The sequence below is a fragment of the Burkholderia sp. AU38729 genome, from assembly GCF_020419725.1.
Classification (GTDB): Bacteria; Pseudomonadota; Gammaproteobacteria; order Burkholderiales; family Burkholderiaceae; genus Burkholderia.
In genome coordinates this window covers 515641-573311 of sequence record NZ_JAIZQO010000002.1, presented here as the reverse complement: position 1 = coordinate 573311, position 57671 = coordinate 515641, and the positions used below count along the sequence as shown (strand labels likewise).

The 57671-nt window shown below is 68.8% G+C and carries 49 protein-coding genes (2 of these 49 only partly in view); 27 read left to right on the top strand and 22 right to left on the bottom strand.

The features are described from left to right. The 4 genes from LGM56_RS07560 to LGM56_RS07545 form a co-directional block, all read right to left on the bottom strand. Positions 1 to 80: the 5' end (the start) of a LysR family transcriptional regulator gene (locus tag LGM56_RS07560; RefSeq protein WP_226203891.1), read on the bottom strand. Its footprint begins 1099 nt before the window's first position; the window shows 80 of its 1179 coding nt (coding positions 1-80); it begins with the start codon at positions 78 to 80; its stop codon lies off the left edge, out of view. 61 nt (positions 81 to 141) lie between these two features. Continuing rightward, on the bottom strand, positions 142 to 870 hold the full coding sequence (locus LGM56_RS07555; RefSeq protein WP_226203889.1) for an aspartate/glutamate racemase family protein: 729 nt from the start codon (positions 868 to 870) through the stop codon (positions 142 to 144). 22 nt (positions 871 to 892) lie between these two features. Continuing rightward, positions 893 to 2443 (bottom strand): NCS1 family nucleobase:cation symporter-1, encoded by a 1551-nt coding sequence (locus LGM56_RS07550; RefSeq protein WP_226203887.1) that lies wholly within the window; start codon positions 2441 to 2443, stop codon positions 893 to 895. A gap of 110 nt (positions 2444 to 2553) precedes the next feature. Beyond that, positions 2554 to 2895 carry a hypothetical protein gene (locus LGM56_RS07545; protein WP_226203885.1) on the bottom strand — a complete coding sequence of 114 codons (342 nt, stop codon included), beginning with the start codon at positions 2893 to 2895 and terminating at the stop codon, positions 2554 to 2556. A gap of 263 nt (positions 2896 to 3158) precedes the next feature. Between LGM56_RS07545 and LGM56_RS07540 the strand changes: the two genes are divergently transcribed. Next, positions 3159 to 3707, top strand: a complete 549-nt coding sequence (locus LGM56_RS07540) for a DUF3005 domain-containing protein (protein ID WP_226203883.1) — start codon at positions 3159 to 3161, stop codon at positions 3705 to 3707. Positions 3708 to 3771: 64 nt separating this feature from the next. On the opposite strand, the gene LGM56_RS07535 is transcribed toward LGM56_RS07540, so the two are convergent. Together LGM56_RS07535 and LGM56_RS07530 are read right to left on the bottom strand one after the other, a co-directional pair. After that, positions 3772 to 4533: a DUF4397 domain-containing protein gene (locus LGM56_RS07535; RefSeq protein WP_206150552.1), complete on the bottom strand. Its 762-nt coding sequence runs from the start codon at positions 4531 to 4533 to the stop codon at positions 3772 to 3774. 315 nt (positions 4534 to 4848) lie between these two features. Beyond that, complete coding sequence (locus LGM56_RS07530) at positions 4849 to 6156, bottom strand: MFS transporter (protein ID WP_226203881.1); 1308 nt, start codon at positions 6154 to 6156, stop codon at positions 4849 to 4851. Between the two features lie 533 nt (positions 6157 to 6689). Between LGM56_RS07530 and LGM56_RS07525 the strand changes: the two genes are divergently transcribed. Then, positions 6690 to 7136: a MarR family winged helix-turn-helix transcriptional regulator gene (locus tag LGM56_RS07525; RefSeq protein ID WP_089497293.1), complete on the top strand. Its 447-nt coding sequence runs from the start codon at positions 6690 to 6692 to the stop codon at positions 7134 to 7136. A gap of 94 nt (positions 7137 to 7230) precedes the next feature. Here the strand turns inward: LGM56_RS07525 and LGM56_RS07520 are convergent, their stop codons facing one another. The 5 genes from LGM56_RS07520 to LGM56_RS07500 all read right to left on the bottom strand — a co-directional run bounded on the left by LGM56_RS07520 (position 7231) and on the right by LGM56_RS07500 (position 13101). Continuing rightward, positions 7231 to 9516 carry a xanthine dehydrogenase family protein molybdopterin-binding subunit gene (locus LGM56_RS07520; protein ID WP_226203879.1) on the bottom strand — a complete coding sequence of 762 codons (2286 nt, stop codon included), beginning with the start codon at positions 9514 to 9516 and terminating at the stop codon, positions 7231 to 7233. A 219-nt stretch (positions 9517 to 9735) separates the two neighbouring features. After that, positions 9736 to 10389 carry an isochorismatase family protein gene (locus tag LGM56_RS07515; RefSeq protein WP_226203877.1) on the bottom strand — a complete coding sequence of 218 codons (654 nt, stop codon included), beginning with the start codon at positions 10387 to 10389 and terminating at the stop codon, positions 9736 to 9738. Between the two features lie 19 nt (positions 10390 to 10408). Then, positions 10409 to 11449, bottom strand: coding sequence for a 2,5-dihydroxypyridine 5,6-dioxygenase (locus LGM56_RS07510; RefSeq protein WP_226203876.1), 1041 nt, complete (start codon positions 11447 to 11449; stop codon positions 10409 to 10411). A 41-nt stretch (positions 11450 to 11490) separates the two neighbouring features. After that, positions 11491 to 12321 (bottom strand): alpha/beta fold hydrolase, encoded by an 831-nt coding sequence (locus LGM56_RS07505; RefSeq protein ID WP_226203874.1) that lies wholly within the window; start codon positions 12319 to 12321, stop codon positions 11491 to 11493. A gap of 27 nt (positions 12322 to 12348) precedes the next feature. After that, entirely contained in the window at positions 12349 to 13101 is a 753-nt protein-coding gene (locus LGM56_RS07500) for an Asp/Glu racemase (protein ID WP_060212471.1), read from the bottom strand. A gap of 298 nt (positions 13102 to 13399) precedes the next feature. Between LGM56_RS07500 and LGM56_RS07495 the strand changes: the two genes are divergently transcribed. The 4 genes from LGM56_RS07495 to LGM56_RS07480 all read left to right on the top strand — a co-directional run bounded on the left by LGM56_RS07495 (position 13400) and on the right by LGM56_RS07480 (position 18310). Continuing rightward, positions 13400 to 14557 carry an FAD-dependent monooxygenase gene (locus LGM56_RS07495; protein WP_226203872.1) on the top strand — a complete coding sequence of 386 codons (1158 nt, stop codon included), beginning with the start codon at positions 13400 to 13402 and terminating at the stop codon, positions 14555 to 14557. 151 nt (positions 14558 to 14708) lie between these two features. Further along, entirely contained in the window at positions 14709 to 15212 is a 504-nt protein-coding gene (locus LGM56_RS07490; RefSeq protein WP_175239450.1) for a (2Fe-2S)-binding protein, read from the top strand. Then, positions 15202 to 17685 carry a cytochrome c gene (locus tag LGM56_RS07485; protein ID WP_226203870.1) on the top strand — a complete coding sequence of 828 codons (2484 nt, stop codon included), beginning with the start codon at positions 15202 to 15204 and terminating at the stop codon, positions 17683 to 17685. Before LGM56_RS07490 ends, LGM56_RS07485 begins: the two co-directional genes overlap by 11 nt. Positions 17686 to 17977: 292 nt before the next feature. Continuing rightward, the gene (locus LGM56_RS07480) at positions 17978 to 18310 is read left to right on the top strand and encodes a hypothetical protein (protein WP_089474557.1); all 333 of its coding nucleotides are present in this window, start codon (positions 17978 to 17980) and stop codon (positions 18308 to 18310) included. Positions 18311 to 18432: 122 nt separating this feature from the next. On the opposite strand, the gene mmsB is transcribed toward LGM56_RS07480, so the two are convergent. The 3 genes from mmsB to LGM56_RS07465 form a co-directional block, all read right to left on the bottom strand. Next, positions 18433 to 19323 (bottom strand): 3-hydroxyisobutyrate dehydrogenase, encoded by an 891-nt coding sequence (gene mmsB / locus LGM56_RS07475; protein WP_089497285.1) that lies wholly within the window; start codon positions 19321 to 19323, stop codon positions 18433 to 18435. Positions 19324 to 19339: 16 nt separating this feature from the next. Continuing rightward, on the bottom strand, positions 19340 to 20866 hold the full coding sequence (locus LGM56_RS07470) for a CoA-acylating methylmalonate-semialdehyde dehydrogenase (protein ID WP_226203868.1): 1527 nt from the start codon (positions 20864 to 20866) through the stop codon (positions 19340 to 19342). Between the two features lie 112 nt (positions 20867 to 20978). Next, entirely contained in the window at positions 20979 to 22298 is a 1320-nt protein-coding gene (locus LGM56_RS07465) for an MFS transporter (protein WP_089474560.1), read from the bottom strand. Positions 22299 to 22455: 157 nt separating this feature from the next. Here LGM56_RS07465 and LGM56_RS07460 point away from each other — a divergent pair, with 157 nt between their 5' ends. The 3 genes from LGM56_RS07460 (at position 22456) to LGM56_RS07450 (ending at position 24894) form a co-directional block, all read left to right on the top strand. Further along, positions 22456 to 23415 carry a LysR family transcriptional regulator gene (locus LGM56_RS07460; RefSeq protein ID WP_089497283.1) on the top strand — a complete coding sequence of 320 codons (960 nt, stop codon included), beginning with the start codon at positions 22456 to 22458 and terminating at the stop codon, positions 23413 to 23415. Positions 23416 to 23530: 115 nt separating this feature from the next. After that, a complete protein-coding gene (locus tag LGM56_RS07455; RefSeq protein WP_226203866.1) occupies positions 23531 to 24337 on the top strand; it encodes a uracil permease in 807 nt (268 codons plus the stop codon). A 59-nt stretch (positions 24338 to 24396) separates the two neighbouring features. After that, positions 24397 to 24894, top strand: coding sequence for a hypothetical protein (locus LGM56_RS07450; protein ID WP_226203864.1), 498 nt, complete (start codon positions 24397 to 24399; stop codon positions 24892 to 24894). 64 nt (positions 24895 to 24958) lie between these two features. On the opposite strand, the gene LGM56_RS07445 is transcribed toward LGM56_RS07450, so the two are convergent. Next, complete coding sequence (locus tag LGM56_RS07445; RefSeq protein ID WP_226203862.1) at positions 24959 to 25681, bottom strand: haloacid dehalogenase type II; 723 nt, start codon at positions 25679 to 25681, stop codon at positions 24959 to 24961. A gap of 397 nt (positions 25682 to 26078) precedes the next feature. On the opposite strand from LGM56_RS07445, the gene LGM56_RS07440 reads away from it, so the two are divergent. From LGM56_RS07440 to LGM56_RS07425, 4 genes are all read left to right on the top strand, one after another. Beyond that, the gene (locus tag LGM56_RS07440) at positions 26079 to 26486 is read left to right on the top strand and encodes a hypothetical protein (protein ID WP_226203860.1); all 408 of its coding nucleotides are present in this window, start codon (positions 26079 to 26081) and stop codon (positions 26484 to 26486) included. A gap of 63 nt (positions 26487 to 26549) precedes the next feature. Continuing rightward, entirely contained in the window at positions 26550 to 28184 is a 1635-nt protein-coding gene (locus LGM56_RS07435) for an LVIVD repeat-containing protein (protein ID WP_226203858.1), read from the top strand. A 92-nt stretch (positions 28185 to 28276) separates the two neighbouring features. Beyond that, positions 28277 to 29599 (top strand): DUF6765 family protein, encoded by a 1323-nt coding sequence (locus LGM56_RS07430; RefSeq protein WP_226203856.1) that lies wholly within the window; start codon positions 28277 to 28279, stop codon positions 29597 to 29599. 1 nt (position 29600) lies between these two features. Beyond that, the gene (locus LGM56_RS07425) at positions 29601 to 31112 is read left to right on the top strand and encodes a hypothetical protein (protein ID WP_226203854.1); all 1512 of its coding nucleotides are present in this window, start codon (positions 29601 to 29603) and stop codon (positions 31110 to 31112) included. Here LGM56_RS07425 and LGM56_RS07420 read toward each other — a convergent pair. Next, positions 31075 to 31977, bottom strand: coding sequence for an AraC family transcriptional regulator (locus tag LGM56_RS07420; protein WP_226203852.1), 903 nt, complete (start codon positions 31975 to 31977; stop codon positions 31075 to 31077). The two genes, LGM56_RS07425 and LGM56_RS07420, sit on opposite strands and share 38 nt — an antisense overlap. A gap of 265 nt (positions 31978 to 32242) precedes the next feature. Next, the gene (locus LGM56_RS07415) at positions 32243 to 34093 is read right to left on the bottom strand and encodes a sulfatase-like hydrolase/transferase (protein WP_226203850.1); all 1851 of its coding nucleotides are present in this window, start codon (positions 34091 to 34093) and stop codon (positions 32243 to 32245) included. Positions 34094 to 34227: 134 nt separating this feature from the next. Here LGM56_RS07415 and LGM56_RS07410 point away from each other — a divergent pair, with 134 nt between their 5' ends. Together LGM56_RS07410 and LGM56_RS07405 are read left to right on the top strand one after the other, a co-directional pair. Continuing rightward, positions 34228 to 35244, top strand: a complete 1017-nt coding sequence (locus tag LGM56_RS07410) for a LysR substrate-binding domain-containing protein (RefSeq protein ID WP_226203848.1) — start codon at positions 34228 to 34230, stop codon at positions 35242 to 35244. Between the two features lie 336 nt (positions 35245 to 35580). Beyond that, positions 35581 to 37830, top strand: coding sequence for a putative bifunctional diguanylate cyclase/phosphodiesterase (locus LGM56_RS07405; RefSeq protein WP_226203846.1), 2250 nt, complete (start codon positions 35581 to 35583; stop codon positions 37828 to 37830). 27 nt (positions 37831 to 37857) lie between these two features. On the opposite strand, the gene LGM56_RS07400 is transcribed toward LGM56_RS07405, so the two are convergent. Next, positions 37858 to 38925: a diguanylate cyclase domain-containing protein gene (locus LGM56_RS07400; protein ID WP_089497277.1), complete on the bottom strand. Its 1068-nt coding sequence runs from the start codon at positions 38923 to 38925 to the stop codon at positions 37858 to 37860. Between the two features lie 67 nt (positions 38926 to 38992). Beyond that, positions 38993 to 39997: a chemotaxis response regulator protein-glutamate methylesterase gene (locus LGM56_RS07395; RefSeq protein ID WP_226203844.1), complete on the bottom strand. Its 1005-nt coding sequence runs from the start codon at positions 39995 to 39997 to the stop codon at positions 38993 to 38995. A gap of 339 nt (positions 39998 to 40336) precedes the next feature. Between LGM56_RS07395 and LGM56_RS07390 the strand changes: the two genes are divergently transcribed. Next, positions 40337 to 40765, top strand: a complete 429-nt coding sequence (locus LGM56_RS07390) for a hypothetical protein (protein ID WP_226203842.1) — start codon at positions 40337 to 40339, stop codon at positions 40763 to 40765. Between the two features lie 46 nt (positions 40766 to 40811). Here the strand turns inward: LGM56_RS07390 and LGM56_RS07385 are convergent, their stop codons facing one another. After that, positions 40812 to 41036, bottom strand: a complete 225-nt coding sequence (locus LGM56_RS07385; RefSeq protein ID WP_039357299.1) for a hypothetical protein — start codon at positions 41034 to 41036, stop codon at positions 40812 to 40814. Positions 41037 to 41379: 343 nt separating this feature from the next. On the opposite strand from LGM56_RS07385, the gene LGM56_RS07380 reads away from it, so the two are divergent. From LGM56_RS07380 to LGM56_RS07365, 4 genes are all read left to right on the top strand, one after another. Then, a complete protein-coding gene (locus LGM56_RS07380) occupies positions 41380 to 42069 on the top strand; it encodes a DUF969 domain-containing protein (protein WP_089442862.1) in 690 nt (229 codons plus the stop codon). Beyond that, entirely contained in the window at positions 42066 to 43016 is a 951-nt protein-coding gene (locus LGM56_RS07375) for a DUF979 domain-containing protein (protein ID WP_226203840.1), read from the top strand. The genes LGM56_RS07380 and LGM56_RS07375 overlap by 4 nt, the downstream gene beginning before the upstream one ends. A 10-nt stretch (positions 43017 to 43026) precedes the next feature. Beyond that, complete coding sequence (locus LGM56_RS07370; RefSeq protein ID WP_089497272.1) at positions 43027 to 44049, top strand: DUF2891 domain-containing protein; 1023 nt, start codon at positions 43027 to 43029, stop codon at positions 44047 to 44049. 115 nt (positions 44050 to 44164) lie between these two features. Then, the gene (locus tag LGM56_RS07365; RefSeq protein ID WP_226203838.1) at positions 44165 to 44488 is read left to right on the top strand and encodes a hypothetical protein; all 324 of its coding nucleotides are present in this window, start codon (positions 44165 to 44167) and stop codon (positions 44486 to 44488) included. 30 nt (positions 44489 to 44518) lie between these two features. On the opposite strand, the gene LGM56_RS07360 is transcribed toward LGM56_RS07365, so the two are convergent. Continuing rightward, positions 44519 to 45343: an IclR family transcriptional regulator gene (locus LGM56_RS07360; RefSeq protein ID WP_089497270.1), complete on the bottom strand. Its 825-nt coding sequence runs from the start codon at positions 45341 to 45343 to the stop codon at positions 44519 to 44521. Positions 45344 to 45530: 187 nt separating this feature from the next. On the opposite strand from LGM56_RS07360, the gene LGM56_RS07355 reads away from it, so the two are divergent. The 7 genes from LGM56_RS07355 to LGM56_RS07325 all read left to right on the top strand — a co-directional run bounded on the left by LGM56_RS07355 (position 45531) and on the right by LGM56_RS07325 (position 57172). Next, the gene (locus LGM56_RS07355; protein ID WP_226203836.1) at positions 45531 to 47186 is read left to right on the top strand and encodes a GMC family oxidoreductase; all 1656 of its coding nucleotides are present in this window, start codon (positions 45531 to 45533) and stop codon (positions 47184 to 47186) included. A gap of 127 nt (positions 47187 to 47313) precedes the next feature. Next, positions 47314 to 48618, top strand: coding sequence for an MFS transporter (locus tag LGM56_RS07350; RefSeq protein ID WP_089497268.1), 1305 nt, complete (start codon positions 47314 to 47316; stop codon positions 48616 to 48618). A 607-nt stretch (positions 48619 to 49225) separates the two neighbouring features. Further along, positions 49226 to 50641 (top strand): NAD(P)/FAD-dependent oxidoreductase, encoded by a 1416-nt coding sequence (locus LGM56_RS07345; protein ID WP_226203834.1) that lies wholly within the window; start codon positions 49226 to 49228, stop codon positions 50639 to 50641. 180 nt (positions 50642 to 50821) lie between these two features. After that, positions 50822 to 52243, top strand: coding sequence for an amino acid permease (locus tag LGM56_RS07340; RefSeq protein ID WP_226203832.1), 1422 nt, complete (start codon positions 50822 to 50824; stop codon positions 52241 to 52243). Between the two features lie 241 nt (positions 52244 to 52484). Then, positions 52485 to 55421 (top strand): molybdopterin oxidoreductase family protein, encoded by a 2937-nt coding sequence (locus tag LGM56_RS07335; RefSeq protein WP_226203830.1) that lies wholly within the window; start codon positions 52485 to 52487, stop codon positions 55419 to 55421. A gap of 16 nt (positions 55422 to 55437) precedes the next feature. Next, on the top strand, positions 55438 to 56184 hold the full coding sequence (locus LGM56_RS07330; protein WP_226203828.1) for a 4Fe-4S dicluster domain-containing protein: 747 nt from the start codon (positions 55438 to 55440) through the stop codon (positions 56182 to 56184). Between the two features lie 40 nt (positions 56185 to 56224). Beyond that, positions 56225 to 57172: a dimethyl sulfoxide reductase anchor subunit family protein gene (locus LGM56_RS07325; RefSeq protein WP_226203826.1), complete on the top strand. Its 948-nt coding sequence runs from the start codon at positions 56225 to 56227 to the stop codon at positions 57170 to 57172. 32 nt (positions 57173 to 57204) lie between these two features. Here LGM56_RS07325 and LGM56_RS07320 read toward each other — a convergent pair whose 3' ends face one another. Then, positions 57205 to 57671, bottom strand: partial view of an IclR family transcriptional regulator gene (locus tag LGM56_RS07320; RefSeq protein WP_226203823.1) — the 3' portion only. 286 nt of this gene lie beyond the right edge of the window; 467 of the gene's 753 nt are visible here — the last part of the coding sequence; the start codon falls outside the window, past its right edge — the gene reads right to left on this strand; the stop codon is at positions 57205 to 57207.

Here is a 57671-nt window from a genome sequence, read left to right as displayed (position 1 = left end):
CGCGCATCGAGCACGTCGAGCGCGCCCGCGGCGTCGGATTCGCCGCGGGGCAGCGCGGTCGGGTCTAGTGGGTCCCGCATGCCGATGTGCCTCCCGGCGACCCGATGCGCGAGTGCGACGCAGCAGCGGGCCGGCCGTGCGTCATTGTGCGAAGGTGCCCGGCCAGCCGACGATCCGCTTCGGGCGCGGCGGCGCGTACGTGCGGACTTTCGACGTCTTCAGCTTCAGGCGCACCAGCGACTCGGCGAGCGCCACCGCGGCCGAGACGCCGTCGACGACCGGCACGCCCGTGCATTCCTCGATCTGCCGGTCGAGGCCGGCCATCCCGCCGCAGCCGAGGCAGATCACTTCCGCGTGATCGTCCTGCACCGCGCGCTGCGCCTGACCGACGATCGACTCGATCGCGCGGGCCGGATTCTCCTCGAGCTCGAGCACCGCGAGGCCGCTTGCGCGCACCGACGCACAGCGCGCGTCGAGCCCGGCGAGCTTCAGGCGATCCTCGATCAGCGGCACCGTGCGGTCGAGCGTCGTGACGACCGAGTAGCGATGGCCGAGCAGCATCGCGACGCTGGCGGCCGCTTCGGTGATGTCGACGACGGGCACCGTCAGCAGTTCCTGCAGGCCTTCGCGGCCGTGTTCGCCGTAGCCGGCCTGGATCACCGCGTCGTACGGCTCGTCGTAGCGCATCACGCGATCCATCACGGCGATCGCCGCGAGGTAGCTCTCGAAGTTGCCTTCGATCGACTCCGCGCCGAAGCGCGGCGTCAGCCCGACGATCTCCGTGCCCGGCGACGCGGCGGCCTGCGCCTGTGCGGCGATCGCGTCGGTGATCGACTCGGTCGTGTTGACGTTGACTACCAGGATCCTCATTGCGACTCCGTATGCAGGGGTGTCAGTGTTGGGCGCAGGCGACCGCGATGGATTCGCCCGAACGCGCCTCGTAGTGCCGGTTGCGATCGGCCAGCAGCCAGTACACGCTGCCCGCGATGGCCGCGCCGAGCAGCCACGAGAACGGCGTCATCGCGCTGAAGGCCGGCACGACGGCGAGCGTGATCGAGATCAGCGCGGACGGCACCAGCGCCGCGAGCGCCTTGCGGTTCACGCCGCGCGTGTAGAAGTAGGCGCCGGTCGGCGCTTCGGTATAGAGGTCGGGCACGTTCACGCGCTGCTTGCGCACGAGCCAGTAGTCGACCGTGATGATCCCGTACAGCGGGCCGAGCAGCGCGCCGAGGCCGGACAGGAAGTAGACGATCACGATCGGGCTGTTGTACAGGTTCCACGGCAGGATCAGCACGGCGACCGTCGCGCTGATCAGGCCCGCGCGGCGGAACGACAGGCGGTGCGGCGCGAGGCTCGTCAGCACGAAGGCCGGCGCGACGAAGTTCGCCATGATGTTCACCGCGACCGTCACGATCAGGAATGCGAGGCAGCCGAGCACGAGGAACAGCTTGTTCGGCACCGTCGCGATGATTTCCGTCGGGCTGTGGATGATGTGGCCGTTCAGCTTGAACTGCGCGCCGGCGAGCACGAAGCTGATCGTCGCGAACACGAGGATGTTGACCGGCAGGCCCCAGAAGTTGCCCACGCGCACCGTCTTCGCGCTCGGCGACGAGCGCGCGAAATCGCAGAAGTTGAGCACCAGCGTGCCGTAGATCGCGAGCCACAGCGAGCCGCCCGCGAAGATCTCCGTCCACATCCTGAAGCCGGTCAGCGGCTTGCCGATCGACATCGCGAGATGGCCGCCGGTGCGGCTATACATCCATGCGGCGAGCGACAGCGTCGTGACGAGGATCACCGGGCCGGCGAGCCCCTCGTACTTGCGGACCATTTCCATCCCGTACGTGAGGATGCCGATCTGCACGAGCCAGATCGCGACGAACGTGACCCAGCCGAGCGTCGACAGTCCGAAGATCGCGTTCTGGTCGAATGCGGCGAGGCCCGGCCAGACCGCGGTGAGCAGCACGCGCAGCACGACCGACGCGAGATAGGTCTGGATTCCGAACCATGCGATCGCGATCACCGCGCGGATCATCGCGGGCAGCAGCGCGCCGTAGATGCCGAAGCTCATCCGGCTGATCACCGGGAACGGCACGCCGGTCTTCTGGCCCATGTAGCCGGTGAGGTTCATGAAAAAGTAGACGAGCACCGCGCCGATCGCGAGCGATGCGAGCATCTGCCAGCCCGACAGGCCAAGCGCGAACAGCCCGATCGCGAACGAGTAGTTCGCGATGTTGTGCACGTCGTTGGTCCACAGCGCAAAGATGCTGTAGCGGCCCCACGTCCGGCCCTCGGCCTGGGTCGGCGCGAGGTCGGCGTTGTGGAGCCGCGGGCTCAGCGCGGGGTCGCGCGCGGCCGAATCGGTTCGATGCGATGCGTCGTCCGCGCCGGGCACGATGCCCGGGCGGTGGGTGGCTTCCAGTTGCACGCCGTTGTCTCCTTCCATGTGCGGGGCGCGTGACCGGCAACGTGGGAACGCTGCGCCGGCCTGGCCGCCGTGGACGTTATGTCTCGGATTTGTTCGCGAGTATGGAAGGCCGGCAACGCGATGGGAAATTAAATATTCGGTTGGGCGTCATTTGAAAAATGAATGGAAGCGGGCGGCCGTGGCGGCGGGGTGCGGCACGCGAATTGCGCGCCTGCGGGCTCCATCCACATCGACATCAGCGGAGGTGTCATGCAGCGATATTCACTTCGACTTGTATCGCGAGCCGTCTTCGCCGGCATCCTGATTGCGGGCCTCTCGGCAGGTGCGGGCTGCCAGAAGAAGAGCGACAACGGCGGCGCAAGCTCGGAATCGAGCGCCACGGGCGGCATGTCGGCCGCACCGTCCACCGCGCCGTCGGGTATGCCGAGCAGCGGGGCGGCCGGCAGCAGCGGCGACAGCGGTGCAAGCATGCCGGGCGCGGCTTCCGCGCCGGGCGGCGCGAGCGGCGGCTGACGCGCGGCTGACGCGCGGCTCACGCGTGGGGCGGACCTCGCGCCGGCTGCGCGCGGGCGCGCCGTCCGTATGAAGGGTACCGGGCCGGCCTGGCACGTGCGCCTGGAGGCGTGCGCGTCGGGCCAAGCCCATGAAAGATTTGCAAGGACCGTTGTAGCGATTCCCGGACCGGCGGCGGCAGCCCTGATGCCGGCGCGCGCCGGCCGGACAAGGAGGTGCAATGCAGAACGCGGAATCGAACCCGACCCCGGAACAGCAGCGCGAACAGATCGAGAAGAGCCCGGTGAAGACGCCGGCGGCCGGCGACATGCCCGATGCGGCAACCCAGGCGGCGCAGGTCGCGCAGCGTCCGCTGACGCCCGAGAAGATTGCCGGGAAAATGCCGACCGGCTTGCCGCCGATCGAGCGCGGCACGCAGGCGCCCGACAGCGACGATCCCGTGCGGCGAGCGGCCGCCCGGATCCCGACGCTCGACAACGCGAACATGGCGATGACCGACAACACGGTCGACGTCGACGGCAAGGGCATGGAAGCCGCCGCGGGCGCGTCGAAGTGGCACGACAACGTGATTTATTCGAACGCGTCGCTCGACGAAGCGGTCGAGACGCCCGACGAAGGGCTCGGCGGGATCGAGAGCCGTCCGTCCGGCAACATGCCGCAGATCGCGACGCGGCCGGGCTGGCGCGTACGCCATGTCGGCGATGTCGACGTCGAGCACGGCGACGGCACGCGCGCCGAGCATGTGATCGTCCTGGAGCGGAACGACTGACCGCGTGACGGGAAGAGGCGGCGGGCGGCACGATCGCGCCGCATGCCGCCATCATGAGCGGTCCTTATTGCGGACCGAGTTCCTGCGCGGACGCATCGGCGTCGTTGCCCTGCGCGACCAGCACGTGGATGTCGTTCGGCGTCACGTCGCCGACCCCGCCCGACGGGATCGTCAGCAGCAGCCAGTCGGCGTTGTTGTTGATGGTGACCGGCGCGGTCTTGAGGATCGGCGTCTTGCTGCCGGCCGTCGTGACGATCACCTGGTAGCTGCCGCCGTTCAGGTAGATCGAATCCTGCGTCGATGCCGGCACCGCGTTCTGGTAGGCCGTACCCGCGAGCGTCGGGCTTTGCGTCGTGATGTCGGTGCCGGGCGGGACGACGTACACGTCGACATTCTGCGCGTTCGGCGACGCGTTGAAGCTGCGCACGCGCGCCTTGTCGGACAGCAGGCCCTTGGCGTACGGATCGTCGATCACGGAGATCAGCGACGTCGTGCTCGGCAGTGCGATCGTCGTGTAGTGATGGCCGTTTGCCGCGCTGAACGATTGCGCGGCGATGGTCGTCGTCGTGCCGGAGACGTCGTAGCTCGCGTTCTGCGTGCCCGAGTCGACGTCGTGATAGCGCGTCACGCCCTTGTACGCGATATTGCCCTGGTCGAGCTTCGCGTTCAGGTAGTAGTCGAGGTTGGGCCCGGCCGGCACCGCGTTGATGAAGCGCGCCTGCGGCTTCGAGATGCCGAGTTCGGTCCCGGCGTCGTCGCCGCCGCCACACGCCGCGAGCACGGAAACGACCGAGCAAAGGGCGACCAGCGTTCGTATTGATTTCATGTTGTCCTCTCGTTCAGGGAACCTGCTTGCGATGCGGGATCGCCGCGCGAAGGGTCGCGCGGTGCGCAGCGCCGGTTGAGGGAAGGATGCCGTCCGCCGGAGCGGCGGGCGCGTGCATGACGCAAGCGATGTGCCTGTGCGGTGAACGGCGTCGGGAAGGGGGCGGGAAGCGGCGGGAAGCGGCGGCGGGCGGCGCGCATGCGCCGGCGGGGCGGCGTGCGCGGGTGAGAGGGGGCGCGGGGCGAACCGCGCGCTCGGCGCGGTTGTCGGTTGCCGGTTGTAAAAATGACCGCGTCGCGCGCGCGACGCGCTGCGTCAGCGGTTCACGAGCCGGGCCGGGTAGGCGAGCGCGAGGGCGCAGCCGACCACCATGCACGCGGCGAAACCGTACAGCCCCGCGCTTTGCGAATGGAACGTGTCGCGCAGCCAGCCGATGAAGTAGGTGCTGCCGAACCCGCCGAGGTTGGCGATCGAGCACGCGAATGCGATCCCGCCGGCGGCGGCCGAGCCCTTCAGGAACGTCGACGGCAGTGCCCAGACGACCGGCATCGCGGCGGCCGCGCCCGCGTTGATCAGCGAGAACAGCAGCACCGTGCCGAACGTGCCGTGCGACGACGAGGCCGCGATCGCCAGCGCGACGGCCGACACCATGAACGGCACGACGATATGCCAGCGGCGTTCGCGCGCGCGGTCGGAACTGGCGCCGCAGTACAGCGTGGCGAGCACGGCCGCGGCATTCGGGATCACCATCAGCCAGCCGATGTGATACGCATCCTTGACGCCCGTGTCGCGCAGGATCGTCGGCAGCCAGAAGCTCACCGCATAGAGGCCGAGCAGCACGCACAGGTCGATCAGGCCGAGCGCCCATACCTTCGGATCGGAGAACGCCTTGCCGAGCGCATGGCTCTTGTTGCCGGACGGATCGGCGTCGAGGTTCGCGCGCAACGCGTGCTTCTCGTCGGCGTTCAGCCACGGTGCGGATTCGATGCTGTTCGGCAGCCAGCGCAGCACCGCGAAGCCGAGCAGCACCGACGGCAGCGCTTCGAGCAGGAACAGCCACTGCCAGCCGCCGAGCCCGTGCGTGCCGTCGAACGCGCGCATGATCCACCCGGAGATCGGGCTGCCGATCATGCTCGACAACGGCAGCCCGACCATGAACAGCGCGACGATCCGCGCGCGGCGCGCATCGGGATACCACTGCGTCAGGTACAGCAGCACGCCGGGCAGGAAGCCGGCCTCGGCCGCGCCGAGCAGGAAGCGCACGACGTAAAACTGCATCGGCGTGTGCACGAACATCGTCGCACCCGACAGCAGGCCCCACGTGATCATGATCCGCGCGATCCACAGCTTCGCGCCGACGCGTTGCAGCACCAGGTTGCTCGGGACTTCGAACAGGATGTAGCCGGCGAAGAACAGGCCGGCGCCGAGCCCGTACACCGTATCGCTGAACTTCAGCGCGTCGAGCATCTGGAGTTTCGCGAGCCCGATGTTGATGCGGTCGAGATAGGCCGCGAAGTAGCACAGGCAGAAGAGGGTAATCAGGCGCAGCGTGACCTTGCGATAGAGATTGCCGTGCAGCGCGCCGTCGGGGGAAACGGCGGCGCTCGGGTGTGCGGTAGACATGGGACTGCCCCTGTTCGAATGTGACGGATGAATGGGTGGCCGATCGACGCGAGCGGACGCTCCGCTGCGCTCTGGAGTCTGTATATCACGGCAATTAAATAGCGTACACACTAGAAAATACCGAATCGCACAGGCACGATTCCGGCCGCGACAAGGCAAGCGTTTGCGTGAGAAAAGCCGCGTGTTTGATGAGGTTTTTTGGGGAAATGAACGCGTTTTTAAAGAGGGCGCCAACGCGCAAGGTTATGCACAAAATTCGTGCGTATGCGCTTAAAAATACAGCGTGTGCACGAAAGTCTGCCGATGCACGCAAGCACGTGCTCGGCAGCGGGTTCGAACGCGCATTGCCTGCCGTCGCTGCGCCGTACTCGGCGGGCAACGCGCAGCCGTCAGGCGATCGCCAGGCACTCGGCGCGCCGGGTGCCGCGAATCCTGATGCACCGCAATGAAGCGGCCCCCGGCTGCCGGTCGTGCCAAATTGAGGGTGTACACTGCTTGTCTTTCCCTTACATGCGGCGCGGGCCTGCACTTTCATGGCGTCTTCGAAGGATTCCTACGACTTTCACGACCAGGTCGGCCATCTGCTGCGCCGCGCGTATCAGCGGCACGTGTCGATCTTCCAGGAAGCGATCCCCGATTCGGATCTCACGGCCGCGCAGTTCGTCACGCTGTGCGCGGTCAAGGAGCGCCAGGGGTGCTCGCTGAACGACATCGTCAAGGCGACCGCGATCGACCAGGCGACGATTCGCGGCGTGGTCGACCGGCTGAAGGCGCGCGCGCTGATCGAGGTGCTGCCCGATCCGAACGACGGCCGCAAGCTGATCGTGCGCGCCACCGCGAGCGGCCTCGCGCTGATCGACCGCACGGTGCCGTTCGCGCGGCAGGTGACGGAGCGCACGTATGGCGCGCTCAATCCGGGCGAGCGGGTCGCGCTGCAGTTCCTGCTGCGCAAGATGATGGAAGAAGACGGCGACGCGTGATGCGTGTCGCTCGCGGGGCGGCATGCCCGTCTGGCCCGCCCGCTTGTTGGCCCGTTCGTCCGCCGGCTTGATCCCGCGATGCAGCGGGCCGCCTTCAAGCCGTGCGGGTTGCCGCGTGCGTACCGGCCGCGTCGGCCGTCATCAACCTGCCTGCGTCGCGTAACGCCGCCCGGACCGTCTCCGGCGTAAACGGCGGCGCGTAGAACCGCACGCCGGTCGCGTCGAACAACGCGTTCGCGACGGCGGCCGGGCCCGGCACCGACGCCGATTCTCCCGCGCCGAGCGGCGGCTCGCCTTGCCTCGGCATCAGCACGACGTCGACGTCCGGCACTTCCGCGAAGGTCAGGATCGGATAGCTTGCCCATTCGCGCGACGCGACCTTGCCGTCGGCGAAGCGCACGCGTTCCTTCAGCGTGCGGCTCAATACCTGGATCACGTTGCCGTGGATCTGGTGGCGCACGCCGTCGGGGTTGATCATCGTGCCCGTGTCCTGGCCGACCGTGACGCGTTCGATGCGGATCTCGCCCGACACGCGATCGACGCTCAGGTCGACGACCCATGCCGACCACGCCGCGCCGAAGCCGGGGAAGCGGCTGTGCACGTAGCGTGCGTAGGCGATCCCGCGGCCGCGCACGAGCCGCGACGTAGCGGGATCATGCGGCGCGCCTGGCACGCGCAGCGTCCAGCCCGCGCGGTCGGCCACGGCCTGCAGCAGCTCGGTCGCGCGCGTGTCCTGCAGGTGGCGCAGCCGGAACGCAAGCGGGTCGACACCGGTCAGCGCCGCGCATTCGTCGACGAACGCATCGTGCGCGAACGAGTTCGGCAATGCCGACACGCCGCGCAGCCACGACGCACGCACGAGCGGGGCAAGATCCTCGCACACGAAGCGGCGATGCGGGCTCGCATACGGCGACACGGCCGTGCGGTCGCCCATCTCGAACACGCGCGGCGCGGGCGCGATCGTGCCGGTCAGCAGCGCCGCGAGCAGCGGCGCGTCGTTCGACGGATAGCGTGTCGTGAAGTCGTAGCCGAGCAGGCGGCCGTCGCGCGTGACGGTGCCGGTCACCTGCATCCGCTGGCCCGCGCCTTTCGGTTCCCACAGATGTTCGTCGGCGCGCGACAGCTGCACGCGCACCGGGCGGCCGACCGCGCGCGACAGCAGCAGCGCGTCGCCGCACACGTCGTCCGCGCCGTTGCGGCCGTAGCAGCCGGCCGCTTCCATCCGCACCACGTCGAAATCGGCTTCGTCGCGCGCGACGAGCGTCGCGAGGTCGTAGCGCAGCGACACGGGGTTCTGCGTGCCGGACCACACGGTGATCCGGCCGTTGCCCGGCTCGCGATAGTCGGCGAGCGCGCAGGACGGGCCGATCGAGCCGTGCATCTGGAACGGCCACGCGTAGGTGCGCGACAGCGTGATCGTGTCGGGCTGCGCACGCGCTGCGTCGACGTCGCCTTCGTCGAGCAGCACGCGGCGTCTGGCCGGCGCGGCGGCGATCGCGGTAGCCGGTTCGTCGAGCGGCGGCAGCGCGGGGAGCGGGCGCCACGTCACGCGCAGCTGGCGCGCCGCGCGGATCGCGTGTTCCTCGCGCTTGGCCACCACGCCGACGAAATCGCCGATCGCGACGACGGCCACGAGCCCCGGCACGTCGGCCACCGATGCGCGATCGACGTCGATCAGCGAACTCCCGACGAACGAGCCGCTGTCATGCCCCGCATACGGCGGCCGCACGACACGGCCGTGCAGCATGCCCGGCACGCGCATGTCGTGCACGAACGTGAGCTGGCCGGTGGCCTTCGCGGGCAGGTCGACGCGCGGCGACGGCTTGCCGACGATCCGGTACAGGGCGGGATCTTTCGTGCGGGTGTTCAGGTCCAGCGTCAGCGCGATCCGGTGCGCGGCGACGAGCGCGGCGAACGTGATCGCCTGTCCATCGGACGAAATCGTTCCATCGTCGACGGCCAGCCGTTCCGCAGCGACGCCGAAGCGTTCGGCCGCGAGCGCCAGCAGTGCATGCCGCGCCTGCGCGGCCGCGCAGCGCAGCGGCGTCGCGGAAATCTGGATCGTCGCGCTCGCGATGGTCGGGCCCTGGTTCGGTGTCGCGGCCGTGTCGCCGAGCACCATCGTCACGCGCGCGGCCGGCACGTCGAGTTCCTCGGCGACGATCTGCGCGAGCGACGTGCGGATGCCGGTGCCGAGATCGACGTGGCCGTTGAACGCGAGGATGCGGCCGTCGTCGAGGATCGCGACGAATACTTCCGGCAGCGCCGGCACGTAGGACGACAGGCTGCCCGGCTGGCCGGGCGCCGGCTTGACGGGCGGCGCGGGCGGCCGGATCACGGTGAGGCAGCCGTTGCGCGCGAGCAGTTCGGAGCGGTTCACGGATGAAGGATCCTGTCGAGGGAGAGGCGGCGCGCCGCTGGATGCAGCGTACGCGGAGCGAGGCGGCCGGCGGCCCAAGTGTCCTGTTCGCGGTGTGCATGGACCGCCATGCCGGTGACCATCGCGAGCGCGCGCGTCCCCAATCTAGGTCGCCAAAAGCGCAGCGTCAATCGCGCGGGCGGGCGTCGGCTGGTCACGCCGTGGGCCCGTCGTGACGATTCAGCGTGCGCGTGCCTGTACCGCGTCGATCGCCGCGATCGCATCGTCGAGCGGCATCACCGCCGCGTATTTCTGCTGCATGTCGAACAGGTTCGCGTCGTGCGGCGCGATCGCGCGATCGCCGACACAGTCGGCGAGCACGAGCGGGCGAAACCCGTGCGACATCGCGTCGACGACGCTCGCACGCACGCAGCCGCTCGTCACGGCGCCCGCGACGAGGAGCGTCTGCACCGCGCGCTGCGCGAGCCACGGCGCCAGTTGCGTGCCGAAGAATGCCGACGGCACGGTCTTGCGCACGACGAGTTCTCCGGGCGCGGGCGCGAGTTCGGGCACGATCGCGCTGTTCGGATGGTGCTCGGTCAACGTCGCCATGCCGGGCACCTTCAGCGAGAACACGTTGTCGTCGCTGCCGTCTTCCGCGTACACGATACGGCTGTGCGCGACGGGCCAGCCGCGTTCGCGTGCGAGCGCGAGCGCACGCGTCGTGCGCGCGATCGCCGGTGCGATGTTGCCGCCGCCGAACGTCGCGGGATCGGCGAAGCCGACCACGAAGTCGACGATCAGCAGGCCGAGGTTGCCGTGCGGCGGCAGCGGCGTGCCGAAGCCCTGTTGGCGATAGACGTTCGCTTCGGCGTGGCGGGAAAGATCGTTCATGGTGTCGGGGGCTCGTCGGTCAGGCGGGTTGGTCAGTGACGCGGCCGTCGCGCACGACGGTCGCGCCGTCGAGTTCGACCGTGCAGCGGCGCAGCGGGATGTCGATGTGGCAGGTGGTCGTGCGGTTGCCGCCGCCTTCGTTGTTCGGACCGAGCGAGAACAGGAAGTTGCCCTCGAACGCGCGCGCGTCCATCCCGATCGTCGCCTCGCGGTCGTACAGCCCGAGCGTCGACCAGCGCGCACGCGGCTGCAGCCCCCAGCCGATATGCGAGATCGCATAGCCTTCGGGGTCGGCGAAGGTCTCCATGTAGTCGCGTAGCAGGTCGGCGTCGACGCCGCCTTCGATGCGCGTCGCATAGCCGCCTTCGACGGTCAGCGCGATGGGTTCGCGCACGTAGTGCTTCTGCGGCAGCAGGATGTCGCCGCGGTCGATCACGATCGTGCCGCGCGCGGTGCGGTCGTTCGGGTAGGTCAGCGCGAAGCCGCTCGGCCAGTGGTCCCAGCGGCCCGGCGCGTCGACGAAGCCGTATTCGGCCGTCGGCGGGAACTCGCCGAGCGGGCACACGAGCGCGGTGCCGGCCGCCGACGTCACGCGCATCTCGCGGGCGGCCGCGATCCGTTTCGCCGCGGCGAGCACGCGCGTGCGGTCGGCCAGCGTCGGCACCATCCGCACGAGCACTTCGGGCGGCTCGACCGCGAGCAGGATTTTCGTGCCGGATTTGAGGATCTCGTGCTGCTCGGGAGAAAACAGCAGCGTCATCAGGTCGAGCACGAGGTCGCTCTCGCGCAGCGCGGCGATCGCGGCCTTGTTGCCGGTCAGCGGCGTCGTGCCGAGATACGCGAGCGGGTCGCGGCTGAACGCCTTGTCGCCGTTCACCGGCGGCAAGTCGAGGCGGTTGACGATCGCGCCCATCGTTTGCGTCGCGATCAGCGCGCACGACAGCGTCTGCGGATGGGTGGCCGCACTCGTCAGGATCGTGACGGTCTGGCCCGGTTCGAGGCGCGACAGCGTGAGCACCTGCTTCCACGCGTCGATCAGTTGGGAATCGCTGACTGGCATCGTCGGCTCCGGTAAAGGCGTGAGGGGAAGGGAGGTCAGGGTCAGGCCGCGAGCGGCGCGCCGAGGAAGTCGCCGAACGCCGCATAGAAGCCCGCTGCGTTGTCCCACGGAATCATGTGGCCGGCGTCGGGCACGCGCACGTGCCGCATCGACGGCGTCGCGCGCTGCAGTTCGGCGACGTCGTCGTCGCGCACCACGTCGCCGCGTTCGGCCGTGATCAGCAGCGACGGCACGGCCAGTTGCGCGGCGTCCGCGTGGAAATCGTCGGTATGAAAGCCTTCGTAGGACGCGCGCACCGCGCGCTCGTCGCAGGTATGCAGCCATTCGGCGCGCAACTGCAGTTCGGCGTCGGTCCAGGTCGGGCAGAACGCGCGCATGCCTTCGGCGTCGGTGCCGGCGCGCGCGAGCGCCATCGAGTCGATGTACCACGGCAGCTTGCCCGGATAGTCGCGGCGGTTCGGGCCCGACACGGGCGGATCGACGAGCGCGACCGATGCGAGCCCGTGGATGCCGCGCCGCGCGGCGCGCGCGGCGATCCGCGCGCCCATCGAATGGCCGACGAGGCTCGTGCGCGGCAGGCCGAGCGCGGCGACGAGGGCCGCGACGTCGTTGGCCTGTGCATCAAGGCTGTAGTCGAGCGACGGCGACGCGTCGGACAGCCCGCGGCCGCGCACGTCGAGCACGTAGGTATCGAACGCCGCGCCGAACACTTCGCCGACGAAACCCCACGTGATCGCGGGGCTCGTGATGCCGGGAATCAGCACGATCGCCGGGCGCGAAGCGCGCGCGCCGGTCGCGCCGCCGTAGCGCAGGTAGTGCTGGCGGATGCCGTTCGCGCGGATGTTCGCGCCATAGAGGAAAGTCGAGGGCATGAAGGAGCTCCGTCTAAAGGGTCGCGCTCAGTACGCGCCGGACAGCAGCGCGCCGGCGCCGGGCACGATCGGCTCGAGGTCGAGCTCGCGCAGCATCGCGTAGGTCGTCGCGATCGCGGCCGTGATCACGGGCTTGCCCGTCATGGCCTCGACCTTCGCGACGGCCGGCAGCGACGGCATCTGCACGCAGGCGGACAGCACGATCGCATCGGCGTCCTGGTACGGCAGCGTCTTCACGATGTCGGGCAGGCGCGCCGGGTCGTGGCGGCCGACGTCGAGGTTGTCGGGGATCTCCAGCGCGCGGTACGCAAGCACGTCAAAGCCTTCGTTGCGGATGTAGTCGACCACGAGTTCGGTCAGCGGCAGCATGTACGGCGCGACGACGACGATCCGCTTCGCGCCGATCACCTTCAGTGCGTCGACGAGCGCGCCCGCACTCGTCAGCACCGGCGCCTGCGCGCCGTTGTCCGCCGTGTGCTTCGTCAGGCGCGCCTGCGACACGCGGTGATAACCGTGCCCCATCGCCATGATCGCGACCAGGCACGCGTAGCCGAGCACGTCGACGCGCGCGTCGCTCAGTTCCACCGCGCAGCGGTCGGATTCGGCGTCCATCGCCGCGAGTTCTTCCTTGACGACCTTCTTCATCCGCATCCGGCTCGAGTGATACGTGAAGCGCTCGGGGCGGATCGCTTCGCGCAGCCGCAGCATCGCGGGGATCTCGGTTTCCATCGTCGTGTTGGAACTCGGCACGATCTGGCCGATGCGGTAGGTCTTGCTCATGACGGAAGGCTCCGTGTCGGTAAGGGTGGGGCGGCACGCGGGTGCGGGATCGCCGGATGTCGAGCAAAGTCTAGTGTGTACATTTGAAAATGGCAATGGATCAAAATGACGTCGATCTTGCGTGTATCGCTTTGTGGTGCCGTTATTCATGGAATTATTGGTGTTTTCCCGAATGCCGTTGCCGCTGACGACAATCCGCTTGTCCTGAATAAATTGAGTGTGTACGCTACATAAACGCCATTCAATCCGCCCGTTCTCGCGCCGCGCTCGGCCCCGGGCCCACGATCAGGAGATCCGCATGAGCACACCCCGTATCGCAATCATCGGCGCCGGTCTCGGCGGCACGGCCGCCGCGGCGCTGCTGCAGCGCGGCGGCTACGACGTCGCGCTGTACGAGCAGGCGCCGGCGTTCTCGCGCCTCGGCGCGGGCATCCACCTCGGCCCGAACGTGATGAAGATCATGCGGCGCATCGGCTGCGAGGACGCGCTGGAGACGATGGGTTCGCATCCGGATTACTGGTACAGCCGCGACTGGCAGACGGCCGACGTGCTCGCGCAGATCCCGCTCGGCGACTACGCGCGCAACGCCTACGGCGCGCGCTACCTGACCGTGCATCGCGGCGATTTCCATGCGTTGATGACGCAGGCGGTGACGCCCGGCACGATCCGCTTCGGCAAGCGGCTCGCGGCGGTGGAGGACACCGGCGACGCGGTACGCCTGACGTTCACCGACGGCAGCGTCGAGACGGCCGACATCGTGATCGGCGCGGACGGCGTGAATTCGCGGATCCGCGAGCACCTGCTCGGCGCGGAACCGCCGCGCTATACGGGCTATGTCGCGCACCGCGCGGTGTTCCCGGCGTCGCTGCTCGGCAACAAACCGTACGACATGTGCGTGAAGTGGTGGTCGGAGGATCGCCACATGATGGTCTACTACGTGACCGAGAAGCGCGACGAGTATTACTACGTGACCGGCGTGCCGCAGGCCGAATGGCCCGAAGGCGTGTCGATGGTCGACAGCAGCCGCGACGAAATGCGCGAGGCGTTCGCGGGTTTCCATGCCGACATCCAGCACCTGATCGACGTGTCGCCGTCGATCACCAAGTGGCCGCTGCTCGAGCGCGATCCGCTGCCGTTGTGGAGCCGCGGCCGCCTCGTGCTGCTCGGCGACGCGTGCCATCCGATGAAACCGCACATGGCGCAGGGCGCCGCGATGGCGATCGAGGATGCGGCGATGCTCGCGCGCTGCCTCGATGAAGTCGGCGTCAGCGACTACGCGGGTGCGTTCGCGTTGTACGAGGCGAATCGCGCGGCGCGTGCGTCGAAGGTGCAGCGCGTGTCGCACAACAACACGTGGCTGCGCACGAACGAGGATCCGTCGTGGGTGTTCGGCTACGACGTGTTCGACGTGCCGCTCGTCTCGCCGTCGCGCAACAGCGTCGCGGCCGTGGCCTGACGCGTACGCGGTGCCCGCGCCGGCCGCTGCTGCGCCGTCGGCGTCGCGAGCGCCGATGCGCCGGGCCGTGTGTTTTTCGGCGTGTTATATGTCAGGCGCGCGCCGGCGGCAGTGCCCGCTGCCGGTCGCCCGCCGCATTCCGGATCCCTTCATGTCCCATCCCGCTTCCCCATCGCGGCCGCTGGCGTTCCGCGTGAACGGCACGCCGCACACCTTCGTCGAGGCCGCGCCCGATGCGCCGCTGCTGCTGGTCCTGCGCAACGACTGCGCGCTCAACGGCCCGAAGTACGGCTGCGGGCTCGGGCAGTGCGGCGCATGCACGGTGCTGGTCGACGGGCAGGCCACGCGTTCGTGCGTCGTGCCGGCCGCCGCCGCGCACGGGCGCGACGTCACGACGCTGGAAGGGCTGGGGTCGCACGACGCGCCGCATCCGATCCAGCGCGCGTTCATCGACGAGCAGGCCGCGCAGTGCGGCTATTGCCTGAACGGGATGATCATGAGCACGAAGGCGCTGCTCGACCGCCATCCCGCGCCGGACGACGCGGCGATCCGCGATGCGTTGCGCTTCAATCTGTGCCGCTGCGGCACGCACCTGGAAATCATCCGCGCCGTGCATCGCGCGGCACGCTACCTGCGAGGCGGCGATGAAGCCTGACGCGGGTTTGCCCGTCGCACCGGAGCGCGTGACGGGCGCCGAGCCGCGCGACGAAGTCGGCGCCGATGCATTGCGCACGCACCACGCGCGCTACGCCTGGCCGATCGGCGATGCGCAGGCAGACGCGCAGGTATCGCTCGACGTCGAAACGCGGACCGCGGCCGACGGGCGGATGACGACCTGGCGCTATCGCGCGCAGGCGGCCACGGACGATCATCACGCGCCGCACGGTGCGCAGACCGAGCGCGCGGATACCGCGCAGGCGGCGACGGACGATCGTCACGCGCCGCACGGTGCGCAGACCGAACGCGCGGATACCGGCCCGACCGAGCCGTTCGTCTACCGGCACGCGCAGACGTCGATCGAACTCGCCGATGCCGGCCACACGATTCCCGGGCACGCGCACGTGTTCGCGCGCGAATCCTTCGTCGACGAACTCGCAGGCGCGTTGCGGCGCGATCCGGTCGCGTTGCGCCTGCAGCATCTCGATGCCGCGCGGGACGCGGGGCCGCGTGAGATCATCCGGATGGTCAGCGAGCGTGCGGCATGGTGCGCACCGGCCGCGGTCGACCCGGATGCCCATGCGCGCCTGAGCGGGCGCGGCTTCGCTTTCGATGGCGCCGCGGCGCTTTCCGGCAACCCGCAGTCGGCCGCCGACGCGACAGGCGACGACGATGCGCGCTGGTCCGCATGGGTCGTGGATCTCGAGGTCGACCGCGCGACGGGCGACGTCGCGGTGCGGCGCGTCGTGGCCGGGCAGGGTGCCGGCGCACCGGGCGGCGCGTCGATGGCCGGCCTGCCCGCATGGCAGATCGAGGCGGCGATTTCGCGCGTGATGGGGGCGCGCCTGTCCGCGCGGCCCGCGTACGACGAAACCGGCATCGGTGCGCAGCCGGATGCGGTCGCTCATGAACTGATTGTGTTCGACGGCACGGACACGGTCCATCGCACGCACGGCGCGCTGTCCGTGCACGATGCGCGCCGGATCGAGCAGGCGGCGGCGCCCGCGGCGGCGGCGATCGCGAACGCGCTGTACGACGCGACGGGTGTGCGGTTTCGCGCACCGCCGTTCGACGTCGCGCGCATTCGCGCGGCGCTCGCGCGACCGGTGGCGGCCGATTCCGCGGAAGCGGGGCGCCGCGACCCGCGTCGCGCCTCACGCTGGCGCCGCTGGCTGGCCGGCGGCGGCGTGGGCGGGGTGGTCGGCGGGCTGATCGGCCTGGCCTGCGCGATCCTGCCGGGCCCTGCGTCCATCGCACCCGTTGCGCCCGGCGGCGCGGACGGCGCGATGTGGAGCGCGGCGACGCTCGAGCGTGGCCGCCTGGTCGCCCTCGCCGGCGACTGCGCGGTGTGCCACACCGCGCCCGGCGGCGCGACCAACGCGGGCGGGCTCGCGCTCGATACGCCGTTCGGCACGATCTACACGACGAACCTCACGCCCGATCCGGACACCGGCATCGGCACATGGTCGTATCCGGCGTTTGCGCGCGCGATGCGCGAAGGCATCTCGCGTGACGGCACGCACCTGTACCCGGCGTTCCCGTACACGGCGTTCGCGAAGCTGAGCGAACCCGACCTGCTCGCGCTCTATGCGTACCTGATGTCGCAGCCGCCGGTGAAGCACGTGCCGCCGACGACGAAGCTGCCGTTTCCGCTCGACCAGCGGCGCGTCGTCGCCGGCTGGAACTGGCTGTTTCACGATGCGCGGCCGTTCGCGCCGGATCCGGCACGCTCCGCGACGTGGAATCGCGGCAAGTATCTGGTCGACGGCGCCGGGCATTGCGGCGCGTGCCATACGCCGCGCAATGCGCTGGGTGCGGAGAAGGGCGGTGTTGCGTACCTGTCGGGCGGCGAGGCCGAGGGCTGGGTCGCGCCGCCGCTCGTCGCGTCGCCGGCTTCGCCGGTGCCGTGGACCGAAGGCGCGCTGTTCGACTACCTGCGCACGGGCTTCTCCGCGCAGCATGGCGTCGCGGCCGGGCCGATGGCGCCCGTCGTCGCGGGGCTCGCGTCGCTGCCGGAGGCCGATGTCCAGGCGATCGCGCACTATCTCGCATCGCTGTCGCCGCCCGTCGACGCAACGGCCGCCGCCGACGCGGCCGCCCGGCAGGCGCGCGGCGCGGAAACCGTCGCGACGCTCGGCCTCGAGAACGGTCGCCGGGCGTTCGACGCCGCGTGTGCGGTCTGTCATGCGGAATCGGGCGGCGTCGGGCATTTCGGCGTACGCCCGCTGATGGGGCTCAACACGAGCGTCAGCCAGGCCGCGCCGGACAACCTGCTGCGCGTGCTGCATCACGGGATCGACCAGCCGGCCACCGGCGAACTCGGCTACATGCCGGGCTTCGGCGACGCATTCGACGACCGGCAGATGGCCGAGCTGGCCGCATATATCCGCGCGCGCTACGCGCCGGGGCAGCCGGCGTGGCGGAACCTGGCGGAGGCGTCGGCACGAATCCGGCAGGCAGCCGCGCATTGATCGGCCGCCAGGCAACGGGCTGCTGGAGGCGGGCGACGGGCGACCGGGCAACCGGCAACCGGCAACCGGCACCCGGCACCCGGCAACCGGCAACCGGCAACCGGCAACCGGACAAAACTACCCGCTGGCGCGATCTGGCCCGGAAAGGGGCGGAAATATTGCCCCATTTTCCTCATCGTTTAACCATTCGAAACAATGTGTTCACTGAAAGGGGCATGATCTCCGGCGATCGAGCAGGCATACTGTCGCCTATGTTGCTCAATGCGCGTCGACCGGCGCGCGCCTGCCCCTCATGTCCATTCCAGTATCCTTTCGAACCTTGCGATGGTTGACCGTCGCGGCTGCCGTATGCTTGCTCGCCGCGTGTTCGACCGCTTCCGACGTGACCGCGACGTCGAACCCGAACGTGTTTACCGTGACGACGCGCACGGTCGGCGTGTCGACGACGTGGGCCGATGCCCATACGAAGGCCGTCGACGAAGCCACCAACTACTGCACGCAGCGCGGCATGCGCGCGAGCATGAAGCAGGAATCGCTGACCAGCGGCAGCCGTGTCGGCGCGCGCTCCGAACTCGCGTTCGAGTGCCATCCGACCTTCGAGACGGCGTCGAACCCGCGCGGTTGAGCGACCGGCGGCGTTGACGCCGCGTCCGTGCCGCACGTTTTCCTTCCCCCGCATGCAAAACGACCCGCGATGCCGTTCAGGCACATCGCGGGTCGGCGCACGTCCGGTGCGGGCGGCGGCGGTTACGCCGGCTGCGCCTCGTACAGCTTCACGCACGCGGAGAAGTCGAGCGTGCCGAGCCCCTGCTGGCTCATCGACTGATAGAGCTGCTGCGCGAGCGCGCCCATCCACACCGGCTGGTGGGCGCTGCGTGCGGCTTCGGTCGCGAGCCCGAGATCCTTCAGCATCAGGTTCGCGGCGAACCCGCCCGCGTAGCCGCGCGCGGCCGGCGCGGTGTCGCTCACGCCCGGATACGGGTTGTACGCGTCCGAGCTCCAGCAGCGGCCGGTCGACGTATTGATGATGCCGGCCAGCACGGCCGGATCGATCCCGAGCGCCGCGCCGAGCGCCATCGCTTCCGATACGCCCATCATCGAGATCCCGAGCAGCAGGTTGTTGCAGATCTTCGCGATCTGCCCGGTGCCCGTGCCGCCGCACTGCACGACGTTTTTCCCCATGTCGAGCAGCACGGGGCGGATGCGCTCGAACAGCGCGGCGTCCGCGCCGACCATGAAGGTCAGCGTGCCGGCCTGCGCACCGCCGGTGCCGCCCGACACGGGCGCGTCGGCGAGCGGGAAGCCGCGCTGCGCGGCGGCCTCGGCCACCGCGCGCACAGTGCCCGGATCGATCGTGCTGCAGTCGATCAGCGCAGCGCCGGCGCGTGCGCCGGCCAGCACGCCGTCGTCGCCGAGGTAGACCGCGCGCACGTGCTGCGCAGCCGGCAGCATCGTGATCACGACGGCGCCGCGCGCGGCCGCTTCACGCGGCGAGCCGGCGGCCGTCGCGCCGGCACGTACCGCGACGTCGACTGCGTGCGCGTCGAGGTCGAACACCGTCAGCGCGTGGCCGGCTTTCAGCAGGTTGGCGGCCATCGGGCCGCCCATGTTGCCGAGTCCGATGAATGCAATTTCCATGTGCAGGCTCCCGGGGTCAGCGCAGCGCGATCGTCGTGTTCACGCCGCCCGCCGTCGCGTCGTCGTCGAACCAGCGCGCGGTGACCGTCTTCGTCTGCGTATAGAACTGCACGACCTGCTTGCCGTACGGGCCGAGATCGCCGAGCTTCGAGCCGCGCGAGCCGGTGAAGCTGAAGTAGGGCACCGGCACCGGGATCGGGATGTTGATGCCGACCTGGCCGATGTCGATCTCGCTCTGGAACTTGCGTGCGGCCGCGCCGCTCTGCGTGAACAGGCCCACGCCGTTGCCCATCGGGTTCGCGTTGACGAGCGCGATCGCTTCGTCGAGCGTGTCGGCTTCGAGCACGACCACCACCGGCCCGAAGATTTCCTCCGTGTAGATCGACATGTCGGTCGTCACGCCCGAGAAGATCGTCGGGCCGACGAAGTTGCCCTGCTCGTAGCCGGGCACCTTCACGTTGCGGCCGTCGAGCAACAGCGTCGCGCCTTCCTTCACGCCCGCATCGATCAGCGACAGGATGCGTTCCTTCGCCGCCTTCGACACGACCGGCCCGACGTCCGTGCCGGCTTCCGCGCCCGCATTGACCTTCAGCGCCTTCGCCTTCTCGACGAGCTCGGGCAGCCAGTCGCGCGCCTTGCCCACCAGCACGACGACCGACGTCGCCATGCAGCGCTGGCCGGCCGCGCCGAAGCCCGCGCCGACGAGTGCGTTGATCGATTGCTCGCGGTGCGCATCGGGCAGCACGACCGCGTGGTTCTTCGCGCCCATCATCGACTGCACGCGCTTGCCGTGCTGGCTGCCGAGGTTGTACACGTGCGTGCCGACGCGCGTCGAGCCGACGAACGAGATCGCCTTGATGTCCGGATGCGTGCAGAGACGGTCGACCACCGTCTTGCCGCCGTGCACGACGTTCAGCACGCCTTGCGGCACGCCGGCCTCGATCGCGAGTTCGACGAGCTGCATCGTCGACAGCGGGTCCTGCTCCGACGGCTTCAGCACGAACGTGTTGCCGCACACGATCGCCATCGGGAACATCCACAGCGGGATCATGCCGGGGAAGTTGAACGGCGTGATGCCCGCGCACACGCCGATCGGCTGGCGCAGCGTGTAGGTATCGACGCCGCCCGCGACGTTCTCCGCGAATTCGCCTTGCTGCAGCGTGCCGATCGAGCACGCATGCTCGACCACTTCGAGGCCGCGGAAGATGTCGCCCTGCGCGTCGGGCAGCGTCTTGCCTTGCTCGGCCGTCAGCGTGTGCGCGATCCGTTCGAGATTGCGGCGCACGAGATCCTGGAATTTCAGCATGATGCGCAGCCGCGCGCCGATCGGCGTCGTCTTCCAGGTCTGGAACGCGCGCTGCGCGGATGCGATCGCGGCATCGACCTCGTCGAGCGTCGCGAACGGCACGCGGCCGATCACTTCCTGCGTCGCCGGGTTGACGATGTCGCCCCATTCGGCGCTTTGCGATTCGACGAACGCGCCGTCGATCAGCAGCTTGGCGGTGGGCAGGGCGAGGGTGGTCTGGGGAACTGCGGCGTTCATGGATGTCTCCGTAAAGCGGTGTGACGATGAAAAGGGTGTCTGCTTGCGCCGCGCGTGGAGGCGCGGCGGGCAGCAGGCTGAACTGAAATCGATCGAATGCGGGCCGGCGCGCTCACGCGCGTGCCGGTCGCATCAACGCGGTACACATGAGCGCGAACACGCCGAAGCCGACGAGGTACGCGATCACGTAATGCGGCTGGCCGCCGCCGGCCTTGAGCAGCGACGTCGCGATCATCGGCGCGAAGCCGCCGCCGATCACGCCGGCGAGCTGCACCGACAGCGAGATGCCGCTGTAGCGGATTTCCGCGGGGAACTGCTGCGCGAACAGCAGCGATTCCGGCGCATAGAGGATCGGGAACACGACGCCGAGGCCGAGCACGATCGCCCACCACGCGTACGACACCTGCTGCGTGCCGAGCATCATGAAGAACGGCGCGGCGAACGCGCACATCAGCACGAGGCCGATCGCGAACATCCGGCGCTGGCCGATGCGGTCGCTCAGGTGGCCGCACAGCGGCATCGTGACGAGCGACAGCGCCGCGCCGGCCGTGATCGCATGCAGCATCTCGGCCTTCGGCAGGTGCAGCTGCTGCGTTGCGTAGGCGAGCGCGAACGTGACGACCATGTAGAACCAGGTGTTCTCGGCGGCGCGCGCGCCGACGATCGTCAGCACCTCGCGCGGATGGCGGCGCAGCGCGGCCGTCACTGGCGACTTCTCGGCCTTGCCCTGGCGCTGCATCTTCTCGAAATCGGGCGATTCGGGCACCTTCGCGCGGATGAACCAGCCGAGGCCGACGAGCGCGATGCTCGCGAGGAACGGCACGCGCCAGCCCCACGACAGCATGTCGGCTTCCGGCAGCGCGGCCACCGCGGCCATCGCGACCGACGACAGGATCAGGCCGAGCCCGACGCCCGTCTGCGGCAGGCTGCCGAACAGCCCCTTGCGGCCCTTCGGCGCGTGTTCGACGGCCATCAGCACCGCGCCGCCCCATTCGCCGCCGACGGCCATCCCCTGCAGGAAGCGCATCGCGATCAAGAGCGCGGCGGCCCAGTAGCCGATGCGGTCGTACGACGGGATCAGCCCGATGATCATGCTCGGCACGCCCATCAGCAGCAGCGTGATCATCAGCATCGACTTGCGGCCGATGCGGTCGCCGAAGTGGCCGAACACGATGCCGCCCATCGGCCGGCCGATGAAGCCGACCGCGAACGTGCCGAACGCGGCGAGCGTGCCGACGACCGGGTCCAGCGACGGGAAGAAGATGCGATTGAAGACGAGGGCGGCGGCGGTGCCGTAGAGGAAGAAGTCGTACCACTCGATCGTGGTGCCGGCCATGCTGGCCCAGCCGGCCAGCAGGTAGTGCTTCGCGGTGCGCGCGGGCGCCGGCGCCGCGACTGTCGCATGCTCATCGAGGGTGGATCGGGTCTGCATGGTGTCTCCGTGGTGGTGCCGCGGCTCGTGGTCCGCAGGTCACGGTCGAGTATAGTTATGCGCAGATTCATCATGTACCGATAAAGAAACCGGTTGGATGTGCATTTCTGCATATCGACGGCCGGCCCGGAGACTCCAGCCCCTTTTTTCCTCGTCGATGCGAACTGCCACCGAGCCGGTTTCCGGCAACCTGAACTGGGACGACCTGCGCTTTTTCCTCGAAGTCGCGCGCACGCAGCGCGCGAGCGGCGCCGCGAAGCGGCTGGGCGTCGACTACACCACCGTCGCGCGGCGCATTCGCGCGCTCGAGGCCGCGATGGGCACGCTGCTGTTCGACAAGTCGCGCTCCGGCGGCTTCACACTGACGGCCGAAGGGCAGCGGCTCGTCGCGTATGCGGACGCGATGGAGACGACCGTGCAGTCCGCGTGCGACCAGGTTGCGAACACGGGCGAGGCGCTGTCGGGCCATGTGCGGATCGGGTCGACGGAAGGGTTCGGCTGCTTTTTCCTTGCGCCGCAGCTCGCGCAGTTTCGTGCCGAGCATCCGCACGTGACGGTCGACCTGCTGCCGGTGCCGCATTTCGTCAACCTGCCCAAGCGCGAGGCCGATCTGGCGATCACGCTCGAGCGGCCCGAGCGCGGGCCTTACGTGGTCACCAAGCTGTGCGACTACCAGCTGCGGCTCTATGCGACGCGCGACTATCTCGCGAACCATGATCCGATCACCTGCACCGACGATCTCGCGCGGCACGCGTTCATCAGTTACGTCGACGATCTCGCGTTCAGCAACGAGCTGCTGTACCTGGACCGCGCGGTGCCGGGCGCGACGGCCGGGCTGCGCACGACGAGCGTGATCGCGCAGTATTTCGCGGCGCTGCAGGGCGGCGGGCTGGCGATCCTGCCGTGTTTCATGGCGGCCACGCAGCCGGCGCTGGTGCCGGTGCTGCCGGACGACGTGGTCGTCACGCGGTGCTTCTGGCTGACCTGCCGCGAGGATCTGCGCAAGCTGCGGCGCGTGACCGCGCTGTGGGATTACCTGCGCGCGGCGGCGGACGCGAATCGCGCGCTGCTGTCGGGGGAGTCGGGGAAGCTGAGGTTCGTCGGCGAGCCGGAATAGTGCGTGACGTGGCCGCGGCGAAGGCGGCTGTGCGGTTCATTGCGTGAACACGACCCGGCGGCGAACCGGCCGGCAAGCGAAGCATTGAAGAATCGGGGAATCGGGGGCAAGACAGATGGCATTGACGCATGCGGGCAAGGTCTTCGTGGTGTGTGTGGCGGTCTTTGCCGTGGCCGCTTATTGGCTCGCGTCGCGCATGGTGCGCCGCCAGTCCGGCGCCAGGCACGGTGCGAAGGGGGCGCCGAATCGCGGCGCGGTCGCATTCTGGTGGCTCGTGTGCTTTTGCCTGCTGTCGCTGTTCTTCCCGTTCGCGTACTGGATCGGCGACGAACTCTACGTACTGGCGGTCTCGCCGAAATACGAGGCGACCGTCGTGTCCTATACGTCCGAGTGGGATACCTGCGAGCGCCGCGACAGCGACGGGCGCACGGATAAATATCAGTGCATCAAGTACACGTCGATCATGGAAGCCGTGATGCCGGATGGCCAGCGGGTCGTGCTGCCGGGCACCATCCGCTCGGGCAGCGTGCCGGTCATCGGCGAGCGCGTCGATGTCGTGTTGCCGCAGGGCGCGAATCAACTGCACGAACGCAGCGTGCGCAGTGTCGGCCTGCTGGCCGGCGGCGGGCTGATGGTCGCGATGATCGGGTACTTCCTCTACCTGATCGCGGCGTACGGCGCCGGCCGGAACCTCGACCGCGCGGCCCGCTTCGGCGTGGCGGCGGTGATGAACGGGCTCGTGCCGCTCGGCGCGCTGCTGATGGAAATCGGGTTCCTGAGCGTGCCTTACCGCTACTGGGCGCGAGGGAATCCGGAAGATTGGCCGGTGTGGGTGCTGGCGCTCAGCCTGCTGTTCGCGCTCGCGCTGCTGCCGTTGCTGCTCATCTACGTGCGCACCGCGTGGCGGGCGGTCGTGAAGTAACGGAGGCGGCGGGGCGGTTGTGCCATGATGTCGGCACCGACAGCCGCCAGGAGACGGTCGTGGAAATTCATTCGCAGTGGACGTTCGATTGCCGGCCCGAGCATGTCTGGCCGCATTTCCTCCATGCCCGGATGGACGATACGCGGCCGTTGCTGTTCCGCCTCGGCGTGCCGAAGCCGGTCAGTTGCCGCGTGCTCGAAGGCGTGCCGGCCGTCGGCAACACGCGGCAGTGCACGACCGATCGCGGCACCATCGACCAGCGGATTCTCGTGCTCGACGAGCCTCGCCGGCTGCGTTACCGGATGGTGGCGTCGACGGTGTGGTGCCGCGACTGGGTCGGCCTGCTCGAGGACGAATTCACGCTGACGCCGATCGAAGGCGGCAGGACCCACGTCGAGCGGCGCACCGTGTTCCAGGCGCGCGGCCTTTTCAAGCTGGTTCGGCAGATCGGGTTGTGGCTCGCATTGCAGCAGGCGCACCGGTATGCGGCGCGCAACTGGCGGCGCCTCGCGATGGCGGCGCAGGGGCGAGCGGTCGAGACGGCGTCGGCGCGCTAGGCTTTGGGAGCCGGCGCCCGACGAGCCGCTGGCCACCCCGCGACCGCGCACCGGAACCCGGTTTTCAACGCGGGCACTCGAGCCGGTCCGCGAGTTCGTTCAGATCCCTGACGTCGAAGTCCCACGCATCATCGGCTTTCAGGTCGGTCGTCTGGCCGGGCCCGTGTTCGGTCGGCCGCAGCACGAACGCGGTCGACAGCCCCTGCCGGCGCGCGGCCGCGAGATCGCCGTTGTGCGCGGCGACCAGGCACAGCTCGGCCGGCTCGACGCCGAGAATCTCGACCGTATCGCTATACACCTGCGGCGACGGCTTGTACGCGCGGACCACCTCCGCACCGAGAATCGCATCCCACGGCAGCCCCGCGCGTTTCGCGACGTCGACCATCAGCCGGATGTTGCCGTTCGACAGCGGCGCGATGATGAAGCGTCGCTTCAGCCGTTGCAGCGCCGCGACGGCGTCGGGCCACGGGTCGAGGCTGTGCCACGCGAGGTTGAGCGCGTCGATGTCGGCGTCGGGCACGTCGTCGATCCCGTAGCGGTCGAGCGTGCGGACCAGGTTCTCGCGGTGCAGGACGTCGAGGCGCACGTAGCGGCGGCGGCCGCTGCGGATTTCTTCCATCGACGGCGAATATTCGGCCCGCCACGCATCGGCGAATTCGAGCGGGTCGAGCGCGGGGGCATAGCGGTCGAGGAACGCGGCGGCGCCGCGTGCGACGCCGCTTCTCCAGTCGACGATCGTTCCGAAGACATCGAAAACGAGCGCCTTGATTTCGGCAGGGTTCGTCATGGTGATCCCGTGAGGGTCGATCGATGAGGTAGTGAATCGCCGTGCCGCCCGATTGCGCGGCGCCGGTTCGATCGTCATTGAATCACGGATACGGAAAGTGGGTTGGGACGATCGCCAGGTCGAACGGCCCGGCCGCGTCGCGCGTGAACTGTTCCCTGGACGCCGGCGGCCCGCGAGATTCGCGGGTGACGCACCTGGCATCCTGCGCGCAACTCCCGTCTCGCCGCCCCGGCTCGGGTTACTCCGGACGCAATTTTCCGACAACCCGCAATAAGCAGATATCGCCGCATCGGGCCGCTCTCTACCATTTGTCGAACGGCTGAGCGCCGCGCCGATGGCCGGCCTGCGGGCACAACCACACCGCGCAGCGTGAGAGCCGATGAAACGGAGCGCCGCCATGGAGGAGAGGAATCCGCGACCGCGGCGTCGACTCGTCGCGTTGATCGCGACCGTGTCGGCGCTGGTGTTCGCCTACGGTGTGGCACGACATCTGTCACACGCGTCGACACGCCCCCCGGATCAACAGGTTTTTTCCGTCGACGTCGATCGGGACAAGGCACCCTGGGAGCGATCCGTGATTGCGATTCGCGAAGGCGTGCCGGCGCATATCCGCGTGCGTTCGCGCGAGGCGGGCGTGCTGATGGCGCATGAAATCCCGGGTGCGCTCGCGGCCTGCACATCCGGAACCGATCAGTCGATGGACATTCTCCCGGTCGGAATCACCGGGCGCTTTTCGCTGCACTTTCACAGCCGGACCGGCGAGCAGATCGAGGTGGCGGTCATCGAGATCTATCCGGATAACTAACGATAAAGATGGAACGGAACGTAACGAAACTCGAAACGAAGTTCGAAACAGGAGGAGGCAAAGATGCACGCACTGAATCGCCTGGCGATCGCGTTATCGCTCGGCACACTCATGCTCGCCGGCTGCGGCGGAGACGACAACGTCACGACGAGCGCGACGCCCGCCGTATCGGTGGCCGACTACGTCGTGCCGCGCGTGCCCGGCTGCAGCCCCGGCGATACGCCCGAGACGGCGCTGCAAGGGCAGGTGCCCGCCGCGCTGCGTCAATCGGGATTCGGCGGCTTCAACTGCAACCTGAAGCGCGTCAGCCAGGTGCAGGGCGAAGGCGCGTCGTGGTCGGCCGCGACCTACACCGACCGGCAGGGCAAGACGTGCTTCTACCACGCGACGATGGGCGCCACGCCGGCGTTCAACAACCCCGATGCGCCGCCGCGCGTGAACCCGGGCGTGCCGGTGATCGACATCACCGATCCGGCCAAGCCGGTGCGGGTGAGTTCGATGACGTCCACGGCGATGATCGATCCGTGGGAATCGCTGCGCGTGAACGTCGCGCGCGGGATTCTCGCCGCCGATAACGGGCTCGGCGGCGGCGCCGGCCCCGAAGTCGACCTGTACGACGTGGCGACCGACTGCACGCACCCGCAACTGCTCGCGAGCGTACCGATCGGCACGGGCGCCGACGGCGGCATTCTCCCGAGTGCCAAGCCGATGGGCCATGAAGGCGGTTTCTCGCCGGACGGCTTCACGTATTACATCGGCGGTGCCTATTCGAAGTCCTACTACGCAGTCGACGTGACGATCCCGACGCGGCCGAAGCTGATCTCGGCGATCACGATGGCCGACCTGGGCTTCGGGGCGGTTCCGCACGGGTTGTCGGTGAGCCAGGACGGCAACCGCGCGTACTTCATCGGCCTCGGCAACACGGGCGCGGCGGCCGGCGCGGGCGCACCGCCGCTGGACAACGCGAACTCGAACGGCGACAACGGGTTCTTCGTCATCGACACCAGCGAAGTGCAGAGCCGGCGCCCCAATGCGCAGATGCACCGGATCGCGACGGTGCCGGTGCGCGACGGCAGTGCGGGGCAGCACACGATTCCGTTCAAGGTGGGCGGCAAGCCTTATCTGGTCGAAGTGGATGAAGGCGGCTCGGGCGGGATCCAGGATCCGGGCGCGGCGGGCGTGAAGGCCGCGTGCAACGCCGGGATGACGCCGTTCCCGCTGGGCCATATCTACGACATGTCGAACGAGGCGGCGCCCAAGCTCGTGTCCGAGCTGCGGCTCGAAACGCATGCGGTGCAGAACTGCAGCAAGGTGATGCCCGACATCCTCGGCCTTTCCACCTTCACGTACGGGTCGCACTACTGCAGCGTCGACAACCGGGAGAACGCCACCGCGCTCGCGTGCAGCTACTTCAACTCCGGCGTGCGCGTGTTCGACATTCGCGATCCGGCGAAGCCGAAGGAAATCGCGTACTACAACCCGCCTTCGGCAAAGTCGCCCGGCGCCGGTTCCGCGCACCTGATGTTCGGCCAGTACCGCCCGGGCGGCCCGGACTGGTGTGCGTCGCGTCTCGATTTCGACTTCGACCGCCATTTGCTGACCACGGCGTGCCAGGACAACGGACTGCTGGTGCTGTCGTTCGAGAATGGGGCGTGGCCGTTCCCTGAAAGCACGAAAGCGACGGAGATCGGCAATTGATGCACGGCAGACAGGTTGCTCGCGGGTCGTCGCGTGAAGCGATCGCAACCGGCAGGGCAGGCGTGCGAGGCCGCGCCCGGAGAAATCCGGGCGTGGCCGGGCTGGCCCTGCTGGCGGCGCTCGCCATGCCGCTGACGTGCTCGGGGTTCGAAGCGGACGTGCACTTCGGCCTCACGTTCTGGCTCGCGCGGCAGGCGGGATTCGCGCCCGGTGAAGCCGACGCGATTGCGCTCGCCGACCAGCGGCTGGATGCCGGCTCGATCGAATACATGACGTCGCCGCTGCAGTTCGCTTGCCTGTCGCGCTTCGCGCCCGATGCGCGGGACACCCAGGTGGCGCACTATCCGAGCGAGACGCGGGTGCCGGCCGCAGCGGCAGCCCGGGTCGTGGTGCCGGACGGCCCGGCGCCGCGCTCGTTGGTCGACGCCGCGCTGCGGCGTGCGGAAGGGCGCAACGCGGGATTCATGCTGGGCGAGTTCGGCCGGGCGCTGCATGCGTTGCAGGATGCGTGGGCGCACCAGGGTACGCCGTCCGTACTGGACTGGCGCCGCTATGGGATCGAATGCGACGCCGGTCTGGCGATGGCCGCGCCAGTCGAGCGCGGTGGTCCGGCCGGCCACGCCGCCGAGATGACCTGGCGTTGGCCCGTCGATACGGAGGCGATGGCGAAGTCGACGTATCTGCAGATGATTCGTTATCCGAAGATCAACGGTGCGTCGAGAAATGCGCTGCCGTGGGAGCAGGTCCGGCCGATGCTTGCCGGTTTCATCGACGCGCGAACCAAGCATGCGAAAGCGGGCTGGTTCGTTTCGAACGGCGTGAAGGACACATCGTTTCTCGACGGCACGAGCCTGCCGGACGGCCCCGCCTGGCAGGCGGTCCGCTGGCACGGCCGGCGCGACGTGCCGAAGCCGGCCTCGCCGGGCGCGCAACCCGGCGTCGACAAGGGGCTGACCGATTTCTACGCGCGCTTCTTCAGCGACTGGGTCACGACGTCGCCGGTGGACAGACGTTGGCTGCCCGCCCTGGCTACCGGCCGCGCCGGCAAGCCCGACGGCGCGCTGGTCGAGCAGTTGACCGGCTGGCGCTTGCGGGATCACGGTGCCTATCTCGCCATCGGAACCCCGTCGCAGCCGACGGCAAGCGCCAGCGCGATCTTGCGCAACCGTGTGTCGTTCGCGGTCTTCAAGTCGTTGAACGATGCGGTGCTGCCGCTCATCGTGGAGGGCGACAAGCCGTCGCCGATCCTGCCGTTCCTGGTGTTTCCGCTGCCCGATTCGGCGGACGGCAACAAGCGCGCCGTCGCGTTGATCAAGCTGCTCGATGCACCGTACGACACGATCGGCGTGGTGTCGGAGCAGGGAAGCGGGGCCGGCTGGAAGGTCACGGGACTGATTGCGTCATCCGATTACTGACATGCACGACGACTTCGAATCCGGTGCGAGCCACCCGCCCAGCCTCCACGCACCGCGCCGTAACGCGTGGCGGGCCGCGGGGGCGGCCGCGCTCCTCGCCTGCGCGCCGACCGGTGCCGACGCGCATGCATGGAATATTCCCTACTACCTGCCGGTGCCGTTGTGGCTCTATGCATACGCGGCGACCGGCACGCTCGTGGTGTCCTTCATGATCCTGGCGTTCGCATCGGGCTCGGGCGCGCATGTGCCGGTCACGCGCGCGCCGGCGATCCGCTGGCGGCGGGCATGGCGGATACCGGCCGTGGCGCTCGCTGCGGTGCCGGCCGTCAGCCTAAGCTTCGTCATCCTGCTGATCGTGTCGGGCCTCTTCGGCACCCAGAATCCGTTCGTCAATCTCGGCATGTCGGGATTCTGGCTGTGGTTCTACCTGGGGTCGATCTATGTCAGTGCGGTGTTCGGCGACCTCTACGCGTTCACGAATCCGTTCGCATTGATGCTGCGGATCGCGGCGCGCTGCGCCCCGGCAATCGACCGGGGCCGGTATCGCTATCCGCGTGGCCTCGCATCGTATCCCGCGCTGTTCGTGTATGTCGCGCTGATCGCGCTGGAGTTGTTCGGCGCGGCACGGCCGCGAGACGCCAGCCTGTTTCTTGCCGGCTATGCAATCTACGCATTGGCCGGTTCATTCTGCTTCGGCCGCGACGTGTGGCTCAGGCATTTCGATGCGTTCGGCATCCTGTGCGGATTGTGCGCGCGACTGTCGCCATTCGAATGGCGTCGCGGGTCGGCGCGCGAAATCGGCATCAGGCTGAGGAATCCGGTCACCGCGATGGCAGCGGAGCCGCCGTTCGACACCAGCGTCGTGATCTTCCTGTCGTTCATGCTGTCGTCGACGGCCTACGACGGCCTGCGCGATACGGCCGTGTGGAACACGTTCTTCTGGCGCGGCATCTATCCGCTGATCGTCGCGGTGTTGCCGGCGCTCAAAAACAACTACGCGATTGCGGGAGACCTCGTGCTCGCCGGACAGTGGGCCACCTTTGCCGCGGTCGGGCTGGCTTACCATGGGCTGTTCCGGGGCTTCTGCGCGCTCGGCGCGGCGGGGTCGCGTTCAGGGCTGGATGGCGGCGCGTTTGCGCGGCAGTTCTGCCTGTTGCTGTTGCCGATCGCGCTGTTCTACAACGTGTGCCACTACTTCACGCTGTTCATCGATCAGGGGCGGCAGGTCGTTTCACTGCTGTCCGATCCGCTCGGCATCGGCTGGAACCTGCTGTCGATCGAACCGGCGCAGGTCGCGCCGACCGCGCTCCTGATCAACGTCGGCACCATCTGGCACGCGCAGGTCCTGCTGATTCTCGCCGGCCATGTGTTGAGCGTGGTCGTCACGCACGCGATCGCCGTCCGTCATCGCGTGCTGGCCGGCACCGTGGTGCTCAACCAGTTGCCGTTGCTGGTGCTGACGATCGCGCTGACGATCAGCGGCCTGTGGATCCTGTCGCTGCCGCTCGCGTGACGTTCGCGGCACGCGGCTTGAGCCCGGACGGCGAGCATCCCCACCGTTTGCGGAAGGTTGCGGAGAAGTGGCTGGTGGTCGAGAAGCCGCACGCGAGCGCGGCCTCGGTCACATCGCATCGTCCGCGTTCGATCAGGTCGCGGGCGGCTTGCAGCCGGGTTTCGACGATGTACTGATGCGGCGTCATCCCGTTGGCCTTCTTGAAGTTCCGGATGAACGAATACAGGTCGCCGGGGTAGTCGACCGCTTCGGCAAGCGTCACGAGCGTCAGCGGATCGCGGAAGTTGTCGCGGATGTACTCGACGGCCCGTCGCATGCCCTGCGCATGCGTGTACTCGCGGGCCTTGCGCGTCGACTCGAGATACGACATGCGGCCGAGCGCGGCCGCGCCGAGGGTTTCGACGTAGGTCGGCCCCGACGGCATCCCCGCGACCGCATCTTCATGAATACTCCGGATGATCTGCACGAGCAGATCGTCGCTGACGTCGAAGCGGGGCACGGCCGGCACGGTCGGCGTGCTGGCCAGCAGGCCGGAGCGCGACAGCCAGGCCACGTCGAAGTGGACGGCGAGCCACTCGATATCGTTCGACCACCGGCTGGAGCATGCGAAGCCGGGCGGCACGTAGGTCAACGGCGTGCGCATCACGTGCGCGGCCCAGCCGTTGCCGTCGGTGCGCATCTCCAGTCCCGTCGGTGCGCGCAAGTGCAACGTGAAGACGGGCTCGGTCGTCTCGAGATCGATCACCTCCGACGCGTTCGCGATGTAGTGATCGATCGCGACGACGCCGCGCGACGGCGTCGCAAGCTGCCGTTTCCAGCTCGCGGGCGGTTGCCAGTTCGACCGGCGTCCGTCGGGATGTTTCACACATACATAGTTCAACGCTGGCCGGTTCTGCATGCCGTTTCCCTTCATGTAGCCCGGATCCGGGCGAAGCGCGCGCTCGCCGCGATGATCCGCCTTGGAGAATCAGCACACTGTAGGGCGTCATGCTTACTCGATGCTTACCTGTCCCGACCGATGACGAAAAGAGACGCCCCGCGTGCGATCGCATGGCGCGACCGCACGGCAGCGGATCGCGGGAGGCGGAATCATCCGACGATTGCCGGTTCGGGAGGGCAGGTGGCCGCCTTCAATGCCCCTTGCGAATCTGCACCTGCACCTTGCCGTCGCGGATCGGCATGACGTCGGGACTGTCGTCGCCCACCTCGCTCGCGATCAGGTCGTTCAGGCGGCCGTTCATCGCGAGCAGCAGCTCGCCGTGCTTTTTCCGGTCCATCGCGAGATTGCGCATCTCGCCCGGATCGCTCGCAATATCGAACAGCTCGACGTCGTTGCGCGCGAACAAGGCCTCCATCGTCGTCGGCCGGTTGAATTCGAGCGGCGAGAAGTAGCGCGTGAACCGGTAGCGGCCGTCGAACACGCTGCGGATCGTGCCGCGCAACCGGAAATCCGGCTGCTGAGCGAGCGCGCGGCGCAGCAGCTCGTCCTCGGGCACGCCTTTCTGGCGCATCGTGCCCAGTTCCTTCAGCATCCATTCGCTGTCGTAGTAGAGCAGCATCGCGTAGTTGAACAGCGTGGCATCACGGGCCGCGTGCCGCTTCGCGTCGGCCGGCTTCGCGAGCCAGCGCGTGAGGTCGTGCCCCTTCAGCGCGCTGCCGCGAATCGATGCGAGCCGCGCGTCGTCGAGACCGGTGAGACCGAGCAGCGTCGGCGCGATGTCGATGTGCGACGTCAGCGCATCGCACTGCATGCCGCCCGGATACGAGGGATGGCGGATCACGAGCGGCACGTGGTTCTGCGGCTGGTATGCGGTCGCGCCCTTGCCGACGAGCTGGTGCGCGCCGACGTGATCGCCGTGGTCGGCCGTCATCACGACGATCGTGCGTTCGTCGAGGCCGAGCGACTGCAGCGATTGCAGCAGGCGCACGACATGCGTGTCGCAGTCGCGTACGCAGTTGAAGTAGTTGTCCTGATAGATGCGCAGGCGTTCGTCGGTGAACGGATAGCGTCCGACCAGGTTCGCATGCGCGGCGTTGAACATCCCGTGCGCCGGCGGCCGCCCCGGCTCGTCGTACGGCTGCCGCCGCGAAGCCGCGAGCGGCAGGTCGTGCCATGACGTGCGATACAGCGCGTCGTTCGGCGGCGGCGCGTTGCCGAGCATCGGGTGGTTCGCGTCCTGCACCGTCGAGCCGTTCGTGTCGGTGTTCACGAACATCGCGTCGTGCGGGTTCACCAGGTTCACCGCGAGGAACCACGGCTTGCCTTCCTTCGCGAGACGCGGCGCGTGGTTGCGCATCCAGCTCACCGCCGCCTCGGCCGTGATCCCGTCGTACTGGTAGCCGCCGCGCACCATCCCGATCAGGTCGCCCACGCCGAAATAGTCGTCGAAACCGTACGACCGGATCGTGCGGTTGTAGTCGGCCACGGGTGCCGTGTACGGGCTCGCGGTTTCGTGCATCGACGCGCTCAGGTGCCACTTGCCGAGATACGCGGCGTAGTAGCCGGCGTCGCGCAGCATGTGGCCGACGGTGCGCACGTCCGGCGACATGTCCTTCTGCCAGGGCACGCCCGCATTGTCGAGCACGCCGGTGTGCTGGATGTGCTGCCCGGTGTAGACCGTCGAGCGCGACGGCGAGCACACGCAGGCGGCGATCTGGTGGTGCATGAACGTGATGCCGTCGCGGCGCAGCGCTTCGCGGCCCGGCACCGGGAACGGCCAGCGATCGAAGTGGCGCTCCTGGTCGGTCAGGATGAACAGGATGTTGTAGCCGGCGGGCGGCGCGGCGGGCGCGGTCGTTGCGCCGTGGAACGCGGGCGCGGGATCGACGCCCGCGCCGGTGGCGACCGGGGCGGCCGGCGGCGCGCTCGCAGCCAGCGCGTCGGCGCCGAAGCCGGCCGCCGCGACTGCCGCGCCGGCCCGCTTGAGGAACTGGCGCCGCGGGGTGGGTTCGGCGGCGGGGGTGTCCTGATCGTCTTTCACGTCGGCTGTCTCCGGGTCATGCCGGCTCGCGCCGGGGGTTTTCATGCGGACGACTATGCGGCAGGATCGTGTATCGATCGATGAAAGATCAGGGTCGATCGATAACCTGACGAATATGAATGACGGAGGCGCCCGTGACCTACGATCCACGCGGCCCGGCCCGCCGCACGCGGCCGGAACCGCTCGCGCCGCCCGGCGCGCCGGCCCACGAGCAGCGCATCGCGCAGGCGCTGCGCCGGCTGCGCGTGCGCGACATGGAAACGCTCGACTCGCTCGGGCGCACACGCAGCTTCGCGCGCACGGCCGAGGCCGCGTCGATCACGCAGCCCGCGCTGTCGAAATGGCTGCGCGAACTCGAGGACGCGCTCGGCCTGCCGCTGTTCGAACGCACGTCGCGGCGCGTCGCGCCGACCGTCTATGGCGATGCGCTGCTCGAGTGCATCGGCCGCGTGCTGACCGACATGCGCGGCGTCGCGCCTGCGTTCGACGCATTGCGCACCGGCACCGGCCGCCCGGTGTCGATCGGCCTGCTGCCGAACATGGCGCCGCAACTGATTCCGGGCGCGCTGGCGTGGCTGCGGGAAGCCGGCCGTCCCGTGCAGCTCAACGTGCGCGAGGACACGCTCGACCGGATGCTCGCGCAGGCGCAGCGCCACGAACTCGACCTGCTCGTGTGCCGGCTCGACGCGTCGGCGCTGAGCGCGGGGCTCGACGTCGCGCCGTTGTACCGCGACGACATGATCGTCGTGTGCGGGCCGCGCCATCCGCTGCTCAGGCGCGCGCGGATCGGCTGGCGCGACGCGGCCGCGTTCCCGTGGATCGCTCCGCCGCTCGGCTCGCCCGCGCGCGCGGCGCTGGACGCCGAGTTCGCGAATGCGGGCTTGCCGCCACCGCCCGTGCTGATGGAATCGGTGTCATGGCAGACCAACCGCGTGGTGGCCGGGCAGTCGCCGTGCCTGTTCGTGCAATCGGCCCGCGCGTTCGAGCTGGCCGTGCGTGCAGGGGAGCGGGTCGGCCGGTTGCCACTGAAGCTGTCGACGATGCCGGAAACGGTCGGCGCGCTGTATTCGGCGCCCGCGGGCGTGTCGGTCGCGGCCGCGATCGATGCATTGAAGGCCGTGACGCGCACGGAACCCGGCGCGGTGCCATGAAGGCGAACGGAGCCGCGCGCCGCCACAATCTGACGAACGGTTTGCATGCCCGCCGCGCACCCCACGCGGCCGTGCCCCGGGCCGTCGCGTCGCGCGCAAGTCTTTCGGCGAGCTGACTACCGCGTGCAACCGCCGTGCCGACCGCGCGTAACCCCTGATGCACGTGGACGCGCCGCTTGCTACGGATTGGTGTTAAATATATTTCGGCGCGTGTTGGCACCGCGCGCAATACGGGGCGCACCGGGCATCGGCGTAAACCCGGAGCGAAATTCGGCACGAAGGATCGAAAACGAATCGGGCGCATCAGACCCGATCGGACAGACGGCAGGATTCATCTTGAATACCGAACCGCAAAGTTCTCGTTACAGTCCCGGGCTCGCGGCGGAAGTGCTCGCATCCGAGCAAAGCGTGCTGAGGCTGATCACGCGCAACACACCGCTGCCGGAACTGCTCGTCGAGGTCTGCCGGCGCGCCGAGGCGTTGCTCGGCGACGGCGCGTCATGCACGATCCTGCTGCTCGACACCGACGGCGTGCACGTGCACGTCGGTGCCGCGCCATCGCTGCCCGTGCGGTACAGCACGGCGATCGAAGGCGCGTCGATCGGGCCTGCCGCCGGCTCGTGCGGCACGGCGATGTACCTGCGCCGGATGGTCGTCGTCGAAGACATCGAAACCGATCCCCTGTGGGCCGACTACCGGGCCGTCGCATTGCCGCTGGGCTTGCGCGCGTGCTGGTCGGTGCCGTTCCTCGACGACGCGGGTGTCGTGCTCGGCGCATTCGCCGTCTATTACCGCACACCGCGCCGGCCGGGCGACGAGGCCACCGAACTGTTGCGCGACATCGGCAACAGCGTCGGCCTCGCGGTGCACCAGGACCGGATCGCGCGACAGCTCGCGCGCAGCGAGGAACATCACCGGCTCGTGGTCAACAGCCTGAACGAAGGGATCGTCGTGGTGTCGCGCGACGGCGTCGTGGTCGCGAGCAACCCGAGTGCGAACCGGATGATGCGCGTGAAGGGCGATCTCGTCGGCCGCCGGCTGTCGACGGTGATCCTGCGCAAGCTGCGCGAGGACGGCACGCCGATCGCACCCGACGACTGGCCGAGCCGGCGAGCGCTCGAGACGGCGACGCCGATGCTCGGCTACACGGTCGGCTTCGGCCTGGCGGACGGCGACATCATCTGGGTGCGCGGCAACGCGGTGCCGATCGTGAAGCCGGGCGAGCAGCAGGCCGATTCGGTGATCGTGTCGTTCAACGACATCGGCCCCGTGCGCGAAGCGCAGCAGCAGTTGCGCTACCTCGCGACGCGCGATGCGCTGACGGGCCTCTACAACCGCCGCTGGCTCGGCGACCGCATGCGCGAGCTGTTCGGCGGACACGATGCGGCGGGCGGGCCCGCGCGCGTCGCGATCCTGTTCATCGATCTGGTCGGTTTCAAGAAGGTCAACGACACGGCCGGCCACGACGCGGGCGACGCGCTGCTGCGCAGCGTGGCCGCGCGGCTCGCGGCCTGCGGCGGCGGCCAGCACGCGCTGACGCGGGTCGGCGGCGACGAGTTCGTGATCCTCGTCGACGACTGCGACGATCCCGACCGGCTCGCGGTGCTCGCGCGCGAGGTGATCGACGCGATCGCGAAGCCGTTCGCGATCGCGAACAACGAATACTGGCTCGGCGTGTCGATCGGGATCAGCGTCGCGCCGCGCGACGGCGACGATGCCGTCACGCTGATGCGCAATGCCGATTCGGCGATGTACGACGCGAAGCAGCGCGGCCGCAACCACTTCACGTTCTTCACCGCGCAGCTCAACCTGCGGCTGCAGCGCCGCTTCGCGATCGAGCAGTCGCTGCGGCGTGCGTTGTCGTCGGACATGCTGCGGCTCGCGTATCAGCCCGTCGTCGACGCGCGCAGCGGCCGCACGGTCGGCGCCGAGGCGCTCTTGCGCTGGACGAGCCCCGAGCTCGGGCCGATGTCGCCGGCGGAGTTCATTCCGGTCGCGGAAGATACGGGGCTGATCGTCGCGATCGGCCAGTGGGTGCTCGAAACCGCGTGCCGGCAGGCGGCCGAATGGCGCCGCACGATCGCGCCCGACCTGATGCTGGCCGTCAACCTGTCGCCGCGGCAGTTCCATGAAGGGCTCGTCGAATCGGTCGGTCGCTGCCTTGCGCAGACGCGGCTCGATCCGTCCGCGCTCGAACTCGAGATTACCGAAGGACTGCTGATGAACGACACGGACACTGTGCTGCCGATGCTCGAGGCGCTCACGGACATGAACGTGCGGATCTCGGTCGACGATTTCGGCACCGGCTATTCATCGCTTGCGTACCTGAAGCGCTTTCCGCTGCACAACCTGAAGGTCGACCGCTCGTTCGTGTCGGGCGTGCCCGATCATCACGACTCGGTGGCGATCACGCAGGCCGTGGTCGCGATGGCGCATTCGCTCGGGATGAAGGTCACGGCCGAAGGGGTCGAGACGCAGGCGCAATCGTGGTTCCTGCAGCAGATCGGCTGCGACATGCAGCAGGGCTATCTGTTCAGCCGCCCGCTGGACCCGGGCGACTACGCGCGCCGGCTCGGCGCCGTGTGAGCGCGGCGCGCGTTCGGCGTTCGGCGCTCAGTCGACGCGCGGCCCGCCGAACCCGCCGGGGACCGGCGTCGTCGGCGTCGCATCGATCTCGACGCGGTTCTTGCCTTCATGCTTCGCGCGATAGAGCGCGCGGTCGGCCGCTTCGATCAGCAGCGTCGTCGGCAGGCCGGGCATCGGCACGATGGTCGCGCCGCCGATGCTGATCGTCACGGTGTCGCCGGTCGACGAATGCGCGTGCCGCAGCCGCAGCGCCTCGACTGCGAGGCGGATCTTCTCGCCGAGCAGCCGCGCGGCGCCCGGCGACGTGGCCGGCATCACGACCGCGAATTCCTCGCCGCCGAAACGCGCGGCGAGATCGCCCGACTGGCCGAGGCAGCGCTCGATGGTCGACGCGATCTGTTTGAGCACGCTGTCGCCCGACACGTGGCCGTACGTGTCGTTGTACAGCTTGAAGTTGTCGACGTCGATCATCAGCAGCGACAGCTCGCTGCGCTCGCGCGTGCCGCGTCGCCATTCCGCGGCGAGGTACTCGTCGAGATAGCGCCGGTTCGACAGCCCGGTCAGGCCGTCGGAATGCGTGAGGCGCCGCAGCTCGAGATTGGCTTCGAGCAACTGCTGCTGCGATTGCCGCAGCGCGCGGTAGGCCTCGTCGCGCTGCAGCAGGTTCATGTACGAGCGCGAGTGGTAGCGCACGCGTGCGACGAGCTCGATGCGGTCGGGCAGCTTCACGAGGTAGTCGTTCGCGCCGGCCGCGAACGCGGCGCTCTTGATCACGGGCTCTTCCTGCGTCGACAGCACGATGATCGGCACGTCGCGCGTCGCCGGATTCGCGCGGTACGCCTTCACTAGGCTCAGCCCGTCGGTGCCGGGCATCACGAGGTCCTGCAGGATCACGGTCGGCCGCGTCTCGATCGCGGTGGCCATCGCGTCGTCCGAACGCGGGCAGTAGTGGAAATCGATGCCTTCCTCGTCGACGAGCGCGCGCCGCACGGCTTCCGCGACGATCGTCTGGTCATCGACCAGCAGCACCATCGCCGGCACGTCGACGGGCGGCGTGTAGGGGCCGCCCGGCGGGCGAGTCAGGTCAATGGTCATGGTCGAGGCGGGTTGTTGCGGTTGTTGCGGGGGCCGGCATGGGTGTTGCGCGTGTTCATCGTCGGGCTCAGATTTTCGCGAGCGCCGCCAGCTCGCCCGCGATGCGCCCGAGCGGCAGGATCGCGCGCGCCGCGCCGAGTGTCGCGGCCGCCTTCGGCATGCCGTACACGGCGCTCGTTGCCTCGTCCTGGGCGATCGTATGGTAGCCCTTCATCCGCAGCGCCTTCAGGCCGATCGCGCCGTCGCGGCCCATCCCGGTGAGCAGCACGCCGATCACGCGGCCGGGCCAGTGCTCGGTCAGGCTGTTGAAGAACACGTCGACCGACGGGCGATACGGCGTGGCGGCCGGCTCGCGCGTGTATTCGAGCGTGCCGGCGCGGGTGATGCGCAGGTGGTCGTCGGTCGCGGCGAGCAGCGCGACGCCCGGCTGCGGGCGGTCGCCTTCGCGCGCGACGCGCACCGCGAGCGGTGTCTGGCCGTCGAGCCATTGCGCCATGCCTTCGGCGAACGCGCGGTCGACGTGCTGGACGATCACGATCGGGGCGCTGAAATCGGCCGGCAGGCCGCCGAGCACGGACGCGAGCGCGCCGGGGCCGCAGGCCGATGCGCCGATCGCGATCAGCGGGCCGCCGCCGGCGCGGGCGGCCGTGCCGGCGACGCGCGTGCCGCCGGGCGCGTCGAGCAGGCGGCCGATCTGGTCGATCTTCGCGAGCAGCAGGCGGGTCGTGTCGCCGGCCGCGCCGTCGCCGAGCCGCGGCGTATCGACCGCGTCGAGCGCGCCGGCGCCCATCGCCTCGAACACGCGCCAGGCATTCGCGCCGATGCAGCTCGTCACGATCAGGATCGCGCACGGTCGTTCGGATCGCATGATCCGCCGCGTCGCTTCGATCCCGTCGAATTTCGGCATGATCAGGTCCATCAGCACGACGTCGGGCGGCTGCGCGGCGCACAGCTCGACGGCTTGCGCGCCGTCGGTCGCGACCCACAGCACGCGATGCTCGGGCCGGCGCGCGATCGCGCGGCGCATCGCCTCGACGGCAAGCGGGAGGTCGTTGACGATGCCGATGTTCACAAGCGGAATTCTCCGGTCGGTTCGTAGTGTTGGAGGTGGGCCGGGTTCATGGAAGGGGCTGCCTGTTCGGCGCCGCCGGACGGCATCGGCGGCCGGACGGCACGGCATTCTTTTCGGTTGGCGACGCCCGCATGCTGTCATGCGGCGCGGGCGGCGGCAATCGAAAAATTCGCGCATGGTGCCGTTTCAGTGCGTTTCCTCTATGACGGCGCGGTGTTTGCCGACAGCAGGGGAGCCGGGTCGGCCCGCGCATGCCGGTCCGGCGGTTTCGGCACGACCGGCCGCGGAAGCCGGCATGTTACCGTGGCGGCTTCGATAAAAATGACGGGAGAATGCCGGATGACCGTGCCCGACACCCTGCTGGTCAGCCGCGATCCGTATGCGCCGATCGTGACCGAGCACGACGGCCGCTTGCTGTACCGGATCCCCATCGAGAGCGGGCATGCGTCGTTCCACCGCGATTTTCCGGTCGATCCGGACGCGGTGCGCGTGCTGCGCGACGATGCCGAGCGGTTTTACTTCCTGTTCGCGGCGCTTCACCATCCGTACCAGCTGCGCGCAACGAACCTGTCCGACGCGGAACGCGAACGCTACTTTCGCACGATCCTGTTTGCCGGCCGCGACGAGGTCGAAGCGTTCATGACGGAACTCGACCGCGCCAGCAACGGCGCGGTCGCGAACCTGCTGAGGATCTTCACGCAGGCCGACTACCGGCAACTGCGCGCGGGCCGGTGGTTCGACATGGGCGCCGGTACGCCGGCCGCGTAGCGCCCGGGGCTGCCCGTCATCCGCTCCGACGGGCGAGGCCGTGCCGTCAATGGCTGCGCGCGTACCCCTGGATCAGCGCGCGCATCATCCCCTCGACCGTCGCGTCGAGCAGGTCGGCTTCCTGCTCGGATTCCTCGACGAGCGCGGCATACGCGGTCGCGAGCGTCACGCGATCGACCTCATGGCGTTGCTCCATCAGCGTCACCATCCCGTCCTTCGCCAGATGAGCGGAGAACGCGCGGCTGCCGATGGTCTGGAATACGTCAATCATGGCGGCTCTCCCGTCCGTTGCCGATGCTTTCCAGTGTAGTCGGCGCACCGGGGCTCCGCCACGCGCGGCGGCCCGGGCCCGGAGGGGCAATCCAATCCGCGTGCCGCGACCGGCGCATTCGCACGGGCAGGCCGGCCACTGATCCGCCACCGATTCCCCGGATGAAACATTGACGACACCTGGCCCGGGCACGGTGTTCACGCCGTTCAACGTTTACCCGAAGCAGCAAATTGTCGACTATTTATCGATAAAGTCTCGTGTTAGATTGCGCCGTCAGAGCCCGGTCCAAACCGGGCAGGCGGCGCGTTGCCAAGGCGCCGTGCATTCGACACAAGGAGGAGCAATGCTGGTGCTGATTGGGGTGCCGATCGTCGTGATCGGTTTTGCGCTGCGCTTCAATGCGCTGCTGGTGGTCACGATCGCAGGGCTCGCGACGGGGCTGGCGGGCGGGCTGAATCTCGTCGACATCGTCAGCGCGTTCGGCAAGGCGTTCACCGAAAACCGCTACATGGGGCTCATCTGGCTGACGCTGCCGGTGATCGCGCTGCTCGAGCGCAACGGGCTCAAGGAGCAGGCGAAGCGGATGATCTCGCGCGTGCAGGCGGCCACCACGGGCCGCGTGCTGATGCTGTACTTCGTGCTGCGCCAGGCGACGGCCGCGCTCGGTCTCACGTCGCTCGGCGGCCATGCGCAGATGGTGCGGCCGCTGATCGCGCCGATGGCCGAGGCCGCCGCGGTCAACCGGCATGGCGAGCTGCCCGAGTCGGTGCGCCAGCAGATCCGCGCGCATGCGTCGGGCGCCGACAACGTCGCCGTGTTCTTCGGCGAGGACATCTTCATCGCGATCCAGTCGATCCTGCTGATCAAGGGCTTTCTCGAACAGAACGGCATCTCGATCGAGCCGCTGCATTTGTCGGTGTGGGCGATCCCGACCGCGATCGCGGCACTCCTGATCCACTGCACGCGCCTCGCGTTGCTGGATCGCAGGCTTACGCGCGGCTTCGGCCTGGTGGGGCAGGAGGGCACGCGATGATCGGCCTCGAATCGCTGTACACGCTCGCGGGGCTGATGTTCGCCGCGTTCGCCTACTTCAACCTGACGGATCGCACGAACCCGCGCCGCATCGTCAATTTCGCGTTCTGGGCGATCTACGCGCTCACGTTCCTGTTCGGCGCGCTGCTGCCGCATTTCGTGACGGGCTGCCTCGCGATCGCGCTCGCGGTGATCGCCGGCTCGGGCAAGCTCGGGCGCGGCAAGTCCGACGAAGCCGGGGAAGCGGCGGCCTCGCGACGCGAGACGCTCGCGCAGCGTTTCGGCAACACGCTGTTCCTGCCCGCGCTGCTGATTCCGGTCGTCACGCTGATCGGCACGTTCGCGCTGAAGCTCGTGCCGTTCGTCGACCCGAAGAGCGTGACGCTGATCTCGCTCGTGCTCGGCACGCTCGTCGCGTTCGCCGTCGCGCTCGCGATGCTGCGCGATTCGCCCGTGCATGCGGTGAAGGAGGCGCGCCACACGATGGACGCGGTCGGCTGGGCCGCGATCCTGCCGCAGATGCTCGCGGCGCTCGGCGCGCTGTTCGCGGTCGCGGGTGTCGGCGGCGTGGTGTCGGGGCTCGTAAGGGAGTGGGTGCCGATCGATTCGCCGTTCGCGGTGGTCGCGGCCTACACGGTCGGCATGGCGCTGTTCACGATGATCATGGGCAACGGCTTCGCCGCGTTCCCCGTGATGACGGCCGGCATCGGCCTGCCGCTGATCGTCCACCAGTTCCACGGCAACCCGGCGATCGTCGGCGCGATCGGGATGCTGAGCGGCTTCTGCGGTACGCTGATGACGCCGATGGCCGCGAACTTCAACATCGTGCCGGCGGCGCTGCTCGAACTGAAGGACAAGAATGGCGTGATCAAGGTGCAGTGGCCGACGGCCTTGCTGCTGCTCGCCGTGAACACGCTGCTGATGTACGCGTTCGCATTCCGCTTCTGACGAGATCCCCATGACCGACCGACTGACCCCCGAACTCGCCTCGAAATTCGCGTCGCTCGCGCTCGCGCACCTGACCCGCGAATATCCGAACAAGCTCACGCATGCGCTCGAAGGCCCGCACGACGTGCAGGGGCCGCGCGCACTTCACCCGATCTTCTACGGCAGCTACGACTGGCACTCGTGCGTGCACGGCTACTGGCTCGTGCTGCGCGTGCTCGAACGCTACCCGGCATTGCCGGAGGCCGAACGCATCGTCGCGATCGTCGACGCGCACTTCACCGACGCGAACGTCGCCGGCGAGCGCGCGTATCTCGCGCGGCCGCACAACGCCGGTTTCGAGCGGCCGTACGGCTGGGCGTGGCTGCTCGCGCTGTCGGCGCAACTGGAGCGGCTCGCGCTGAAGGGGGCGATGCCGCAGGCCGCGCGCTGGGCGAAGACGATGGCGCCGCTGACCGACCTGTTCGTGTCGCGCTTCGAGACCTTCCTGCCGAAAGCGACCTATCCGCTGCGCGTCGGCACGCACTTCAACACCGCGTTCGCGCTGGCGCTCACGCTCGACTTCGCGCGCGACACGCAGCGCGACGGGCTCGCGGCGCTGATCGTCGATACCGCGAAGCGCTGGCACCTGAACGATGTCGCATGCCAGGCGTGGGAGCCGTCGGGCGACGAATTCCTGTCGCCCGCGCTGATGGAGGCGGAGCTGATGCGGCGCGTGCTGCCGGCTGCCGAATTCGACGGCTGGTTCGCGCGCTTCCTGCCCGATCTCGCGCGCGGCGAACCGGCGACGCTGTTCGAGCCGGCGACGGTCAGCGACCGCAGCGACGGCAAGATCGCGCACCTCGACGGGCTGAACCTGAGCCGCGCGTGGTGCCAGCGCTCGCTGGCCGGCGCGCTGCCGGAAGGCGATGCGCGGCGCGCGAAGCTGCTCGACGCGGCCGACCGGCATCTTGCGAGCGCACTCGCGCACGTGGCCGGCGACTACATGGGCGAGCACTGGCTCGCGACGTTCGCGTTGCTCGCGCTGGAGGCGTAGCGCGCGAAACCCCGCCGGCGGCAAGGTCTTCGGCACGCGGCTATACTCGCCGCTCGGGCCGTATCGCGCAGCACGCGTTGCGCGATGCGGCCATCTGTTTCCCTGCCGCCTCGCCATGGACAAGCTCATTTCCTACGTTGCCGCGATTCACGGACTCCCGGGCCCGGTGTCGATCGTGTCGCACACGACGTCGCACGACCGCTGGACCGGCGACGAGGTCGAAGTCACGCGCGACGAAACCGAATACCGCTTCGACAACGGCGCGATCGTGCGCCGCTCGGTCGAGCAGGATCGCGCGCCGTCCGACCTGCTGTGCGCGGAATGCTGGATCGACTACGACGTGCTCCGCCATCCCGATGCGCAACCGATCGGCCCGACGCGGATCACGTTCGACAACGCGTGCCGCGAGACTTTCTGGCTGCGCTACCACCTCGCGTGAACGTTTCGACGCTTTGGCGCATCACGGCAATCAACCCGGCGGCGCGCCCTCGGCCGCATGCAGCAGCGGCGCGAGCCGCGTAGCCGCTTCCCGCATCTTCGGCACGTTCTCCAGCAGGTCGTTGAGCGTCGCGCGCGCGGTCGGCGCATGCACGGCGAGCGCCGCGAGCACGCGGCCGCTTGCTGCCTCCTTCACCGGCACTGCAACCGCCACCATCCCGCGCACGAATTCCTCGTTGTCGATCCCGACGCCGCGCGCGGCGAGCCGGTCGAGCTCGGCCGCGAGCAACTGCGCATCGGTCAGTGTCCGGTAGGTCATCTTCTTCAGCGTGAGCCGCGCGAGCATCGCGTTGCGCTCCAGCGCATTCAGCTGCGACAGGAACAGCTTGCCGCTCGCCGTGCAATGCAGCGGCACGCGCATGCCGGGCCGCATCTCGAGCCGCAACGGCTCGGTCGTCTCGACGCGTTCGACGTACAGCACCGTGTCGCCGTCGAGCGCGGTGAGGTTGCAGGTCTCGCCGAGCACGTCGACGAGCGAGCGCAGCACCGAGCGGCAGCCGCGCGTGAACGTGTTGTTCGACAGCGCCGCGAGCGCGAACTGCGCGGCACGCGGGCCGAGCGCGATGCCGCGATCGTGGCCGCGCGAGTCGGGCAGGTGGATCACGTAGCCGCGCGTTTCGAGCGATTCGATCAGGCGCAGCAGCGTCGCCTTTGGAATGTGCAGCCGCGCGGCGAGCTGCGACAGCGTGTAGGGCTGGCCGGCCGACGCGAGTGCTTCGAGCACCGCGAGCGCGCGCAGGACGCGCGCGTCGTCGGCGGGCGCGCCATCGGGCGGCGCGGGGGCGGTGTCGCGCATGTGTCTCCTCCGTCGGGATCGGCGTGCGTCCCGGGATGGTGTGTGCGAGGGAAATGAAACGAATTGAACGGTTTTTGTACCACATTCGCGGCGTGGACAATAAATCGGCTTGTACGCGTTCCGCGGGCTCAATAAATTTGGACGAAACATACCGGATTTTTTCAAAACCCCGGAACGGAGACACGGAATGACACGCAGCTTCGACTATGTCGTGGTCGGCGCGGGATCGGCCGGTTGCGTCCTCGCCAACCGGCTGTCCGACGGCGGCCGCCATACGGTGTGCCTGCTGGAAGCGGGCCCCGCCGACCGCTACATGTGGATCCACGTGCCGATCGGGTACGGCAAGACGATGTTCCACCCCGTGTACAACTGGGGCTTCCATACCGATCCCGATCCGAACATGCACAACCGCCGCCTGTACTGGCCGCGCGGCCGCACGCTCGGCGGCTGCAGCTCGATCAACGGGCTGATCTACGTGCGCGGGCAGCAGCAGGACTACGACCACTGGGCCGCGCTCGGCAATCGCGGCTGGAGCTGGCGCGAGTGCCTGCCGTATTTCCGCAAGCTCGAACACAACACGCTCGGCGAAGGGCCCACGCGCGGCACCGGCGGCCCGCTGTGGGCGTCCGCGATCCGGCAGCGGCACGAACTCGTCGATGCGTTCGTGGCCGCGTCGAACCGGCTCGGCGTGCGCACGGTCGACGATTTCAATACGGGCGACCAGGAAGGCGTCGGCTATTACCAGCTCACCACGCGCAACGGGCTGCGTTGCTCGACGGCGGTGGCGTACCTGAAGCCCGCGCGCGGGCGGCCGAACCTGCATGTCGAAACCGATGCGCAGGCGCTGAAGGTGCTGTTCGACGGCGCGCAGGCGGCCGGCGTGCGGTACGTCCAGCATGGCAACGTGCACGAGGTGCGCGCGCTGCGCGAGGTGATTCTCGCGGCCGGCGCGCTGCAGTCGCCGCAACTGCTGCAGGTGTCGGGCGTCGGGCCGGCCGCGCTCCTGAACCGGCACGGGATTCCGGTCGTCGCCGATCGCGCGGGCGTCGGCGAGAACCTGCAGGATCATCTGCAGATTCGTCTGATCTACGAAGTGACGAAGCCGATCACGACCAACGACGAACTGCATTCGTGGATCGGCCGCGCGAAGATGGGGCTGCAGTGGGCGCTGTTCCGTGGCGGCCCGCTCGCGATCGGCATCAACCAGGGCGGGATGTTCTGCCGTGCGCTGCCGGACGAATCGGCGACGCCGGACATCCAGTTCCATTTCTCGACACTGTCGGCCGATTCGGCCGGCGGCAGCGTGCATCCGTTTCCCGGCTGCACGTATTCGATCTGCCAGCTGCGGCCCGAATCGAGCGGCACCGTGCGCATCCGCACCGACGATGCGCGCGACGCGCCGTCGATCCAGCCGAACTATCTCGACACCGAGCGCGACCGCCGCACGACGGTGGCCGGCGTGCGCTTCGCACGACGCGTCGCGGCCACCGAGCCGATGGCGCCGCTGATGAAGCGCGAGGTGCGGCCGGGCGCGGACGCGCAGACGGACGACGAACTGCTCGAGTTCTGCCGGGAATACGGGCAGACGATCTTCCATCCGTCCGGCACCGCGAAAATGGGCGTCGCGAGCGATCCGCTCGCGGTCGTCGACGAGCGGCTGCGCGTGTACGGCACGCGCGGGTTGCGCGTGGTCGACTGCTCGATCATGCCGACCCTCGTATCGGGCAACACCAACGTGCCGATCGTGATGGTCGCCGAGAAGGCGTCCGACATGATCCTCGAGGACGCGCGCGAGGCCGATCGCGGCCACAGCGTCGCGCCGGCCGCCGAGGCGCTCGCGTAGCGCGTCGCCACGCATCACTCGCGTGGCCCGTGCGCCTGCGCCCGGACGGCCGCCGCGCGTTCATCGATGCCCCCGCCGGCAAGGCGTCGGGGCAGGTTGCGGCGCATCCTTACCTGGAGAAGCTCGCATGGCAATCGATTCCCGGGTCGTCCGACGCGTGGCCGCGGCCAGCGTGATCGGCGCGACCGTCGAGTGGTACGACTTTTTCCTGTACGGCGTGGTCGCCGGCATCGTGTTCGACAAGCAGTACTTTCCGGCCGGCGACGCGTTCGTGTCGACGATGCTCGCGTATGCGACGTTCGCGGTCGGCTTCATCACGCGCCCGCTCGGCGGCTTGCTGTTCGGCCATCTCGGCGACCGCGTCGGGCGCAAGTCCGCGCTGATCCTGACGATGCTGATCATGGGCGTGTCGACGGCCGGCGTCGCGTTCCTGCCGACTTATGCGCAGATCGGCATGTGGGCGCCGGTGCTGCTGCTGACGCTGCGCGTGCTGCAGGGCATCGGCCTCGGCGGCGAGTGGGGCGGCGCGGTGCTGATGGCGTACGAGTACGCGCCGCCCCACCGGCGCGGGCTGTATGCGAGCCTGCCGCAGATCGGGCTCGCGATCGGGCTGTGCCTCGCGGCCGGCGTGGTCGCGGCGCTGTCGCGTGCGCTGCCGGATGCCGCCTTTCTCGCGTGGGGCTGGCGCGTCGCGTTCGCGGCGTCGCTGCTGCTGGTCGCGGTCGGCTTCTACATCCGCACCCGCGTGGCCGATACGCCCGAGTTCGTCGCGCTCAAGCGCCAGCGGCGCGCGACGAAGCTGCCGGTCGTCGAGTTGCTCGCCAACTATCGTCGGGCGATCCTGCTCGGGATGGGCGCGCGCTATATCGACGGCGTGTTCTTCAACGTGTTCGCGGTGTTCTCGATCGGCTACATGACGCGCAACCTGTCGATCTCGCGCGGCGACGCGCTGCTCGGCGTGATGAGCGCGGCGGTCGTGATGTGCGTGTTCATCCCGGTGTTCGGCGGGCTGTCCGACCGGCTCGGCCGCGCACGCGTGTACCGGTGGGGCGCGACGCTGTGCGGGCTGTCGGTGCTGCCCGCGTTCTGGCTGTTGCAGACGCAGTCGACCCACCTGCTCGCCGTGTGGCTCGCGCTGGTGATCCCGTTCGGGATCTTCTACGCGATGGCGTACGGGCCGGAGGCCGCGCTGTTCGCGGAGCTGTTCGACGCGAACGTGCGTTACACGGGCATCTCGTTCGTCTACCAGGTGTCGGGCATCTTCGCGAGCGGGCTCACGCCGATCGTCGCGACCGCGCTGCTGCGCGTGAACGGCGGGGCGCCGTGGCTCGTCGGGGTTTACGTGATGTTGTCTGCACTCCTGTCGATCGTGTCCGCGCGGGCGATCGAGAAGCGCGGCGGCGTGGACGGCGTCGCGGTGCGCGCGATGTGACGGCGGGTGGGGTGGGGGGCCGGGTCGTATCGGCGGTGCGGTCGTCGGTCGGTGCCGTGCCCATACCCGAGTCCACGGCCACCGCCACGGCCACGCCGACGCCCATGCCTATGCCTATGCCGTGCCTCTGACCCTTGCCGTCAGCCGGTCGTCCGATGCTGCCGGCTGTTCGGTCTCCCGGTGGTGTCAGGCCCACGCTGTGCACCCCTGCCGATTGCGACCCACACCGTCTGCCCGCTGTTGCTCGCCATCCGGCGTCCCGGTCGCTCGGCGGCGTCGCGCCCGCGCCGCTGATCCTTTTTGACCGTCATGGTCCCCCTCTCGCCCGCTGCCGCACGCCGTTCGCCGCCCCCGTGCTGGTCCAAGCGAATCCGGCCCACTGGCCCTACCTGCGACAAATCGGCCTGCCTACACTTTCCTCGACAGATCGCCGCATTGAAGCATCTGCACACGATCGACCCGAAGAGAACGATCAGGAGACAGGCATGACCAACAGGCAGTCGGCAGCATTCGCCCGTGCGGCGAGCGCGCGCCCCGCATCAGTCAGTCGAATCGCCTCATGCGCCCGTTGCGGCGCGGCAGGCCAGCCCGCGTCGGAGGTCTGAGCATGTCGACCCCTTCCATCGAACGCACCGCGAGCAGCTTCGCCGGCGGCCGGCCGAACGATACGCGTTACGACCCGACCTACGATCCGCTCGTGTCGCCGGGGCCCGGGTGCGGCAGGCAGTACGCGCCGACCTACTGGGTCGCGACGGCCGGCACCCCGCCGCCCGACGACGGCCCCGTGACGCGCGATCTCGATGTCGACGTCGCGATCATCGGCGCCGGCTACACGGGCCTCGCGACCGCGCTGTGCCTCGCGCGGGACCACGGCATCAAGGCCGTCGTGCTGGAAGCCAACCGCACGAGCTGGGGCTGCAGCAGCCGCAACGGCGGGCAGGGGCAGAACGCATCGGGCAGGCTGTCGCGCTCGCAGTGGATCGAGCGCTGGGGCAAGGACGTCGCGCTGAAGATGCACGACGAGATTCTCGAAGGCTTCGAGCACTTCAAGTCGCTCGTCGCGGAAATCGACTGCGACCCGCAGCCGGGCGGCCATTTCCTGATCGCGCATCGTCCGCGCATCATGGCCAAGCTCGCGGCCGAGGCGAAGGTGTGGAAGGACGTGTTCGGCTATCCGTCCGAGCTGCTGAGCGCGGAAACCTTCCGCCGCGAATTCATCAACGACCACGAAGCGGCCGGCGCGCTGCACGAGCCGGAAGGCATCGGCATCCACGCGCTGAAGCTCGCGTTCGGCTATCTGCGCCTCGCGCGCGAAGCCGGCGCGAAGGTGCATACGAGCAGCCCGGTGCTCGGCTTCGAGACGATCGACGGCGTGCATCACCTGCGCACGCCCGGCGGCGTCGTGCGGGCCCGGGCGGTGGGCATCGCAACCGGCGCGTACACCGCGCAGACGCTGCATCCGTCGCTGCGCAGCAAGGTGATGCCGATCCTGTCGAACTCGATGGTCACGCGCCCGCTCACCGACGCGGAGATCGACGCATGCAATTTCCGCACGACACAGGTGCTGACCGATACGCGCACGCTGCGTTTCTATTACCGCTTCCTGCCCGATCGCCGCTTGCAGATCGGCAGCCGCAGCGCGATCACCGGTGACGATGCGCCGAACCCGCGTCACTTCGAATTGCTGAAGGAAGGGATGGCGCGCAAGTTTCCCGCGCTGCGCGGCGTGGAGATCGACTACTCGTGGTGGGGCTGGGTCGACGTGAGCCACGACATGATGCCGCGCGTGTGCCAGCCCGACCCGCGGCAGTCGGTGTACTACGCGCTCGGCTACGGCGGCAACGGCGTGTCGTACTCGCAGCAGGCCGGCCGCCGGCTGGCCGAGCAGATCGCGGGGAAGGGCGCCCGCCAGACGCTGCCGATCTTCACGTCCCCGCTGCCTGGCCACCCGTTCGCGCCGTTCCGGCGCCTCGGGCAACGGATGCTCTACCTGTCTTACTTCAGGAACGACGAAAAGCCCTGAACGTAGTGCATATCGCCCGGCGTGACACAACGCGCGCCGGGTTGTCGAACACAATAAAAGCAATAGAAATCCGTGCGGCCGGGGCGGCAGGCGCCCCTGCACGCGCCGTCGCCGGCGGCGCCCGCGCTCACCCGATGGTGGCGAGCGGGCGGCGTCCGGACAACTGGATATGGAGAAGACATGCAACCCTCGAATCAGAGTGACCTGAAGTGTGGGCTCAAGCAGCGCCACATGACGATGATCGCGCTTGGCGGCGTGATCGGTGCCGGGCTGTTCGTCGGCAGCGGCGTGGTGATTCAGCAGACCGGGCCGGCCGCGATCCTGTCGTTCCTGATCACGGGCGGGCTCGTCGTGCTCGTGATGCGCATGCTCGGCGAGATGGCATGCGCGATGCCGGCCGTCGGTTCGTTCTACGAATACGCGCGGCTCGCGTTCGGCAACTGGCGCGGGCCCGGCAAGATGGCGGGCTTCCTGACCGGCTGGATGTACTGGTATTTCTGGGTGATCGTCGTCGCGCTCGAAGCGGTGGCGGGCGCCAAGCTGATCCAGTTCTGGTTGCCGGATACGCCCGCGTGGATCATCAGCCTCGCGCTGCTGGTCGTGCTGACGCTCACGAACCTGATCTCGGTCGGCAGCTACGGCGAGTTCGAGTTCTGGTTCTCGTCGATCAAGGTCGGCGCGATCATCGTGTTCCTGTTCCTCGGCGGCCTCTACGTGCTCGGCCTGTGGCCCGCGTCGATGCACACGACGTCGGTGCTGCCGACGCTGCTCGGCCACGGCGGCTTCATGCCGCTCGGCATCGGGCCGGTGATGAGCGGGGCGGTCGCGGCGACCGGCTTCTACTTCGGCGCCGAGATCGTCACGATCGCGGCGGCCGAGGCGAAGGAACCGGCGAAAGCGGTTGCGAAGGCCACCAATTCGGTGATCACGCGCGTGCTGGTGTTCTACGTCGGCTCGGTGGCGCTCGTCGTCGCGCTGGTGCCGTGGAATTCGCATCAGATGGCCACGCCGTACGTGAGCGCGCTCGAAGTGATGGGCCTGCCCGCTGCCGCCAACGTGATGAATGCGATCGTGCTGACGGCGGTGCTGTCCGCGCTCAACTCGGGCCTCTATGCGGCGTCGCGGATGCTGTTCGCGCTGACCCGCCACGGCGACGCGCCGGCCGCGCTCGCGAAGGTCAACAAGCGCGGCGTGCCGGTGCGCGCGATCCTGCTCGGCACGGTGTTCGGTTACGTGTCGGTGGTGATGTCGTACGTGTCGCCCGATACCGTGTTCGCGTTCCTCGTCAATTCGTACGGCACCGTCGCGCTGTTCGTGTACGTGCTGATCGCGTTCTCGCAACTGCGCCTGCGCAAGCGCCTCGACCCGGTGGCCGCCAGCAAGCTGCGCGTCAAGATGTGGGCGTATCCGTACCTCACCTGGGTCGCGATCATCGGCATGGTCGGCATCCTCGTCGCGATGGCGTTCATCCCCGATCAGCGCAAGCCGCTGTGGCTCGGTGTCGCCAGCCTCGGCGTGCTGGTCGTCGCCTACGGGCTCACGCGCCGCAGCCGCCGCGAGCCTCTCGACGACAGCGAACTGCTCGCCTATCCGCCGCGGTGATGCACGGTAATGCGCGGTAACGCCTGACGCCGAAGGCCCGGCCCGCGTGCCGGGCCTTCGTGCATGCGGATGCCGGCCCGAGCCGATTGATCGCCGGGGCAACTATCGGGACGACCGATAGCATCGATCAGAGGATGCGACTTTATGTCGGCCGCGTGCCGGCATAGCATGGATGAACCGATTCACGGGTGCGCCCCGCCGGGCGCGCCCTCATCCGCGAATCCGCGAACGAGGACAGACGATGGAACATCGGGCACGCGAGCGGGACGAGCAGGCCGAGATCAAGACGACGACGTGCTACATGTGCGCGTGCCGCTGCGGCATCCGCGTGCACCTGCGCGACGGCGAGGTGCGCTATATCGACGGCAATCCCGCGCATCCGCTGAACCAGGGCGTCATCTGCGCGAAAGGTTCGTCGGGAATCATGAAGCAGTATTCGCCCGCGCGGCTCACGCAGCCGCTGATGCGCAAGCCGGGCGCCGAGCGCGGCGATGCGCAGTTCGAGCCGGTGTCGTGGGACGTCGCGTTCGACGTGCTCGAAAAGCGTCTCGCGCACCTGCGCGCCACCGACCCGAAGCGCTTCGCGCTGTTCACCGGCCGCGACCAGATGCAGGCGCTCACCGGCCTGTTCGCGAAACAGTTCGGTACGCCGAACTATGCGGCGCATGGCGGGTTCTGCTCGGCGAACATGGCGGCCGGGATGATCTACACGATCGGCGGCTCGTTCTGGGAATTTGGCGGCCCCGATCTCGACAACGCGAAGCTGTTCTTCATGATCGGCACCGCCGAGGACCACCATTCGAATCCGCTGAAGATCGCGCTCGGCAAGTTCAAGCGCGCGGGCGGGCGCTTCATCGCGATCAATCCGGTGCGCACCGGCTACGCGGCGATTGCCGACGAATGGATTCCGATTCGCCCCGGCACCGATGGCGCGCTGTTCATGGCGCTGATGCACGAGCTGATCGCGCGCGACGCGTTCGACCACGAATTCGTGTCGCGCTTCACGAACGCGGCGGAGCTGGTCGACCAGCGCGACGGCGCCGACACGTTCGGGCTGTTCGTGCGCGACGCCGGCGCGCCGGAGGTCAACGCGCTGTATCCGCAGAACCGGATGTGGTGGGACACGAAGACGAACCGCGCGGTGCTGCATCACACGGAAGGCGCCGAGCCTGCACTCGACGGCCGCTATACGCTCGACGACGGCACGCCCGTCGCGCCGTCGTTCACGCTGCTGCGCGAACAGGTGGCCGATTGCACGCCCGAATGGGCGGCCGACATCACCGGCATCGCGGCCGACACGATCCGCCGCCTGGCGCGCGAGATGGAGACGGTCGCGCGCGACCACGCGATCGTGCTGCCGGTGCGCTGGACGGATTCGTGGGGCAAGGAACACGAATCGGTGAAGGGCGTGCCGATCGCGTTCCATGCGATGCGCGGGCTCGCCGCGCATTCGAACGGCTTCCAGACGATCCGCGCGCTTGCCGTGCTGATGTCGCTGCTCGGCACGATCGACCGGCCGGGCGGCTTCCGGCACAAGGCGCCGTATCCGCGCGCGGTGCCGCCATCGGCGAAACCGCCGAACGACCCGGCGCAGATCAAGCCGAACACGCCGCTCGCCACCGGCCCGCTCGGCTGGCCCGCCGGCCCCGAGGATCTGTTCGTCCATCCGGACGGCACGCCCGCACGGCTCGACAAGGCGTTCTCGTGGGAATACCCGCTCGCGGTGCACGGGCTCATGCATTCGGTGATCACCAATGCGTGGCGCGGCGATCCCTATCCGATCGACACGCTGCTGATCTTCATGGCCAACATGGCGTGGAATTCGTCGATGAACACGACGGAAGTACGCAAGATGCTGGTCGACAAGCGCGACGACGGCGAATACCGGATCCCGTTCCTCGTCGTGTGCGATGCGTTCGCGTCGGAGATGACGGCGTTCGCCGACCTGATCCTGCCCGACACGACCTACCTCGAGCGGCACGACGTGATGTCGGTGCTCGACCGGCCGATCTCCGAATTCGACGGACCGGTCGACTCGGTGCGCGTGCCCGTGGTGCCGCCGACCGGCGAGTGCAAGCCGTTCCAGGAGGTGCTGATCGAGCTCGCGAGCCGGCTGAAGTTTCCGGCCTTCACGACCGCGGACGGGCAGCGCAAGTATCGCGACTATCCGGATTTCGTCATCAACTTCCAGACCACGCCCGATTCCGGCACCGGCTTCCTGATCGGCTGGCGCGGCAAGGTCGGCGACAAGGCCGTCGTCGGCGAACCGAACCCCGACCAGTGGAAGCGCTACGCGGAAAACAACTGCGTGTACCACCACCGGCTGCCGGAGCCGCTGCAGTACATGCGCAACTGCAACGGCCCGTACATGCAGTGGGCGGTCGACAACGGGATGCGCAAGTTCGGTGTGCCAATCGTGATCCAGCTCTACTCGGACGTGATGCAGAAGTTCCGGCTCGCCGCGCAGGGCCGCACGTCGGGCCGCCAGCCGCCCGACCATCTGCGCGAGCGCATCGCGCGCTATTTCGATCCGCTGCCGTTCTGGCATCGCTCGCTCGAAAGCGGGCTGACCGATGCGGGCCGCTATCCGCTCGCGGCGATCACGCAGCGGCCGATGGCGATGTACCACTCGTGGGATTCGCAGAACGCATGGCTGCGCCAGATCCACGGCGAGAACCACCTGTTCGTGAACCCGGTCACGGCCGCCGCGCAGCAGATCGACGACGGCGCATGGATCTACGTCGAATCGCCGTGGGGCAAGGTGCGTTGCCGCGCGCGCTACAGCGAGGCGGTCGAGCCCGGCACCGTGTGGACCTGGAACGCGATCGGCAAGGCGGCCGGTGCGTGGAACCTCGGGCCGCAGGCGGGCGAGTCGCAGCGCGGCTTCCTGTTGAACCACGTGATCACCGACGAGTTGCCGGATGCGGCGCGCGGCGGCGCGCGGATGTCGAACTCCGATCCGGTGACGGGGCAGGCCGGCTGGTACGACGTGCAGGTGCGGATCTATCCGGCCGAAGCCGATGCGGCCACGACCTTGCCGCAGTTCGCGCCGATGCCGGCGCTGCCGGGCACGCCGCGCGTGCTGCAGCGCGTGCAGGCGTATTTCGCGGGAACCGGCGCATTCGCCGCGCGGCTGCGGCGTGCAGCGTCCGCCGGCCCGAAGTCTGAAGATCGCTGATCGAAGGAGCACCACCATGACCCAGATGGCCCTCGTCATCGACCTGAACGTGTGCGTCGGCTGCCATGCCTGCGTGACGAGCTGCAAGGAATGGAACACGTCGGGCGAAGCCGGCAGTCTCGCGGATATGCGCCCGTATGACGACGATCCGTCCGGCACGTTCTTCAACCGCGTGCAGACGTACGAAGCGGGCGTGTTTCCGATGACCGACACGATTCATTTCCCGAAGTCGTGCCTGCATTGCGAGGATCCGCCATGCGTGCCGGTATGCCCGACCGGCGCGAGCTACAAGCGCAAGTCGGACGGGATCGTGCTGGTCGACTACGACAAGTGCATCGGCTGCAAGTACTGCGCGTGGGCGTGCCCGTACGGCGCGCGCGAACTCGACGAAGGCCGCAAGGAGATGACGAAGTGCACGCTGTGCGCGGACCGCATCGACAACGAAGCGCTGCCCGAACGCGACCGCAAGCCGGCCTGTGTGCTCGCGTGCCCGACGTCGGCGCGGCTGTTCGGCGACGTGCACGATCCGGAGTCGGACGTGTCGCGCGCGATCCGCGAACGCGGCGGCTATCAGCTGATGCCGGAATGGGGCACGCGGCCGTCGAACCACTACCTGCCGCGCGTGAAGACCGAAGCATCGTGCGTGTGCGGGAGTAGCGGCGGGTGCGGCAGTGCATCGAACGGCATCGGCGAAGACGATTCATTCGAGGCCCGCGCGACACGCGGCGACATCGATCTCGTGTCGCTCGCGACGCAGCGCTGAGCGCAAAGCCCTTCACTCATACGAAAAAAACGGAGTCCCCATGCGCCCAGCTTTTTCGGTCGTTTTCCTCACCACCCTGTGCGGTGCCGCACAGGGCCTGTTGCTGACGCTCGTGATCGTCGAGGCACTGGCGCGCGCGGCAGGCGTCGATATTGCCGCGTCGTTCTACGTGACGGGCGCCGCGCTGTCGGTCGGGCTCGGCGCACTCGGCCTGCTGGCGTCGTTCTTCCATCTCGGCCACCCCGAACGCGCTTGGCGTGCGATCGCGATGTGGCGCACGTCGTGGCTGTCACGCGAATGCATCGCGCTGCCGGTGTTTCTCGCGTGCGCGTTCGCCTATGGCGCGGCGCACCTGTTCGGCTGGCCGGGCACGTTGCTGATCGGCGCGGTGGGCGCGCTCGCGAGCGTTGCGCTGTTCGTGTGCACCGCGATGATCTACGCGTGCTTGCGCTTCCTGCAGGAATGGGCGAGCCCGCTGACGCTCGTGAACTTCGTGCTGCTCGGCTGCGCGTCGGGCTGCACGCTGGCGACGGCGTGCGCCGCGTGGCTCGCGCCGTCGCTGGTTGGCCGGCTCGCCGTGGCCGCCTGCGTGCTGACGCTCGCGGGCGGCGTGGCGCGGCTCGCGTCGCTCGCACGCAATGCGCGGCTGCGGCCGAAGTCGACCGTGCAGAGCGCGACCGGGATCCGCAGCGACAAGGTCGAGCAGAAATCGCGCGGCTTCACGGCCAGCGCATTCAATACGCGGGAATTCTTTCATGGGCAGGGCAACGGCACGCTGCGCGCGGTGAAGGCCGGCTTCCTGATCGGCGCATTCGCGGTGCCGTTCGTGCTGACCGGCGCGGGTGCGCTCGCGCCGACGTCGGTCGCGGCCGCCGTCGCGCTCGGCGCGGCGTTCGTGATCCAGTACGCGGGGCTGGTCGCGGAACGCTGGTTCTTCTTCGCGGATGCGCGCCATCCGCAGAACCTCTACTACCAGCGCGCGTCATGACGTTGCGCGTGCGCCGCCACGCGGTGCGGGAACTAGAACGTGTCCGCGAGCGCGCGCGCCGCTTCCTGCAAACGCGGCACGTGGTCGAGCAGGCGCGACAGCGGTGCGCGCGACACGGGCGCATGCACGGCGACCGCGGCGATGCACGCGCCGTCGTCGCCGACGATCGGCGCCGCGATGCACACGATGCCCGCGACGAATTCCTCGTTGTCGATCGCGACGCCCTTGTGCGCGGTACGGTCGAGTTCGGCTTCGAGCAGTTCGGGGTCGGAGATCGTGTTCGGCGTGTAGCGCGGCAGCGCCAGTGCGCGCACCAGCGCGGCGCGTTCGTCGCGCGGCAACAGCGCGAGCAGCAGCTTGCCGCTGGCACTGCAGTGCGCGGGCACGCGCGAGCCGGGTTGCAGGTCGAGCCGCAGCGGCCAGTCGGCTTCGACGCGGTCGAGATAGACGACTTCCGTGTCGTGCAGCGCGGTGAGGTTGCAGGTTTCGCCGAGATCGG

Bases quoted from the DNA above. Each gene is read 5' to 3' on its own strand.
- LGM56_RS07555 (WP_226203889.1), bottom strand. From the start codon at position 870: ATGAGGATCCTGGTAGTCAACGTCAACACGACCGAGTCGATCACCGAC.
- LGM56_RS07550 (WP_226203887.1), bottom strand. From the start codon at position 2,443: ATGGAAGGAGACAACGGCGTGCAACTGGAAGCCACCCACCGCCCGGGC.
- LGM56_RS07545 (WP_226203885.1), bottom strand. From the start codon at position 2,895: ATGCTTGCACCGCTGTCGCCGCTGCTGCCGGCCGCCCCGCTGCTCGGC.
- LGM56_RS07540 (WP_226203883.1), top strand. From the start codon at position 3,159: ATGCAGAACGCGGAATCGAACCCGACCCCGGAACAGCAGCGCGAACAG.
- LGM56_RS07535 (WP_206150552.1), bottom strand. From the start codon at position 4,533: ATGAAATCAATACGAACGCTGGTCGCCCTTTGCTCGGTCGTTTCCGTG.
- LGM56_RS07530 (WP_226203881.1), bottom strand. From the start codon at position 6,156: ATGTCTACCGCACACCCGAGCGCCGCCGTTTCCCCCGACGGCGCGCTG.
- LGM56_RS07525 (WP_089497293.1), top strand. From the start codon at position 6,690: ATGGCGTCTTCGAAGGATTCCTACGACTTTCACGACCAGGTCGGCCAT.
- LGM56_RS07515 (WP_226203877.1), bottom strand. From the start codon at position 10,389: ATGAACGATCTTTCCCGCCACGCCGAAGCGAACGTCTATCGCCAACAG.
- LGM56_RS07510 (WP_226203876.1), bottom strand. From the start codon at position 11,449: ATGCCAGTCAGCGATTCCCAACTGATCGACGCGTGGAAGCAGGTGCTC.
- LGM56_RS07505 (WP_226203874.1), bottom strand. From the start codon at position 12,321: ATGCCCTCGACTTTCCTCTATGGCGCGAACATCCGCGCGAACGGCATC.
- LGM56_RS07500 (WP_060212471.1), bottom strand. From the start codon at position 13,101: ATGAGCAAGACCTACCGCATCGGCCAGATCGTGCCGAGTTCCAACACG.
- LGM56_RS07495 (WP_226203872.1), top strand. From the start codon at position 13,400: ATGAGCACACCCCGTATCGCAATCATCGGCGCCGGTCTCGGCGGCACG.
- LGM56_RS07490 (WP_175239450.1), top strand. From the start codon at position 14,709: ATGTCCCATCCCGCTTCCCCATCGCGGCCGCTGGCGTTCCGCGTGAAC.
- LGM56_RS07485 (WP_226203870.1), top strand. From the start codon at position 15,202: ATGAAGCCTGACGCGGGTTTGCCCGTCGCACCGGAGCGCGTGACGGGC.
- LGM56_RS07480 (WP_089474557.1), top strand. From the start codon at position 17,978: ATGTCCATTCCAGTATCCTTTCGAACCTTGCGATGGTTGACCGTCGCG.
- mmsB (WP_089497285.1), bottom strand. From the start codon at position 19,323: ATGGAAATTGCATTCATCGGACTCGGCAACATGGGCGGCCCGATGGCC.
- LGM56_RS07470 (WP_226203868.1), bottom strand. From the start codon at position 20,866: ATGAACGCCGCAGTTCCCCAGACCACCCTCGCCCTGCCCACCGCCAAG.
- LGM56_RS07465 (WP_089474560.1), bottom strand. From the start codon at position 22,298: ATGCAGACCCGATCCACCCTCGATGAGCATGCGACAGTCGCGGCGCCG.
- LGM56_RS07460 (WP_089497283.1), top strand. From the start codon at position 22,456: ATGCGAACTGCCACCGAGCCGGTTTCCGGCAACCTGAACTGGGACGAC.
- LGM56_RS07455 (WP_226203866.1), top strand. From the start codon at position 23,531: ATGGCATTGACGCATGCGGGCAAGGTCTTCGTGGTGTGTGTGGCGGTC.
- LGM56_RS07445 (WP_226203862.1), bottom strand. From the start codon at position 25,681: ATGACGAACCCTGCCGAAATCAAGGCGCTCGTTTTCGATGTCTTCGGA.
- LGM56_RS07440 (WP_226203860.1), top strand. From the start codon at position 26,079: ATGGAGGAGAGGAATCCGCGACCGCGGCGTCGACTCGTCGCGTTGATC.
- LGM56_RS07435 (WP_226203858.1), top strand. From the start codon at position 26,550: ATGCACGCACTGAATCGCCTGGCGATCGCGTTATCGCTCGGCACACTC.
- LGM56_RS07425 (WP_226203854.1), top strand. From the start codon at position 29,601: ATGCACGACGACTTCGAATCCGGTGCGAGCCACCCGCCCAGCCTCCAC.
- LGM56_RS07400 (WP_089497277.1), bottom strand. From the start codon at position 38,925: ATGACCATTGACCTGACTCGCCCGCCGGGCGGCCCCTACACGCCGCCC.
- LGM56_RS07390 (WP_226203842.1), top strand. From the start codon at position 40,337: ATGACCGTGCCCGACACCCTGCTGGTCAGCCGCGATCCGTATGCGCCG.
- LGM56_RS07385 (WP_039357299.1), bottom strand. From the start codon at position 41,036: ATGATTGACGTATTCCAGACCATCGGCAGCCGCGCGTTCTCCGCTCAT.
- LGM56_RS07380 (WP_089442862.1), top strand. From the start codon at position 41,380: ATGCTGGTGCTGATTGGGGTGCCGATCGTCGTGATCGGTTTTGCGCTG.
- LGM56_RS07375 (WP_226203840.1), top strand. From the start codon at position 42,066: ATGATCGGCCTCGAATCGCTGTACACGCTCGCGGGGCTGATGTTCGCC.
- LGM56_RS07370 (WP_089497272.1), top strand. From the start codon at position 43,027: ATGACCGACCGACTGACCCCCGAACTCGCCTCGAAATTCGCGTCGCTC.
- LGM56_RS07365 (WP_226203838.1), top strand. From the start codon at position 44,165: ATGGACAAGCTCATTTCCTACGTTGCCGCGATTCACGGACTCCCGGGC.
- LGM56_RS07360 (WP_089497270.1), bottom strand. From the start codon at position 45,343: ATGCGCGACACCGCCCCCGCGCCGCCCGATGGCGCGCCCGCCGACGAC.
- LGM56_RS07355 (WP_226203836.1), top strand. From the start codon at position 45,531: ATGACACGCAGCTTCGACTATGTCGTGGTCGGCGCGGGATCGGCCGGT.
- LGM56_RS07350 (WP_089497268.1), top strand. From the start codon at position 47,314: ATGGCAATCGATTCCCGGGTCGTCCGACGCGTGGCCGCGGCCAGCGTG.
- LGM56_RS07345 (WP_226203834.1), top strand. From the start codon at position 49,226: ATGTCGACCCCTTCCATCGAACGCACCGCGAGCAGCTTCGCCGGCGGC.
- LGM56_RS07340 (WP_226203832.1), top strand. From the start codon at position 50,822: ATGCAACCCTCGAATCAGAGTGACCTGAAGTGTGGGCTCAAGCAGCGC.
- LGM56_RS07335 (WP_226203830.1), top strand. From the start codon at position 52,485: ATGGAACATCGGGCACGCGAGCGGGACGAGCAGGCCGAGATCAAGACG.
- LGM56_RS07330 (WP_226203828.1), top strand. From the start codon at position 55,438: ATGACCCAGATGGCCCTCGTCATCGACCTGAACGTGTGCGTCGGCTGC.
- LGM56_RS07325 (WP_226203826.1), top strand. From the start codon at position 56,225: ATGCGCCCAGCTTTTTCGGTCGTTTTCCTCACCACCCTGTGCGGTGCC.